General features: G+C 71.7%; 46 protein-coding genes, 1 tRNA gene and 1 pseudogene (2 of these 48 cut by a window edge). 21 read left to right on the forward strand and 27 right to left on the reverse strand.

All coding sequences use genetic code 11. The features are described from left to right. The 6 genes in view from ACGFZS_RS04615 to ACGFZS_RS04640 are tightly spaced (at most 11 nt apart) and all read right to left on the reverse strand, a layout consistent with a single transcriptional unit that may run on beyond the window. Positions 1–176, reverse strand: partial view of a CaiB/BaiF CoA transferase family protein gene (locus ACGFZS_RS04615; RefSeq protein ID WP_393793854.1) — the 5' portion only. Its footprint begins 1,051 nt before the window's first position; only the first 176 of its 1,227 coding nucleotides appear in the window; the start codon lies at positions 174–176; its stop codon lies beyond the left edge, outside the window. 11 nt (positions 177–187) lie between these two features. Next, entirely contained in the window at positions 188–1,081 is an 894-nt protein-coding gene (rbsK, locus tag ACGFZS_RS04620) for a ribokinase (RefSeq protein ID WP_393655420.1), read from the reverse strand. Continuing rightward, positions 1,078–2,580, reverse strand: coding sequence for an ADP-ribosylglycohydrolase family protein (locus ACGFZS_RS04625; protein WP_393793855.1), 1,503 nt, complete (start codon positions 2,578–2,580; stop codon positions 1,078–1,080). Before ACGFZS_RS04625 ends, rbsK begins: the two co-directional genes overlap by 4 nt. Continuing rightward, complete coding sequence (locus ACGFZS_RS04630) at positions 2,568–3,743, reverse strand: ADP-ribosylglycohydrolase family protein (protein WP_393793856.1); 1,176 nt, start codon at positions 3,741–3,743, stop codon at positions 2,568–2,570. Before ACGFZS_RS04630 ends, ACGFZS_RS04625 begins: the two co-directional genes overlap by 13 nt. 8 nt (positions 3,744–3,751) lie before the next feature. Beyond that, on the reverse strand, positions 3,752–4,870 hold the full coding sequence (locus ACGFZS_RS04635; RefSeq protein ID WP_365680460.1) for an ADP-ribosylglycohydrolase family protein: 1,119 nt from the start codon (positions 4,868–4,870) through the stop codon (positions 3,752–3,754). Next, entirely contained in the window at positions 4,867–6,195 is a 1,329-nt protein-coding gene (locus ACGFZS_RS04640) for an ADP-ribosylglycohydrolase family protein (protein ID WP_393793857.1), read from the reverse strand. Before ACGFZS_RS04640 ends, ACGFZS_RS04635 begins: the two co-directional genes overlap by 4 nt. 296 nt (positions 6,196–6,491) lie before the next feature. Here ACGFZS_RS04640 and ACGFZS_RS04645 point away from each other — a divergent pair, with 296 nt between their 5' ends. From ACGFZS_RS04645 to ACGFZS_RS04665, 5 genes are all read left to right on the forward strand, one after another. After that, entirely contained in the window at positions 6,492–7,223 is a 732-nt protein-coding gene (locus ACGFZS_RS04645) for a VIT1/CCC1 transporter family protein (protein WP_351489454.1), read from the forward strand. A 375-nt stretch (positions 7,224–7,598) separates the two neighbouring features. Then, positions 7,599–12,194, forward strand: a complete 4,596-nt coding sequence (gene gltB / locus ACGFZS_RS04650; protein ID WP_393793858.1) for a glutamate synthase large subunit — start codon at positions 7,599–7,601, stop codon at positions 12,192–12,194. Further along, on the forward strand, positions 12,187–13,647 hold the full coding sequence (locus ACGFZS_RS04655) for a glutamate synthase subunit beta (RefSeq protein ID WP_393793859.1): 1,461 nt from the start codon (positions 12,187–12,189) through the stop codon (positions 13,645–13,647). The genes gltB and ACGFZS_RS04655 overlap by 8 nt, the downstream gene beginning before the upstream one ends. A gap of 151 nt (positions 13,648–13,798) precedes the next feature. Further along, positions 13,799–14,524, forward strand: coding sequence for a vWA domain-containing protein (locus ACGFZS_RS04660; RefSeq protein WP_393793860.1), 726 nt, complete (start codon positions 13,799–13,801; stop codon positions 14,522–14,524). Between the two features lie 77 nt (positions 14,525–14,601). After that, positions 14,602–16,266 carry a cytochrome bc complex cytochrome b subunit gene (locus ACGFZS_RS04665; protein WP_393793861.1) on the forward strand — a complete coding sequence of 555 codons (1,665 nt, stop codon included), beginning with the start codon at positions 14,602–14,604 and terminating at the stop codon, positions 16,264–16,266. On the opposite strand, the gene ACGFZS_RS04670 is transcribed toward ACGFZS_RS04665, so the two are convergent. Together ACGFZS_RS04670 and ACGFZS_RS04675 are read right to left on the reverse strand one after the other, a co-directional pair. Next, positions 16,241–17,212, reverse strand: coding sequence for an acyl-CoA dehydrogenase family protein (locus ACGFZS_RS04670; protein WP_393793862.1), 972 nt, complete (start codon positions 17,210–17,212; stop codon positions 16,241–16,243). The genes ACGFZS_RS04665 and ACGFZS_RS04670 overlap by 26 nt on opposite strands. 1 nt (position 17,213) lies before the next feature. Further along, entirely contained in the window at positions 17,214–18,353 is a 1,140-nt protein-coding gene (locus ACGFZS_RS04675; protein ID WP_393794118.1) for an acyl-CoA dehydrogenase family protein, read from the reverse strand. Between the two features lie 53 nt (positions 18,354–18,406). On the opposite strand from ACGFZS_RS04675, the gene ACGFZS_RS04680 reads away from it, so the two are divergent. Genes ACGFZS_RS04680 through ACGFZS_RS04690 form a run of 3 tightly spaced genes read left to right on the forward strand, consistent with a single transcriptional unit; the run spans position 18,407 to position 20,997 of the window. Continuing rightward, positions 18,407–19,195: an SDR family oxidoreductase gene (locus ACGFZS_RS04680; RefSeq protein ID WP_393793863.1), complete on the forward strand. Its 789-nt coding sequence runs from the start codon at positions 18,407–18,409 to the stop codon at positions 19,193–19,195. Positions 19,196–19,210: 15 nt separating this feature from the next. Then, positions 19,211–19,822 (forward strand): TetR/AcrR family transcriptional regulator, encoded by a 612-nt coding sequence (locus ACGFZS_RS04685; RefSeq protein WP_355708027.1) that lies wholly within the window; start codon positions 19,211–19,213, stop codon positions 19,820–19,822. A 17-nt stretch (positions 19,823–19,839) separates the two neighbouring features. Then, positions 19,840–20,997: an acetyl-CoA C-acetyltransferase gene (locus ACGFZS_RS04690; protein ID WP_393793864.1), complete on the forward strand. Its 1,158-nt coding sequence runs from the start codon at positions 19,840–19,842 to the stop codon at positions 20,995–20,997. Here ACGFZS_RS04690 and ACGFZS_RS04695 read toward each other — a convergent pair. From ACGFZS_RS04695 to ACGFZS_RS04710, 4 genes are read right to left on the reverse strand one after another with little or no spacing between them, the layout of a single operon-like run. Continuing rightward, positions 20,981–22,030, reverse strand: a complete 1,050-nt coding sequence (locus tag ACGFZS_RS04695) for an NAD(P)H-dependent flavin oxidoreductase (protein ID WP_393793865.1) — start codon at positions 22,028–22,030, stop codon at positions 20,981–20,983. The genes ACGFZS_RS04690 and ACGFZS_RS04695 overlap by 17 nt on opposite strands. Next, on the reverse strand, positions 22,030–22,758 hold the full coding sequence (locus tag ACGFZS_RS04700) for a CoA-transferase subunit beta (RefSeq protein WP_393655443.1): 729 nt from the start codon (positions 22,756–22,758) through the stop codon (positions 22,030–22,032). The genes ACGFZS_RS04695 and ACGFZS_RS04700 overlap by 1 nt, the downstream gene beginning before the upstream one ends. After that, positions 22,758–23,606, reverse strand: coding sequence for a CoA transferase subunit A (locus ACGFZS_RS04705; protein ID WP_393793866.1), 849 nt, complete (start codon positions 23,604–23,606; stop codon positions 22,758–22,760). The genes ACGFZS_RS04700 and ACGFZS_RS04705 overlap by 1 nt, the downstream gene beginning before the upstream one ends. Further along, on the reverse strand, positions 23,599–24,351 hold the full coding sequence (locus ACGFZS_RS04710) for an enoyl-CoA hydratase family protein (protein ID WP_393793867.1): 753 nt from the start codon (positions 24,349–24,351) through the stop codon (positions 23,599–23,601). Before ACGFZS_RS04710 ends, ACGFZS_RS04705 begins: the two co-directional genes overlap by 8 nt. Positions 24,352–24,452: 101 nt before the next feature. Here ACGFZS_RS04710 and ACGFZS_RS04715 point away from each other — a divergent pair, with 101 nt between their 5' ends. Further along, positions 24,453–25,211: an SDR family oxidoreductase gene (locus ACGFZS_RS04715; RefSeq protein ID WP_393793868.1), complete on the forward strand. Its 759-nt coding sequence runs from the start codon at positions 24,453–24,455 to the stop codon at positions 25,209–25,211. A 1-nt stretch (position 25,212) separates the two neighbouring features. Further along, complete coding sequence (locus ACGFZS_RS04720; protein ID WP_393793869.1) at positions 25,213–26,118, forward strand: SDR family oxidoreductase; 906 nt, start codon at positions 25,213–25,215, stop codon at positions 26,116–26,118. Between the two features lie 13 nt (positions 26,119–26,131). Here ACGFZS_RS04720 and ACGFZS_RS04725 read toward each other — a convergent pair whose 3' ends face one another. Beyond that, complete coding sequence (locus ACGFZS_RS04725; RefSeq protein ID WP_365680492.1) at positions 26,132–27,022, reverse strand: hypothetical protein; 891 nt, start codon at positions 27,020–27,022, stop codon at positions 26,132–26,134. Between the two features lie 79 nt (positions 27,023–27,101). Beyond that, a complete protein-coding gene (locus tag ACGFZS_RS04730) occupies positions 27,102–28,898 on the reverse strand; it encodes a beta-galactosidase family protein (protein WP_393793870.1) in 1,797 nt (598 codons plus the stop codon). A 122-nt stretch (positions 28,899–29,020) separates the two neighbouring features. Between ACGFZS_RS04730 and ACGFZS_RS04735 the strand changes: the two genes are divergently transcribed. The 4 genes from ACGFZS_RS04735 (at position 29,021) to ACGFZS_RS04750 (ending at position 33,910) form a co-directional block, all read left to right on the forward strand. Beyond that, positions 29,021–29,902, forward strand: a complete 882-nt coding sequence (locus ACGFZS_RS04735) for a helix-turn-helix domain-containing protein (protein WP_393794119.1) — start codon at positions 29,021–29,023, stop codon at positions 29,900–29,902. A 34-nt stretch (positions 29,903–29,936) separates the two neighbouring features. Then, complete coding sequence (locus ACGFZS_RS04740) at positions 29,937–30,287, forward strand: chorismate mutase (RefSeq protein WP_393793871.1); 351 nt, start codon at positions 29,937–29,939, stop codon at positions 30,285–30,287. A 207-nt stretch (positions 30,288–30,494) separates the two neighbouring features. Beyond that, the gene (pepN, locus tag ACGFZS_RS04745) at positions 30,495–32,978 is read left to right on the forward strand and encodes an aminopeptidase N (RefSeq protein ID WP_393793872.1); all 2,484 of its coding nucleotides are present in this window, start codon (positions 30,495–30,497) and stop codon (positions 32,976–32,978) included. Positions 32,979–33,076: 98 nt separating this feature from the next. After that, positions 33,077–33,910: an NAD(P)H-binding protein gene (locus ACGFZS_RS04750; RefSeq protein ID WP_393793873.1), complete on the forward strand. Its 834-nt coding sequence runs from the start codon at positions 33,077–33,079 to the stop codon at positions 33,908–33,910. 3 nt (positions 33,911–33,913) lie between these two features. Here the strand turns inward: ACGFZS_RS04750 and ACGFZS_RS04755 are convergent, their stop codons facing one another. Beyond that, positions 33,914–34,444, reverse strand: coding sequence for a GNAT family N-acetyltransferase (locus ACGFZS_RS04755; RefSeq protein ID WP_393793874.1), 531 nt, complete (start codon positions 34,442–34,444; stop codon positions 33,914–33,916). A 244-nt stretch (positions 34,445–34,688) separates the two neighbouring features. Between ACGFZS_RS04755 and ACGFZS_RS04760 the strand changes: the two genes are divergently transcribed. After that, on the forward strand, positions 34,689–36,047 hold the full coding sequence (locus ACGFZS_RS04760) for a pyridoxal phosphate-dependent decarboxylase family protein (protein ID WP_393793875.1): 1,359 nt from the start codon (positions 34,689–34,691) through the stop codon (positions 36,045–36,047). Next, on the forward strand, positions 36,044–37,450 hold the full coding sequence (locus ACGFZS_RS04765; protein ID WP_355708057.1) for a SidA/IucD/PvdA family monooxygenase: 1,407 nt from the start codon (positions 36,044–36,046) through the stop codon (positions 37,448–37,450). Before ACGFZS_RS04760 ends, ACGFZS_RS04765 begins: the two co-directional genes overlap by 4 nt. 60 nt (positions 37,451–37,510) lie before the next feature. Here ACGFZS_RS04765 and ACGFZS_RS04770 read toward each other — a convergent pair whose 3' ends face one another. Continuing rightward, positions 37,511–39,316, reverse strand: coding sequence for a bifunctional metallophosphatase/5'-nucleotidase (locus tag ACGFZS_RS04770; RefSeq protein WP_393793876.1), 1,806 nt, complete (start codon positions 39,314–39,316; stop codon positions 37,511–37,513). A 150-nt stretch (positions 39,317–39,466) separates the two neighbouring features. Here ACGFZS_RS04770 and ACGFZS_RS04775 point away from each other — a divergent pair, with 150 nt between their 5' ends. Then, positions 39,467–40,162 carry an SIMPL domain-containing protein gene (locus ACGFZS_RS04775; protein ID WP_393793877.1) on the forward strand — a complete coding sequence of 232 codons (696 nt, stop codon included), beginning with the start codon at positions 39,467–39,469 and terminating at the stop codon, positions 40,160–40,162. Positions 40,163–40,319: 157 nt separating this feature from the next. Next, the gene (gene pyk, locus ACGFZS_RS04780; protein WP_393793878.1) at positions 40,320–41,756 is read left to right on the forward strand and encodes a pyruvate kinase; all 1,437 of its coding nucleotides are present in this window, start codon (positions 40,320–40,322) and stop codon (positions 41,754–41,756) included. An 88-nt stretch (positions 41,757–41,844) separates the two neighbouring features. Here the strand turns inward: pyk and ACGFZS_RS04785 are convergent. Then, positions 41,845–41,919 (reverse strand) — tRNA-Leu (locus ACGFZS_RS04785). Between the two features lie 100 nt (positions 41,920–42,019). On the opposite strand from ACGFZS_RS04785, the gene ACGFZS_RS04790 reads away from it, so the two are divergent. Continuing rightward, complete coding sequence (locus ACGFZS_RS04790; protein WP_359209843.1) at positions 42,020–42,676, forward strand: response regulator; 657 nt, start codon at positions 42,020–42,022, stop codon at positions 42,674–42,676. A 56-nt stretch (positions 42,677–42,732) separates the two neighbouring features. Here ACGFZS_RS04790 and ACGFZS_RS04795 read toward each other — a convergent pair whose 3' ends face one another. The 9 genes from ACGFZS_RS04795 to ACGFZS_RS04835 all read right to left on the reverse strand — a co-directional run bounded on the left by ACGFZS_RS04795 (position 42,733) and on the right by ACGFZS_RS04835 (position 52,769). Then, entirely contained in the window at positions 42,733–43,449 is a 717-nt protein-coding gene (locus tag ACGFZS_RS04795) for an ABC transporter ATP-binding protein (RefSeq protein WP_355708067.1), read from the reverse strand. Next, positions 43,446–44,348: an ABC transporter ATP-binding protein gene (locus tag ACGFZS_RS04800; protein WP_355708069.1), complete on the reverse strand. Its 903-nt coding sequence runs from the start codon at positions 44,346–44,348 to the stop codon at positions 43,446–43,448. The genes ACGFZS_RS04795 and ACGFZS_RS04800 overlap by 4 nt, the downstream gene beginning before the upstream one ends. A 5-nt stretch (positions 44,349–44,353) precedes the next feature. Further along, positions 44,354–46,195, reverse strand: coding sequence for a branched-chain amino acid ABC transporter permease (locus tag ACGFZS_RS04805; protein ID WP_393793879.1), 1,842 nt, complete (start codon positions 46,193–46,195; stop codon positions 44,354–44,356). A gap of 5 nt (positions 46,196–46,200) precedes the next feature. Further along, the gene (locus ACGFZS_RS04810) at positions 46,201–47,133 is read right to left on the reverse strand and encodes a branched-chain amino acid ABC transporter permease (RefSeq protein WP_359209855.1); all 933 of its coding nucleotides are present in this window, start codon (positions 47,131–47,133) and stop codon (positions 46,201–46,203) included. A gap of 113 nt (positions 47,134–47,246) precedes the next feature. Next, a complete protein-coding gene (locus ACGFZS_RS04815; protein WP_393793880.1) occupies positions 47,247–48,485 on the reverse strand; it encodes a branched-chain amino acid ABC transporter substrate-binding protein in 1,239 nt (412 codons plus the stop codon). A gap of 305 nt (positions 48,486–48,790) precedes the next feature. Continuing rightward, a complete protein-coding gene (locus ACGFZS_RS04820) occupies positions 48,791–49,381 on the reverse strand; it encodes a Tat pathway signal sequence domain protein (RefSeq protein WP_393793881.1) in 591 nt (196 codons plus the stop codon). Continuing rightward, the gene (locus ACGFZS_RS04825; RefSeq protein WP_393793882.1) at positions 49,378–49,833 is read right to left on the reverse strand and encodes a hypothetical protein; all 456 of its coding nucleotides are present in this window, start codon (positions 49,831–49,833) and stop codon (positions 49,378–49,380) included. Before ACGFZS_RS04825 ends, ACGFZS_RS04820 begins: the two co-directional genes overlap by 4 nt. A gap of 55 nt (positions 49,834–49,888) precedes the next feature. After that, positions 49,889–50,371, reverse strand: coding sequence for a PaaI family thioesterase (locus ACGFZS_RS04830; protein ID WP_393793883.1), 483 nt, complete (start codon positions 50,369–50,371; stop codon positions 49,889–49,891). A gap of 88 nt (positions 50,372–50,459) precedes the next feature. Beyond that, entirely contained in the window at positions 50,460–52,769 is a 2,310-nt protein-coding gene (locus tag ACGFZS_RS04835; RefSeq protein WP_393793884.1) for an FdhF/YdeP family oxidoreductase, read from the reverse strand. A 247-nt stretch (positions 52,770–53,016) separates the two neighbouring features. Between ACGFZS_RS04835 and polA the strand changes: the two genes are divergently transcribed. Both polA and ACGFZS_RS04845 read left to right on the forward strand, forming a co-directional pair. Next, positions 53,017–55,746, forward strand: coding sequence for a DNA polymerase I (polA, locus tag ACGFZS_RS04840; RefSeq protein ID WP_393793885.1), 2,730 nt, complete (start codon positions 53,017–53,019; stop codon positions 55,744–55,746). 258 nt (positions 55,747–56,004) lie between these two features. Next, on the forward strand, positions 56,005–56,376 hold the full coding sequence (locus tag ACGFZS_RS04845) for a hypothetical protein (RefSeq protein ID WP_359209873.1): 372 nt from the start codon (positions 56,005–56,007) through the stop codon (positions 56,374–56,376). Here the strand turns inward: ACGFZS_RS04845 and ACGFZS_RS04850 are convergent. Then, positions 56,312–56,888, reverse strand: a pseudogene (locus ACGFZS_RS04850) (DUF4184 family protein); it runs 264 nt beyond the window's last position. The gene ACGFZS_RS04845 and the pseudogene ACGFZS_RS04850 sit on opposite strands and share 65 nt — an antisense overlap.

A 56,888-nucleotide genomic window follows, 5' to 3' on the forward strand; every position in this document is an offset into this window, starting at 1 on the left:
CGGGAGGGATCGGGCTTGCCGGGGTGCTCGACCTTGATGACCTCGGCACCGAAGTCGCCGAGCAGGGTGGCGGCGAGCGGCCCCGCGAAGAGCGTGGCGAGATCGAGGACGCGCAGTCCGGCGAGGGGCTGGGGCTTCGTACTCGTCGTTGTCGTACTCGTCGTTGTCGTAACCATGGTTGTCGTCCTCATGCCGTGTACTGCGCCTCGATCTCCGGGCGGTACGGCATCGAGGTCGACGCGCCCTCCCGCTGTACGGCCAGCGCGGCCGCGGCGGCCGCCCAGGACAGGGCCTCCCGGACCGGTTTCTCCTCGGACAGGGCCACCGCGAGGGCGCCGACGAAGGTGTCGCCCGCGCCCGTCGAGTCGACGGCGGTCACCCGGGGTGCGGGGATGACGAGGGGCTGGGCGTCGCGGGTGAGGTAGAGGCTGCCGGCCGCGCCGAGGGTGACGACGACCTGGGGCACCAGGTCGAGCAGGGCGGCGGCCGCGTCACGCGGGTCGGCGCGGTCGGTGAGGGCGGCGGCCTCGCGCTCGTTGGCCACCATCAGGTCGATGTTGTCGAGGAGTTCGGGCGGCAGGGGGCGGACGGGCGACGGGGTGAGGATGGTGTGCACGCCGTGCCGGCGGGCGGCCTGCGCGCCGGCCACGACCGCCGGCAGCGGGATCTCCAGCTGGAGGAGGAGCCGGTCGGCGGAGGCGATGACCCCCTCGTCGCCGGGGGCGAGGTGGTCGACGGTGCCGTTGGCGCCGGGGACCACCACGATCGCGTTGCCGCCCTGGTCGTCGACGACGATGTGCGCGGTGCCGGAGGGGCACTCGATCGTGCGCAGCGAGTCGGTGTCCACGCCGGAGTGTTCGAGGGTCTCGCGCAGCCGGGCGCCGTAGGAGTCGTGGCCGACCGCGCCGATCATCGAGACGGTGGCGCCGGCGCGGGCGGCGGCGATCGCCTGGTTGGCGCCCTTGCCGCCGGGGACCGTACGGAAGTCCCGCCCCGTCACGGTCTCGCCGAGGTGCGGGGCCCGCTCGGCGTAGGCGACGAGGTCCATGTTCGTGCTGCCCAGTACGGCGATATGGGTCATGGGCGGGTCGCCTCCAGGTGGGTGAGATGGGCGAGGGTGTCGAAGCCGGTGGCGTCGAAGCCGGCGACCGAGGTGGCGAGCCGGTTCTTGAGCGGGACGGTCCAGCGGTCGGGCAGGGCGGCGGGGTCGCCCGCGAGCAGCCCGGCGACGGAACCGGCCGTCGCGCCGTTCGAGTCGGTGTCCCAACCGCCGCTCACCGCACGGCAGACGGAGCCGGTGAAGTCGCCGTCCGCGTGGGTGAGGGCGGCTGCGATCAGGGCCGTGTTGGGGATGGCGTGCACCCAGTGGTGGGTGGCGGAGTGCGTGCGGTGGAGTCCGTCCACGACCGTCTCGAAGTCCTCGTGGGTCTCCGCGAGCCGGATCGCGTGGTCGACCGCGGCGGCGAGGCGCGAGCGGGGCGGCACGACGGAACGGCCAGCGCGCAGACAGGCGTGCACGCCGTGGGTTCCCGTGGCGGCGGTGGCGATGACGGCCGCCGTGAACATCGCCGCGTAGACACCGTTCGCCGTGTGGGTGAGCGTGGCGTCGCGGTGGGCCTGTTCGGCCGCGGCGGCCGGATCACCGGGGTTGGTCCAGCCGTGCACGTCGGCGCGGATCAGGGCGCCGATCCACTCGCGGAAGGGGTTGCGGTGGCGGGCGGTGCCGGGGGGTTCGATGCCGGCGAGGAGGTTGCGGTAGGCGACGCGTTCGGCGGTGAAGGTACGGCCGGCGGGCAGCTCGTCGAGCCAGAGCCGCGCCACGTCGACGGGGGTGAAGGCACGGCCGTGCCGCTGGAGGAGGAGGACGTTGAGAAGGGGGTAGTTGAGGTCGTCGTCCTCGGGCATGCCGTCGATGTTCTCGGCGAGGGAGGTGGGGGCCGAGCGACGGTTCCAGGGGTGGGCGGAGAGGAGTTCGGCGGGGACTCCGTGGGCGGTGAAGTAGTGGTTCAGGGGCCAGTTGCCGGTGGCGCGGGCGAGTTCGCGGATCGCGTGCAGCGGAAGCTTCTCGACGGGTTTGCCGAGCAGACACCCGACGGCTCGGCCGAGCCAGGCGGCCTGGTAGGCGCGGGGTGTGGGGGCGGAGGTGGGGACGCTTACCGGCGCTGGCAGGGTGTCGCTGCGCCCACCCGTGCCGCCCTGCGGCACGCCTGCCCGCGGCTGGGTATACAGGACGCGGCTGGGCAGCGCCCCGTCAGGGGCGCGGGGAACTGCGCGATCAGCCCCCACCGGGGCGCAGCCGTACGACGGCCAGTCGGGACACAGCGCCTTGATCTCGGCCAGATCCGTCGGCTCGTCCAACCTGCTCGGCAGGTCCGCGAGTTCGTCGAGGAGGTCTTCCGCGAGGCGGCGGAGATAGCGGGACGCCCGGTCCGGCGACGCGCCCGCGCGGCTCGGCGCGTCCGCGCCGCCCGCCGCCCGCCAGCGCGCAGCGATCGCCGACGGCTCCCGCCCGTCCTGCCGTGCCTGGCGCAGCTCGTGGCCGAGCAGGTCCTCCGGCTGGACCCAGGTCAGTCGGAGCAACTCGGGCCTCCGAGGCGGGCGAAGGACTCCGCGTGGGCGCGGTGGCGTTCGGTGTCGCGGGCGAAGATCTCCCGGGTGACGGCGGTCAGCGCGCGCGGCGGCTCCCAGAGGTCGAGGCGGCTCGCCTCGGCCACCCGCTTCGACCACTCCTCCGGCACGGCGGAGCCGAGCGCACCGGCGATCGCGCCCGCCATCGTCGCGATCGAGTCGCAGTCCCGGCCGTAGTTGACGGAACCGAGCACCGCCTGCCGGTAGTCGCCGTCGGCCACCAGCAACATGCCCAGGGCGACGGGGAGTTCCTCGATGGCGTGCAGCCGGGACGGGCGGCGGGCGCCGAGCGAGGGGGACCGGTAGTCGGGGCCGACCGTGTCGTAGGGGGCGACCGCCTCGCGCAGGGGCGTGAGCGCCGACTCGAAGTCGCCGTGGCGCGAGGCCACTTCACAGACCTGTTCGATCGCGGTCCGGGTGCCGTCCTTCGCCAGGGACAGGGCCGCGGCCACGACCGAGTCCGGGGTGGCGCCCGGTGCCGCGGCAGCCGCCACCGCCGCCGCGAAGACGCCCGCCGCCTCCCTGCCGTACGACGACTGGTGGGCGCCCGCGACGTCCAGCGCCTCGGCGTACGCGGCCCGCGGGTTCGCCGCGTTGACCAGGCCGACCGGGGCCATGTACATCGCCGCACCGCAGTTGACGATGTTGCCGACGCCGGCCTCGCGGGGGTCGACATGGCCGTAGTGGAGACGGGTCGCGAGCCACTTCTCCGCGAGGAAGATCCGGTGCAGGGGGATGGTCTCCGCCTCCAGCTCCGGGATCCAGCGGGGGTTGGTCATCAGATCGGGGACCAGGTGGTCGGCGACGGCGTACGCGTCGAGGTGGTCGCGGACGTGGTCGTACACCCGTACCAGCGCATGGGTCATCAAGGTGTCGTCGGTGACGTGTCCGTCGCCCTTGTGGTAGGGCGCGATCGGGCGGGCGGTGCGCCAGGCGTCGCCGTTCCAGGGGCCGACGATGCCGTGCACGCGGCCGCCGTGGCGTTCGAGGATCTGGTCGGGGGAGTAGCCCTCGACGGGTCCGCCGAGGGCGTCCCCGACGGCGGCTCCGACGAGCGCTCCGGCGATCCGTTCGTCGAGCGAAGCTCCGGCGCTTTCTTCTCCTTTGGGCGTCATGCACCGAATCATCCACCTGGACGGGCCGGTTGTGTGGCTTCCAGGAGTTCGGCGAGTTCCACGAGGTCGGTACCGGTGAGGCGGGGGAGGGCACAGCCGGAGAGGGTGCGGCAGGCGTCCCGCCAGGGCGCGGGGATGGCCGCGCCGCCGCCGAGGGCGCCGGTGAGGGCGCCGGCCAGGGCGGGGGCCGAGTCGGCGACCCGCGACAGACACGCGGCGGCGGGTACGGCCTCGGCGATCCGGCCCCGGGAGGCCGTGGCGAGGGCGAGGGCGACCGGGACGGTCTCGGCGGCGGCGATGCCGTAGCTGTATACGTGGTCGACGATTTGGTGTTCGAGGAGGGGGATGACGGCGAACGCGGTGTCCGCCGCGCCGGTGAGGGTCAGGGCGTGCCGGGCGTTGCGGCCGATCTCGGTGGACTCGGGGAGTTCGGCGAGGGCCGCGGCCACGCAGGTCTCGACCTCGGCGCCGACCAGGGCGAGGGCGACGGCCGCCGCCATGGCGCGGGCGCCGTGGACTCCGTCGCCGTCCTGGGTATAGCGGGCGTCGAACTCGGCGAGGTCGGCGGCGCGTTGGGGGTCGCCGGGGTGGGCGACGGCGAGTGCGCAGGCGCGGACGCAGGCGGCGTCGTCGAAGTAGTGCGGGTTGTCGTGGCCGGTGGCGGGCGGGCGCAGGCCGGTGGCGAGGTTGCCGAGGCCGGCGCGGACGGAGATACGGGCGCGCAGGGGGAGTACGGCCGACTCGATCTCCGGGGCGCGTTCGGCCGCGGCGGCGACCTCGGAGGCCACGGCGGTCCAGGTGAGGTCGATGGCGGCGCGGGTACGGAGCTCACGGCTGAGGTCGCCGAGGACGGTGTCGTCGCCGGCGCGCAGCACGGCTTCCGCGGCGAAGGCCGCCCACTCGGCGTCGTCGGAGGGGCCGAGGCGGAGGGGCTCGGGGGGCTGGTTGAGGGCGATGGGGACGGGGAGGGTGGTGGTCGCGTTGTGCTCGGCGAAGGTGTCGAGTTCGCGGGTGAGGCGGCGGGTCCACTCGGGCATCCGGGACGCGCGGTGCCGGGCGGAGGGCCAGCCGGCGGCGTCCCCCGCGGCGAGGCCGAGCAGGAGCCCCTCGATACGACGCCGGTTCACCGGAGCCCCTCGCTGCAGCCGGCCCCCAGGGGGCTCCGCCCCCTGGACCCCCGAGACCTCGCCCACCCCCCACCCGACTCGCTCAGCTGAAAGGCGGACGCCGGGGGTTGCGGTTCGGTGGAGACGGGAGCGGCGGGTGACTCGGTCGGCAGAAGGACCGATGCGGTGAGGTGCGGCTCGGTGGGGATGGGGACGGGGGGTTGAGGGTGTGGCTCTGTTGGGGGAAGGGCTGCTGAGGTGGTGGGGTGTGGCTCGGCAGGGATGGTGGCGGGTGGCTCGGGTGGTCGAAAGGCCGGCGGCGTGGAGTGCGGGGTGGTCTGGCCCGAGGCTGTTGCCAGAAGCAGGTCGGCCACGTCGAGGACGTGGTGTCCGGCCATGGACGGCAGGCAGCTTCCGCAGACCGGGCCGATCGCCGCGCCCCACTCCTCCGGGATCGCCGCCGCTCCCAGGGTCGCACCGGCGAGGGCGCCGGCCACCGCGGCCGTGGTGTCGGCGTCGCGCCCCATGTTGACGGCCGTCAGTACCGCGTCGCGGAAGTCGCCGTCCGCCGCCGCGTACGCGCCGAAGGCCAGGGCCACCGCCTCGGGGGCCAGGTCGGTCCAGGGGTAGCCGCCGATGACGACGGCGGAGCGGACCGCACGTTCGCCGCGGTGGGCGACCGAGACGGCCCGGCGCAGGGAGCGGGCCGTCCAGGAGTCGTCCGGGATCACCGCGAGGGCGGCCGCGACCACCGACGTGGGCGGCGCCCCCGCCATCGCCGCCGCCACCCCCGCCGCCACCGCCTGGCCGCCGTAGATGCCCTCGCCCTCGTGGCTCACCGAGCCGTCGACGGCGACGAGCCGGGCCGCCTCGGCGGGGCGGCCGGCCGCGAAGACGCCGAAGGGGGCCGCCCGCATGGCCAGGCCGTCGCTCCAGGCGTGCCGGTGCTGGGCGGAGATGGGGGCGGCCAGTCCCCGGCGGAGGTTCTCCAGGGTGCCGCGTTCGCTGAAACCGGCCCCCTTGAAGGGGCCCTCGGCGCGGTCGGCGATCCACTCGTGCCAGGCCGCCTCGACATGGGCCGGGGTGAGGGCCGAGCCGTGCCGGGCGAGGAGGAGGCCGGAGAAGATCGCGTACTCGGTGTCGTCCGTACCGGCGGGGGTGTCGGTGACGTATCCCGTGATGCGGCCCCAGCGGGCGCGGATCTCGGAGGGCTTCATGTTCTCCGCCGGCGCCCCGAGCGCGTCCCCCACGGCCAGGCCCAGCAGCGCGCCCCGCGCCCGGTCGTGCAGTTCGGGGGCGCGCTCGTCCGGGGTGGGGGCCGGCGGGGTGCAGACGATCGATGGCATGGGCGGGCCTCTCCGGGAGGGGCTTCGCGCGAGGCGCGGAACCGTTTGCGGATGTGTCCCACCAACGGCGGTTGACCGCAGCCTGACCGGCCTCTACATCACCCGGTCGACATTTGTGCAGCCCCTCGCACGTGTGAGCGGAAAGCGGTAAAACCGCAGGTTAGCCGAGCCTTTCCTTGCTGGCGGCGGGGAATGCCGGGGCGTAACGTCAGCGTTGTCGAAAGATAGAACTTGTCCAAACTTAGCTTTGCCTCAGCTTATTCGAGGCGTACGCGAGACCTTTTGGGGGACCCTCCATGGCCGTCATCGAGACCCAGGCGACACTGCACGAAGCCCACCGCGACAACCACACCCACCGGGATGTGAACGGGGGCTGGCTGCGGCCCGCCGTCTTCGGCGCCATGGACGGGCTGGTCTCCAACCTCGCCCTGATGACCGGTGTGGCCGGCGGGGCCGTCGGTCATCAGACCATCGTGATCACCGGGCTCGCCGGGCTGGCCGCCGGTGCCTTCTCGATGGCCGCCGGCGAGTACACCTCCGTCGCCTCGCAGCGCGAGCTGGTCGAGGCCGAGCTGGACGTCGAGCGGCGGGAGCTGCGCAGGCACCCGCAGGACGAGGAGGCCGAGCTGGCCGCGCTGTACGAGGCGAGGGGGGTCGAGCCGGCGCTGGCCCGGGAGGTGGCCCGGCAGCTGTCCGCCGACCCGGAGCAGGCGCTGGAGATACACGCCAGGGAAGAACTGGGCATCGACCCCGGCGACCTGCCCTCGCCGCTGGTCGCCGCCGTCTCGTCCTTCGGGTCGTTCGCGCTGGGCGCGCTGCTGCCCGTGCTGCCGTTCCTGCTCGGCGCGACCGCGCTCTGGCCCGCCCTGCTGCTGGCGCTCGCCGGGCTCTTCGGCTGCGGTGCCGTGGTGGCCAAGGTGACGGCGCGGAGCTGGTGGTTCAGCGGCCTGCGGCAGCTCGCGCTGGGTGGTGCGGCGGCCGGTGTGACGTACGCCCTGGGCACCCTGTTCGGGACGGCCGTAGGATAGGGCGACTGGTAGCTATGCGTTGGGCCGCATAAGTACCCGTTACTCGCTGGTTTCGAATGCTTAACCACCGGGCATGAGCCGTAAGCGCCGCAGGCAATGAGGCCTGCCGTGCACCTGTGGGGTGGCGCGACGCTCACCCCCGCCCCTGCGGACCGATGGACACGGATCTGTCCGGATCGGTCCCCCACCACCTTCACCGCTTTGCGCGGTACCTCGCCGTAAACCCCTACGGCGTCCGCATGTTGGAACGGTGTATCCAGTTCCCGAGAACCGCTTCATCATGTAACCTGCGTGAAATTTCGCAACAAAAAACGCAGAGGGCCAGCGTCGTCCCTCGGCACCTGCTATATGCCACTGACGACGACGGGAGAGCCGATGCGTACGCCGCGCCAGCCGTCCCAGCACTCCACGAATGGCCAGAACTGGTCGTTCATGGATGCTCGCCCTGCTGCGCAGGGTATGTACGACCCCCGCAACGAGCGCGACGCCTGTGGCGTCGGCTTCGTGGCCACCCTCACCGGCGAGGCGAGCCATGCGCTGGTCGAGCAGGCGCTCACGGTTCTGCGCAACCTGGAGCACCGCGGCGCGACCGGCTCCGAGCCCGACTCCGGCGACGGTGCGGGCCTGCTCTCCCAGGTGCCCGACGCCTTCTTCCGCGAGGTGGCCGGATTCGAGCTGCCGGCGGCCGGTTCGTACGCCGTCGGTATCGCCTTCCTGCCCGAGGACGGCACGCAGGACGCCGTCTCGCGGATCGAGACGATCGCGGCGGAGGAGGGCCTCACCGTCCTCGGCTGGCGCGAGGTCCCGGTCGCCCCGCAGCTCCTCGGCGCCACCGCCCGCTCCACCATGCCGGTCTTCCGGCAGGTCTTCGTCACCGACGGCGCCAGCGAGGGCATCGCGCTGGACCGCAGGGCGTTCGTGCTGCGCAAGCGCGCCGAGCGCGAGGTGGGCGTCTACTTCCCGTCGCTGTCCGCGCGGACCATCGTCTACAAGGGCATGCTGACCACCGGCCAGCTGGAGCCCTTCTTCCCGGACCTGTCCGACCGCCGCTTCGCATCCGCGATCGCGCTCGTGCACTCCCGGTTCTCCACGAACACCTTCCCGTCGTGGCCGCTCGCCCACCCCTACCGGTTCGTCGCTCACAACGGTGAGATCAACACCGTCAAGGGCAACCGGAACTGGATGCGGGCCCGCGAGTCGCAGCTGGTCTCCGACCTGTTCGGCCCGCAGGAGAAGCTGGACCGGGTCTTCCCGATCTGCACGCCCGACGCCTCGGACTCGGCCTCCTTCGACGAGGTGCTGGAGCTCCTGCACCTGGGCGGGCGTTCGCTGCCGCACTCCGTGCTGATGATGATCCCGGAGGCGTGGGAGAACCACGACTCCATGGACGCGGCCCGCCGCGCCTTCTACGGCTACCACTCCACGATGATGGAGCCCTGGGACGGCCCCGCCTGCGTCACCTTCACCGACGGCTCCCAGGTCGGCGCCGTTCTCGACCGCAACGGTCTGCGCCCCGGCCGCTACTGGGTCACCGACGAGGGCCTGGTCGTCCTCGGCTCCGAGGTCGGCGTCCTCGACATCGACCCCGCCAAGGTCGTCCGCAAGGGCCGGCTGCAGCCCGGCCGGATGTTCCTCGTCGACACCGTCGAGCACCGCATCATCGAGGACGACGAGATCAAGGCCGGCCTCGCCGCCGCGCAGCCGTACGCGGAGTGGCTGGAGGCCGGCGAGATCGAGCTGGGCGACCTGCCCGAGCGCGAGCACATCGTGCACACCCACGCCTCGGTCACCCGCCGCCAGCAGACCTTCGGCTACACCGAGGAAGAGCTGCGCGTCCTCCTCGCGCCGATGGCCAAGGCCGGCGCCGAGCCGATCGGCTCCATGGGCACCGACTCGCCGATCGCCGCGCTGAGCGAGCGCCCGCGCCTGCTCTTCGACTACTTCACCCAGCTGTTCGCGCAGGTCACCAACCCGCCGCTGGACGCCATCCGGGAAGAGCTCGTCACCTCGCTGCGCTCGTCCCTCGGCCCCGCGGGCAACCTGCTCGACCCGACCGCCGCGTCCTGCCGGTCCGTCGTGCTGCCCTTCCCGGTGATCGACAACGACGAGCTGGCGAAGCTCATCCACATCAACGCCGACGGCGACATGCCCGGCTTCAAGGCCGCGACCCTGTCCGGCCTGTACCGGGTCTCCGGCGGCGGCGACTCCCTCGCCGCGCGCATCGAGGAGATCTGCGCCGAGGCCGACGCGGCCATCGAGAACGGCGCCCGGCTGATCGTCCTGTCGGACCGGCACTCGGACGCCGAGCACGCGCCGATCCCGTCGCTGCTGCTCACCGCGGCCGTCCACCACCACCTCATCCGCACCAAGCAGCGCACCCACGTGGGCCTGCTGGTCGAGGCCGGTGACGTCCGCGAGGTCCACCACGTCGCCCTGCTGATCGGGTTCGGCGCCGCCGCCGTCAACCCGTACCTGGCCATGGAGTCCGTCGAGGACCTGACCCGCGCGGGCACCTTCCTGCCGGGCATGGAGGCCGAGCAGGCCATCCGCAACCTGATCTACGCCCTCGGCAAGGGCGTCCTGAAGGTCATGTCCAAGATGGGCATCTCCACGGTCGCCTCCTACCGCGGCGCCCAGGTCTTCGAGGCCGTCGGTCTCGAAGCGGGCTTCGTCGACAAGTACTTCAACGGCACCGCCTCCAAGATCGGCGGCGTCGGCCTCGACGTCGTCGCCAAGGAGGTCGCCGCCCGGCACGCCAAGGCCTACCCGGCCTCCGGCATCGCGCCGGCCCACCGCGCCCTGGAGATAGGGGGCGAGTACCAGTGGCGCCGCGAGGGCGAGCCGCACCTGTTCGACCCCGAGACGGTCTTCCGCCTCCAGCACTCGACGCGGGCCAACCGCTACGACATCTTCAAGAAGTACACGGACCGCGTGAACGAGCAGTCCGAGCGGCTCATGACGCTCCGCGGCCTGTTCGGCTTCACGTCGGACCGTCCGTCGATCTCCATCGACGAGGTCGAGCCGGTCTCCGAGATCGTCAAGCGGTTCTCGACCGGCGCCATGTCGTACGGCTCCATCTCGCGCGAGGCCCACGAGACCCTCGCCATCGCCATGAACCAGCTGGGCGGCAAGTCCAACACCGGTGAGGGCGGCGAGGACCCGGACCGTCTGTACGACCCGGCCCGCCGGTCCGCCATCAAGCAGGTCGCCTCCGGCCGCTTCGGCGTGACGAGCGAGTACCTGGTCAACGCGGACGACATCCAGATCAAGATGGCCCAGGGCGCCAAGCCCGGCGAGGGCGGCCAGCTGCCCGGCCACAAGGTCTACCCGTGGGTCGCCAAGACCCGGCACTCCACCCCGGGTGTCGGTCTGATCTCCCCGCCGCCGCACCACGACATCTACTCCATCGAGGACCTGGCCCAGCTGATCCACGACCTGAAGAACGCGAACCCGCAGGCGCGGATTCACGTCAAGCTGGTCTCCGAGGTCGGCGTCGGCACGGTCGCGGCCGGTGTGTCCAAGGCGCACGCGGACGTCGTGCTCATCTCCGGCCACGACGGTGGCACGGGTGCCTCCCCGCTGACCTCGCTGAAGCACGCGGGCGGCCCCTGGGAGCTCGGCCTCGCCGAGACCCAGCAGACCCTGCTGCTCAACGGCCTGCGCGACCGCATCGTCGTGCAGACCGACGGCCAGCTGAAGACCGGCCGTGACGTGGTCATCGCCGCGCTGCTCGGCGCCGAGGAGTTCGGTTTCGCGACCGCGCCGCTCGTCGTCTCCGGCTGCATCATGATGCGCGTCTGCCACCTCGACACCTGCCCGGTCGGCGTCGCCACCCAGAACCCGGTGCTGCGCGACCGCTTCTCCGGCAAGGCCGAGTACGTGGTGAACTTCTTCAAGTTCATCGCCGAGGAGGTCCGCGAGATCCTCGCCGAGCTGGGCTTCCGCACCATCGAGGAGGCCGTCGGCCACGCCGAGGCGCTCGACGTCACCCGTGCCGTGAACCACTGGAAGGCGCAGGGCCTCGACCTGGCCCCGCTCTTCTACGTGCCCGAACTCCCCGAGGGCGCCTCCCTGCACCAGACCGTCGCACAGGACCACGGCCTGGAGAAGGCCCTGGACAACGAGCTGATCAAGCTCGCCTCCGACGCCCTGGCCGCCTCCAGCGCCACCGACGCCCAGCCGGTGCGCGCCCAGATCAAGGTGCGCAACATCAACCGCACGGTCGGCACCATGCTCGGCCACGAGGTGACGAAGAAGTTCGGCGGCGCGGGCCTGCCCGACGACACCATCGACATCACCTTCACCGGCTCGGCCGGCCAGTCCTTCGGCGCCTTCCTGCCGCGCGGTGTCACGCTCCGCCTGGAGGGCGACGCCAACGACTACGTCGGCAAGGGTCTGTCGGGCGGCCGTGTGATCGTGCGTCCCGACCGGAACGCCGACCACCTCGCCGAGTACTCCACCATCGCGGGCAACACCATCGCGTACGGCGCGACCGGCGGCGAGCTGTTCCTGCGCGGTCGTACCGGCGAGCGGTTCTGCGTCCGCAACTCCGGTGCGCTGGTGGTCTCGGAGGGCGTGGGCGACCACGGCTGCGAGTACATGACCGGCGGCCACGCGGTGGTCCTGGGCGAGACGGGCCGCAACTTCGCGGCCGGCATGTCCGGCGGTGTCGCGTACGTGATCGACCTGGACCGCGACAACGTCAACGTCGCCAGCGTGGACGCGATCGAGGCCTTGGACGACGCGGACAAGCAGTGGCTGCACGATGTCGTGCGCCGGCACGCCGAGGAGACCGGCTCCACGGTCGCCGAGAAGCTGCTCGCCGACTGGGACGCGGCCGTGCAGCGGTTCAGCAAGATCATTCCTGGCACCTACAAGGCAGTGCTCGCCGCCAAGGACGCCGCCGAGCGAGCGGGTCTCTCCGAGACCGAGACCCACGAGAAGATGATGGAGGCGGCGATCAATGGCTGACCCGAAGGGCTTCCTGAACCACGGCCGTGAGGTCGCCAAGACCCGCCCCGTCGCCGACCGCGTCCGGGACTGGAACGAGGTCTACGTCCCCGGCTCCCTGCTGCCGATCATCAGCAAGCAGGCCAGCCGCTGCATGGACTGCGGTATCCCGTTCTGCCACAACGGCTGTCCGCTCGGGAACCTGATCCCCGAGTGGAACGACTTCGCCTACCGCGAGGACTGGACGGCCGCGTCCGAGCGCCTGCACGCGACCAACAACTTCCCGGAGTTCACCGGTCGCCTCTGCCCGGCCCCGTGCGAGTCGGCCTGCGTGCTCGGCATCAACCAGCCGGCCGTGACCATCAAGAACGTCGAGGTCTCGATCATCGACAAGGCGTGGGACGCGGGCACCGTCGCCCCGCAGGCTCCCGAGCGCCTGTCCGGCAAGACCGTCGCCGTCATCGGCTCGGGCCCGGCGGGCCTGGCCGCCGCCCAGCAGCTGACCCGGGCCGGCCACACGGTCGCCGTCTACGAGCGCGCCGACCGCATCGGCGGCCTGCTCCGCTACGGCATCCCCGAGTTCAAGATGGAGAAGCGGCACATCAACCGCCGCATCGAGCAGATGCGCGCGGAGGGCACCCGCTTCCGTACCGGCATAGAGATCGGCGTCGACCTCAAGGCGACCGACCTGAAGAAGCGGTACGACGCGGTCGTCATCGCCGCCGGTGCCACCACCGCCCGTGATCTCCCCGTCCCCGGGCGGGAGTTGAAGGGCGTGTACCAGGCGATGGAGTACCTGCCGCTCGCCAACAAGGTCCAGGAGGGCGACTACGTGGTGTCGCCCGTCTCGGCCGAGGGCAAGCACGTGGTCGTGATCGGCGGCGGCGACACCGGCGCGGACTGTGTGGGCACCGCCCACCGCCAGGGCGCGGCCTCCGTCACCCAGCTGGAGATCATGCCCCGGCCGGGCGAGGACCGCGCGCCGAACCAGCCGTGGCCGACCTTCCCGATGCTCTACAAGGTCACCTCGGCGCACGAGGAGGGCGGCGAGCGGGTCTACTCCGTCTCCACCACCCACTTCGAGGGCGACGAGGACGGCAACGTCCAGTGGCTGCACCTCACCGAGGTGGAGTTCATCGAGGGCAAGCTGACCTCGAAGCCGGGCACCGAGCGCAAGATCCCGGCCCAGCTGGTCACCCTGGCCATGGGCTTCACCGGCACCGACCGGGTGAACGGCGTGGTCGACCAGTTCGGCCTCGACCTCGACGAGCGCGGCAACGTCGCCCGCGACGCCGACTTCCAGACCAACGTCCCCGGCGTCTTCGTCGCCGGTGACGCGGGCCGCGGCCAGTCCCTGATCGTCTGGGCGATCGCCGAGGGCCGCTCGGCCGCCAAGGGCGTCGACCGCTTCCTCACCGGCGCGAGCGACCTCCCGGCCCCGATCCGCCCGACGGACCGCTCGCTGATGGTCTGACCATCACCCCGTAGAACGTCCCGTACAAAGGCGTACGGAACACTGACGGCGCCTGCCCCACAGTCCCCGACCGGACGACCGGGCAGGCGCCGCCGCATGTCCGCCGATCAAGTAACCTCTGCCTCCTGACCAGCAGTTGAAGGGGAGCAGGATGGCCGCGATCAGTCTCAGCAAGGTGGAGCAGACCGCGCCCGCGCTGGTCGGCCCGTACCGGTCGGCCGGGATCTCCCTCACCAAGCACGGGCTCGACGGCCTGCGCGCCGCCGTCTACCTGGTCGTCGACTACTCCGGCTCCATGAAGCCGTACTACGCGGACGGCAGCGTGCAGGCGCTCGCCGACCGGGTCCTCGGTCTCTCCGCGCACCTGGACGACGACGGCCGGGTGCCCGTCGTCTTCTTCTCCACGGACATCGACGCGGTCACCGACATCAGGCTGGCCGAACACGCCGGCCGGATCGAGAAGATCGCGGCCGGGCTCGGGCACATGGGCAAGACCAGCTACCACCTGGCGATGGACGCGGTCATCGACCACTACCTCGACAGCGGCTCCACCGCGCCCGCCCTGGTCGTCTTCCAGACCGACGGCGGCCCCATCAACAAGCTCGCCGCCGAACGCTATCTGTGCAAGGCGGCCAAGCTGCCGCTGTTCTGGCAGTTCGTCGGCTTCGGCGACCCGCACAGCAAGCAGTTCGACTTCCTGCGCAAGCTCGACGAGCTGGCGGTGCCGGGGAAGCGGGCGGTGGACAACGCGGGCTTCTTCCACGCCGGTTCGGCCCCGGGGCAGGTGCCGGACGGCGAGCTGTACGACCGTATCGTCGGCGAGTTCCCGCAGTGGCTGGCGGCGGCGCGGGCGGCGGGCATCGTCGGGGCGGGCTGAGTTTACGTCGCACCGTTGGCTGTAGCGCTCCGGCGTGCCACCCTGAGGGGTGATCCGGCGGGGAGGCGACGCGACGTATGGACGACGCGGCACGAACGGTGAACGGACAGGCACGGGTGGGGAGTTCCGCGGACCGAGCGGACCCGCCCGGCAAGGGTGAGAAGGTCGCGGACTGGGCGGACAGCCGACTGGGGCTGTACTCCCTGGCCAAGGCCAACATGCGCAAGGTGTTCCCGGACCACTGGTCCTTCATGCTGGGGGAGATCTGCCTCTACAGCTTCCTCATCCTGATCCTCACGGGCATCTACCTCACCCTGTTCTTCGAGCCCAGCGGCGCCGAGGTCGTGTACCACGGCACCTACGAGCCGCTGAACGGCATCGTCATGACCAAGGCGTACGAGTCGACGCTGCACATCAGCTTCGACGTACGCGGCGGACTGCTGATCCGGCAGATCCACCACTGGGCGGCACTGGTCTTCGTGGCCGGCATGTTCGTGCACATGATGCGGGTGTTCTTCACCGGCGCCTTCCGCAAGCCCCGCGAGGTCAACTGGCTGTTCGGCTGGACCCTGCTGTTCCTCGCCATCCTCACCGGCCTGACCGGCTACTCGCTCCCCGACGACCTGCTCTCCGGCACCGGCGTCCGGTTCGCCGACGGCGCGATCCTGTCGATCCCGATCGTCGGGTCGTACATCTCGATGTTCCTGTTCGGCGGGGAGTTCCCGGGGCACGACATCATCTCCCGGTTCTTCCCGATCCACGTCCTGCTGCTGCCCGGGATCATGCTGGGCCTGGTCGTCGCCCATCTGATCCTGGTCTTCTACCACAAGCACACCCAGTACCCGGGGCCCGGACGCGACCAGAAGAGCGTGGTCGGGATGCCCTTCCTGCCGGTCTACATGGCCAAGGCCGGCGGCTTCTTCTTCCTCGTCTTCGGCGTCCTCGCGATCATCGGCGGCATCGCCACCATCAACCCGGTGTGGGCCTTCGGCCCCTACCGGCCGGACCTGGTGACCACCGGCGCCCAGCCCGACTGGTACCTGGGCTTCTCCGAAGGCCTGATCCGGGTCATGCCCGGCTGGGAGATCAACGCCTGGGGCCACACCCTGGAACTCGGCGTCTTCATCCCCTTCTCGCTGTTCCCGCTCTTCCTGCTGGCCATCGGCGTCTACCCGTTCATCGAGGCGTGGATCACCGGCGACAAGCGCGAGCACCACATCCTCGACCGGCCGCGCAACACCCCCGTGCGCACCGCCCTCGGCGTGGCCTGGCTGAGCATCTACGGCGTCCTGCTGATCGGCGGCGGCAACGACGTGGTCGCCACCCATCTCCATCTCTCCATCAATTCGATCACCTGGTTCGTGCGGATCTCCGTCTTCGTCGTCCCGGTCCTCGCCTTCGTCGTCACCAAACGGATCTGCCTCGGACTGCAGCGCCGGGACCGCGACAAGGTCCTGCACGGCCGCGAGACCGGTCTCATCAAGATGCTTCCGCACGGCGAGTACGTCGAGGTCCACGAACCGCTCAGCCAGGAGAGCCTGTTCGTCCTGACCCAGCACGAGCAGCGGCCGCCCTACGAGATCGGCCCGCTGGAGGACGCGAACGGGGTGCGGCGCAAGGTCACCGTCACCCAGCGGGTGCGGGCGAGCCTGGCCAAGGGCATGTTCGGCCCGGACACCCACATCCCCAAGCCGACGGAACAGGAGTACCGGGAGATCACGAGCGGGGATCACCACCACTGAGCACCTCGGCGCGGCATTCCTCCGGTGTCCCCCAGGCTCCGCGCAGCGCCCGCGCCTTGGTCAGCCAGAGCGACAGGTCGTACTCCGCCGTGTAACCGATCGCCCCGTGCAGTTGCAGTGCGGCCCGCGCCCCGGCGTAGGCCGCCTCGCACGCACTGAGCTTCGCCGCGGCCACGTCCGCCGGGGTCATCGTCACGGCCGCCCCGAAGACCAGCGGGCGCGCGAACTCCAGCGCGATCTTCGCGTCGGCCAGCCGGTGCCCGACCGCCTGGAACGACCCGATCGGCACCCCGAACTGGGTCCGCTGCCTGACGTACGCCACCGTTCTGTCGAGCAGGGCCAGCCCCACCCCCAGCGCCTGCGCGGCCGTGGCCAGCCGGGCCCAGGTCAGCGCCTGTGCCCACGGCGCCCGCGCGCGGACCAGTTCGCCGACCGGAAACAGCGGGGTGAGCCGGCGGGCGGGGTCCAGGGACCGGTGCACCGCCCCGGCGCCGGAGGACAGCAGCAGGCCCTCCGGGGCGGCCGTGAGCCGTACATCGGCGGCGTCCCCGTCCAGCGCGAACCCGTAACCGTGCTCCTCGAACGCCACCGTCGCCACCGACTCGCCCGACGCGATCCCCGGCAGGAACCGCTTGGCGAGGCCTTCGCCGTCATCGAGCAGCACCGCCGCCGCCACCGTCTCCGCCACCGGCCCCGGTACCGCGTACCGCCCCAACTCCAGGAAAGCGACGGCGAGTTCGACAGGGCGGCGACCCGCCCCGCCGTACTCCTCCGGCACGGCGAGCCCGAACACCCCCGCCGCGCCGACACGGCCCCACAAGGCCCGTCCACTCGCCTGCTCGCCGCGGCTCCAGTCCCGTACCACCGCCGGTGTGTCCGCCGCCGCCAGCAGCCCCCGCAGGGCGGCCGCGAAGTCGCGCTGCTCGGTGTCGAGGAGGAAACGCATGTCAGCGGCGTCCCTTCGGCAGGCCGAGCAGGCGCTCGGCGATGATGTCGCGCTGGATCTCGTTGGTGCCCGCGTAGATCGGACCGGCGAGCGAGAAGACGTACCCCTCGGACCAGGGTGACTCGGCCGACTCGCCCTCCGCGCCCAGCAGGTCGAGCGCCGTCTCGTGCAGCGCGAGGTCCAGCTCGGACCAGAACACCTTGTTGAGGCTGGACTCCGGGCCCAGCGACTCGCCGTCCAGGACCCGGGCGGCCGCCGCATAGGTGAACAGCTGGTAGGCGCGGGCGCCGACGACGGCGTCGGCCACCCGGGCCGCGGCGGACTCCGGGGCGCCCCGCGCCCGCCAGAGGCCCAGCAGCCGGTCGGCGGCGGCCAGGAAGCGGCCCGGCGAGCGCAGCGTCAGCCCCCGCTCGTTGCCCGCCGTCGACATCGCGATCCGCCAGCCCCGGCCCGGCTCCCCGATCACGTCCTCGTCGGGCACGAACACCTCGTCCAGGAACAGTTCCGCGAACGCCGGTTTCCCGTCGAGCCGGCCGATCGGGCGGACGGTCACGCCCGGAGCCCGCAGGTCGAACATCAGGTAGGTGAGCCCCTGGTGCGGTTTCGGGGCGTCCGGATCGCTGCGGAACAGGCCGAACGCGCGGTCGGCGAAGGCCGCCCGTGACGACCAGGTCTTCTGGCCGGTGAGCAGCCAGCCGCCGGCGGTCCGCACGGCCCGGGAGGTCAGGGAGGCCAGGTCCGAGCCGGCCCCGGGCTCCGACCAGGCCTGCGCCCAGACCACCTCCCCGGTGGCCATCGGCGGCAGCACCCGCGCCCGCTGTTCCTCCGTGCCGTGCTCGAACAGGGTGGGCGCGAGCAGGCTGACGCCGTTCTGGCCGACCCGGCCCGGCGCGCCCGCCGCGTGGTACTCCTCCTCGAAGACCAGCCAGCGGATCAGCCCCGCGTCCCGGCCGCCGTACCGCTGTGGCCAGGACACCACCGACCAGCGGTCCGCGGCCAGTTCGGCCTCCCAGGCGCGGTGCGCCGCGAAGCCCTCCGCGGTCTCCAGGGAGGGCAGCGGGGGGTCGGGCACGTGCTCCGCCAGCCAGGCGCGGGCCTCGGCGCGGAACTCCTCGTCGGCCGGGGTGTGGGTCAGGTCCACGGTCGCCGTCACCGTCCTTCCCTAACAAGTGTTTGGTAGGTTAGCGTGGGCCCATGACAGGCGTCGAGAGTCCGGAGTACGTGCCCGGGCACGGGCTGCTCGAAGGGCGTACCGCCGTCGTCACGGCCGCGGCCGGGGCGGGCATCGGCGGCGCCACCGCGCGCCGCTTCTTGGAGGAGGGCGCGCGCGTGCTGATCAGCGACGCGCACGCGCGGCGGCTGAAGGAGTACGAGGCCGAGCTGGCCGCTCGCCACCCGGGCGCGGTGACCGCCCTGCCCTGTGACGTGACCGACGAGGCCCAGGTGCGGGAGCTGTTCGACACCGCCGTGCGGGCGCACGGCCGACTGGACATCGTCGTCAACAACGCCGGACTGGGCGGCACTTCGACCCTGGTCGAGATGGGCGACGAGCAGTGGGCCCGGGTGCTCGACGTCACCCTCAACGGCACCTTCCGCTGCGTCCGCGCCGCCCTGCGGCACTTCCGCGACAGCGCGGACGGCGGGGTGATCGTCAACAACTCCTCCGTCGTCGGCTGGCGGGCCCAGGCCGGACAGGCGCACTACGCCGCCGCCAAGGCCGGGGTGATGGCACTGACCCGGTGCGCGGCGATCGAGGCCGCCGCGTACGGCGTGCGGGTCAACGCCGTGGCGCCGAGCCTCGCCATGCACCCGCACCTGGTGAAGGTGACCTCGGCCGAACTGCTGGCGGAACTCACCGCCCGCGAGGCCTTCGGGCGGTACGCCGAACCCTGGGAGGTCGCCAACGCGATCGTCTTCCTGGCGTCCGGCTACTCCTCGTACCTCACCGGAGAGGTCCTCTCCGTCAGCAGCCAGCACGCATAGGAACACAATGGACCCGTGCCGACCAAGAAGAAGCCCCAGGTGACCGCCGCCCCCGCCCGGCGCCGCGAACTCCTCGAGACCGCCGCCGAGGTCTTCGCCGAACAGGGCTACAACGCCACCACCGTACGCAAGATCGCGGACCACGCGGGCATGCTCGCGGGCAGCCTCTACTACCACTTCGACTCCAAGGAGTCGATGCTGGAGGAGATCCTGCGGACCTTCCTCGACGAGCTCTGGGGCGGCTACGACACCGTTCTGGACGCCGAACTCGGGCCCCGCGAGACCCTCGAAGCCCTGGTCACCGAGTCCTTCCGGGAGATCGACCGGCACCGCGCCGCCGTCGCGATCTACCAGAAGGAGAGCAAGCAACTGGTCGCGCAGGAGAGGTTCGGCTTTCTCGCCGAATCGCAGCGCAGGTTCGAGAAGGCGTGGCTGTCCACGCTGGAACGCGGCGTCGCCGCGCGCGTCTTCCGCGCCGACCTCGACGTCCGCCTCACCTACCGGTTCGTCCGCGACACCGTGTGGGTCGCCGCCTCCTGGTACCGGCCCGGTGGACAGCACAGCCCGGAGGAGATCGCCCGGCAGTACCTGTCGATGGTGCTGGACGGGATCGCCGTACGTACGTGACCCACTGGGGAGTTGACATGGCCGAGGCCTACATAGTCGAAGCGGTGCGTACGCCCGTCGGGCGGCGCGGGGGAGGGCTCAGCGCGGTCCACCCGGCCGACCTGGGCGCGCATGTGCTGAAGGAACTGGTCGCCCGGGCCGGAGTGGACCCGGCCGCCGTCGAGGACGTCGTCTTCGGCTGTCTCGACGCGGTGGGACCGCAGGCCGGTGACATCGCCCGGACCAGCTGGCTGGTGGCCGGACTGCCCGAGGAGGTGCCGGGCGTGACCGTCGACCGGCAGTGCGGCTCCTCGCAGCAGGCCGTGCACTTCGCCGCGCAGGCCGTGCTCTCCGGCACCCAGGACCTGGTGGTCGCCGGCGGCGTCCAGAACATGTCCCAGATCCCCATCGCCTTCGCCTCCCGCCAGGCCGCCGAGCCCCTCGGGCTGACCGAGGGCCCCTTCCTCGGCAGCGAGGGCTGGCGGGCCCGGTACGGCCGGCAGCCCGTCAACCAGTTCGCCGGCGCCGAGATGATCGCCGCCAAGTGGGGCATCAGCCGCCAGGACCAGGAGGAGTTCGCCCTGCGCTCCCACCGGCGGGCCCTGAGCGCCATCGACGAGGGTCGCTTCGAGCGCGAGACGGTCCCCTACGGCCCGGTCGCCGTGGACGAGGGGCCGCGCCGCGAGACCTCCCTGGAGAAGATGGCCGCCCTCAAGCCGGTCGTCGACGGCGGCACCATCACCGCCGCCTGCTCCTCCCAGGTCTCCGACGGCGCCGCCGCGCTGCTCCTCGCCTCCGAACGGGCCGTCCGCGAACACGGACTGCGCCCCCGCGCCCGCGTCCACCACCTCTCCGTCCGCGGCGAGGACCCCATCCGGATGCTCTCCGCCCCCATCCCGGCCACCGCGCACGCCCTGAAGAAGACCGGCCTCACCATCGACGCCATCGACCTCGTCGAGATCAACGAGGCCTTCGCCCCCGTCGTCCTCGCCTGGCTCAAGGAGACCGGCGCCGACCCCGCCCGGGTCAACGTCAACGGCGGCGCCATCGCCCTCGGCCACCCCCTCGGCGCCACCGGCGTCAAACTCATGACCACCCTCCTCCACGAACTGGAACGCACCGACGGCCGCTTCGGCCTCCAGACCATGTGCGAGGGCGGGGGGCAGGCGAACGTGACGGTCATCGAGCGGTTGTGAGTCGGGCTGTGGTCTCCTCTGCTTCCTTCATGATCCGTTCCAGTAGCTCGGCGCACGACGGCAGGTCGTCGATCACCCCGGCGACCTGCCCGGAGGCCATCACGCCCAGATCCGTGCGGCCGTCCACCATTGCCGATCGGAGCAGCATCGGGGTGTTGGCGGCCAGCAGGACCTGACTCCAGGACAGTTCCTTGCCGTGCCGCAGGGCCAGCCCGTCCTGGATCATCTGCCGCCAGGTGAGCCCGGACAGCTTCCGGAACCCCGCCGCCCGCCGTATCGCGTGCAGCAGGCTGCGGGCCCGGCCCGAACGCTCCAGCGCGGCCACCAGATCGGTCCGCAGCATCCGGTGCGGCAGCCCGTCGACCGCCCTGGTGACGGTGACGTCCCTGACCGTCGCCGCCAGATACCTCGCCTTCACCGCGTCCGGCACCGTCGAGTCCGAGGTGAGCAGGAAACGGGTGCCCATCGCGACCCCCGCCGCGCCGTACGCCAGCGCCGCCACCAGCCCCCGGCCGTCGAAGAACCCCCCGGCGGCCACCACGGGTATCCGCACCGCGTCCACCACCTGCGGCAGCAGCACGCTCGTCGCCACCTCGCCGGTGTGCCCGCCGCCCTCGCCGCCCTGCACGATCACCGCGTCCGCGCCCCAGGCCGCCACCTTCTCGGCGTGCCGTCGCGCCCCGACGGACGGGATCACCACCACCCCCGCCTCCTTCAGCTCGGCGATCAGCCCGGCGGAGGGGGCGAGGGCGAAGGACGCCACCCGCACACCGCCGTCGATGATCAGCCGGACCCGGTCGCCGGCGTCGGCCGCGTCCGCCCGCAGGTTCACCCCGAACGGGGCGTCCGTACGGCACCGCACCTCGGCTATCGCGGTCCGCAACTGGTCCAGGGTCATCGTGGCGGAGGCCAGGATGCCGAGGGCTCCCGCGTTGGCCGTGGCCGAGACCAGCCGGGGTCCCGCCACCCAGCCCATCCCTGTCTGCACGATCGGATGCCGGACCCCGGCGAGCCGGGTGAGCGCGGTCTCCATCAGCCCGCGACCTCCTTCGTCCGCGCCCCGGCCGGATCCAGCACCTCGCGGATCAGCCGCAGCTCCTCCTCGCTCGGTTCGCGGGTGTACGGCACCTCGTCCGGGACGGCCAGCTCGAACTCCGTGGCCTCCCGCACCTGCTCGACGCTCACCCCCGGATGCAGCGCCGCCAGCCGCATCGAGCGGTCGGGGGTCTCGAAGTCGAGGACGCCCAGATCGGTGACGACCCTCGGGACGCGGTGGAAGCGCTCCGTGCCCGGATGCGCGGCGACCCGGTCGTACCCCACCCCGCACACCATGTCGACCTTCGTCACGAACACCCGCCGGGAGTGCTTCGGGACCCAGTAACTCGTCGGGTTGTTGAGGGTGTTGAGCGGGGCTCCGCGCACCCCCAGCAGCTGGCGGCGGGGCCGCGCCCAGTCGCCGATGCAGGAGATGTTCTGGTTGCCGTACCGGTCGAGCTGGCTCGCGCCCATCATCACGTGCCGGCGCCCGCCGGACACCAGGGCGAGGTGCTGCCGGTAGGGCAGCCAGCCCTCCGGGGTGCCGTCCGGGCGGACCAGCATCGCCTCGCCGTCGGTCAGCAGCAGGTCCGGCGCGAAGGTGAGCCGGGCCAGCCGTGCGCCGAGGGAGGGGATCAGGCCCATCGGGCTCGCCAGGATCTCACCGGAGCCGCGCCAGGCCTCGGCGCAGGCGATCACGCAGTACTCGGAGCGCAGTACGTCCATCAGCCCTGCTCCTCCTGCCGGTCGCGCACCGCCGAGCGGTAGGCCTGCTCGTCCCCCGCCAGGAACCGTTCGGCGAACTCCGCCCACGGCGTCGTCGCGTACAGCCGCTGGAACTCCTCGTCCCGGCCGTAGTCGGGCGCGCAGGAGGTGAAGTGCGCGCCGCCGGGAGCCTCCACGACCCCGGTCACATCGAGCCGCCTGACAAGCAGCGACTGCGGCGGGGCCTCCTTCGTCAGCTCGGCGGTGTCCACGATCCGTTCGCAGGAGACGTAGGCCGCGTCCGCCGCCTGGCAGAACAGGTCGTCGAAGTACGGGTCGGGGCCCAGGTACTGCCCGTTGCCCAGCCGGTCGGCGCGGTTGACGTGGACCAGCGCCGCGTCCAGCCGCAGGGCGGGCATCGCCACGAACGTCTCCCCGTCGTCGTACGGCGAAGTGACGGTCCGCAGGCCCGGGTTGACCCGCATCACGTCCGAGCCGATCCCGGCCCGCACCGGCAGGAAGGGCAGCCGGCCCGCGGCCGCGCGCAGGCCCCACATGAACATGCCCTCGTCTACCTCCATCAGCTCGAACGCCCCGCGCTCTCGCCCCGCCCGGTAGTGCGGCTCCAGCGGCACGGAGTCGAGGGTGACGAACGCCGTCACCAGCTTGCGCACCCGGCCGGCCGCGACCAGCATCCCGACGTCCGGGCCGCCGTACGAGACCAGCGTGAGATCGTCGATGTCGCTCCGGAGCAGTGCTCTGACCAGGGACATCGGTTTGCGCCGGGAGCCCCAGCCGCCGATGCCGAGGGTCATGCCGCTGGTCAGCCGGGCGACGACCTCGTCGGCGGTCATCGTCTTGTCAGTCATCTGTCGCGGCCTCCTTCCCGAAGGTGTCGCGGACCCGGTCGGCCACCCCGCTGAGGGCGGCCTCGAAGGTGAAGCCCTGTTCGAAGCGGTAGCTGCGCCGTACGTCGACGGGGTCGATGCCGTTGATGGCGGCCTTGGCCAGCCGCAGCAGCCGGCCGTCCTTGGCGGCGATCTCCCGCGCCAGCTCCAGCGCGGCCGACAGCAGTTCCTCGCCCGGTACGACCCGCCACACCGAGCCGTGCGTGTGCAGCTCGGCCGCGGTCGCCGTGCGCGAGGTGTAGTAGAGCGTCCGCATCAGATGCGGCGGGACCAGCCGGGCCAGATGCGTGGCCGCGCCCAGGGCGCCCCGGTCCAGTTCGGGCAGCCCGAAGACGGCGTCCTCGCTCGCCACGATCGCGTCCGCGTTGCCCACCAGGCCTATCCCGCCGCCCAGACAGAAGCCGTGCACCGCGGCCACCACCGGGGTCTCGCACTCGTACACCGCGGCGAAGGCCGCCGCGCAGCCCCGGTTGGCGCCGAGCAGCGCGTCGTGCCCGTCCGCCTGTATCTCCTTGATGTCCACCCCCGCGTTGAAACCGCGGCCCCGCGCGGCCAGCACGACACACCGGTTGCCGGGGTCGCGGCCCGCCGCGCGCACCGCCTCCGCCAGCGCGAACCAGCCGCGCACCGGCAGCGCGTTCACCGGTGGGTGGTCGACGGTGACGAGCGCGATTCCCTTTTCCGGACACGAGGTGGAGACACCCATGGACGCATCAGCTACCTTCGCACTCAGCTGCCTTTCCACCAAACATTTGTTAGGTGTGAGGCTTCGAAGCTAGCAGCCGGTACGGACGAGCGGGAGGCCCTGTGGATAACTCGCTGAGCGGCAGAACGGTCGTCGTCACCGGCGGTACCAGGGGGGTGGGCGCCGGGATCGCCCGGGCCTTCGCCGAGGCCGGGGCCCAGGTCGTGGCCTGTGCCCGCAGGCCGCCCGGACAGCACCTGGACGGCGTCGAGTTCATCCCCCTCGACCTGCGCGACCCGCCCGCCGTACGCGCCTTCTTCGGCGCCCTGCCCCGGGTCGACGTGCTCGTCAACAATGCGGGCGGCACCCCCTACCGGCCGCTCGCCGACGCGGACGCCGAGCGGCACGCCCGGGTGATCGAACTGAACCTCCTCACCCCGCTGACCGCCTCCCTCGCCGCGTACGAACACCTGCGGCGGACCCGCGGAGCGGTGCTGATGATCGGCAGCGTCAGCGGCGCCCGCCCCTCGCCGGGCTCCGCCGCCTACGGCGCGGCCAAGGCGGGACTGGAGAACCTCGCCCGGTCCATGGCGGTGGAATGGGCGCCGGACGTCCGGGTCAACACCCTCGTCGTCGGCATGGTCCGCACCGAACTGGCCGACCTCCACTACGGCGGCCAGGACGGCATCGACGCCGTCTCCCGCACCGTCCCGCTCGGCCGCCTCGCCGCCCCGTCCGACATCGGCGCCGCCGCCGTCTTCCTCGCCTCCGACGCGGCCGCCTACATCAGCGGGGCGAGCCTGCTCGTGCACGGCGGCGGGGAGCGGCCCGCCTTCCTCGACGCCGCAACTGCCAACAAGCCGTCCGACCAGGAGGACTGAGATGAGCGGAATCTGCGCGGGCCGGGTCGTCGTCGTCACCGGCGCCGGGCGCGGGCTCGGCCGGGCCCACGCGCTCGCCTTCGCCGCCGAGGGCGCCCGGGTCGTCGTCAACGACCTCGGGGTCGGCCTCGACGGCGGACCGGGACCGGACAGCCCGGCCGGTGCGGTCGTCGACGAGATCCGGGCGGCGGGCGGCGAGGCGGTGGCGCACGGCGGCGACATCGCGACGGCCGCCGGTGCCGAGTCCCTGGTGGCGGCGGCCCTGGAGGCCTACGGCCGCCTCGACACCCTCGTCAACAACGCGGGCTTCCTGCGCGACCGCATGCTCGTCAACCTCGGCGAGGACGACTGGGACGCGGTCATGCGGGTCCACCTCAAGGGCCACTTCCTGCCGCTGCGGCACGCGGCCGCGCACTGGCGGGCCGAGGCCAAGGCGGGCCGCACCCCGGTGGCCAGGATCGTCAACACCAGCAGCGGGGCGGGGCTGCTGGGCTCGGTCGGACAGGGCAACTACAGCGCCGCCAAGGCCGGCATCGTCGGCCTCACCCTGGTCGCGGCGGCCGAACTGGCCCGCTACGGCGTCCAGGTCAACGCGATCGCCCCGGCCGCCCGCACCCGGATGACCGAGCGGGCCTTCGCCGGGACCATGGCAGCTCCCGACAGCGGCTTCGACGCCATGGCGCCGGACAACGTCTCCCCGCTCGTGGTCTGGCTGGGCTCCGCCGCGAGCGCCGGGGTCACCGGGCGGGTGTTCGAGACGGAGGGCGGCCGGATCACCGTCATGGAGGGGTGGCGGCCCGGTCCGACCGCCGACAAGGGGGCCCGGTGGACCCCGGCGGAGGCGGGGGAGACGGCGCTGAAACTGCTGGCCGAGGCGGAGACGCCGGGGGCGGTGTACGGGGCGTGACCCGTGCAGGCGCCTAGGTGTCGCACTCCAGTACCGTCCGGCACAGCGAGCACCGGGCGCGGACCCGGCCCCGCACCGGCACCCTGATCCGCTGGTGGCAGGTCGGGCAGGGGAACGAGACGCGCAGCCGGCCGCCGCTGTCGGGGCTGAACGCGTACGGGGAGCCGGGCTGCGGGGACGGCGCGGCGGGGGCGTGCCGTCGGTCGCGGGCGTAGCGGCGGCGGCCCGCCCACCCGGCCGCGCTCAGCGGCGGCTGCTCCTCGTCCTGGCGGGCCCGGGCCATGCCCTTCTCGTACGCCGTGTAGGCCTGCGGGCTGGTGAACCACACGGAGGGGTCCTCGTGGAAGACGAGGGAGCGCTTGGCCAGGACGTAGCCGAACTCCTCCGGGGTGAGATAGCCGAGCTTCTGGGAGGCCTCCCCGTGTTCCCGGTAGGCGTCCAGGAGCAGCCAGCCGGCGCCCAGGTAGGTGGTCGCCGTGTCCGTGAGGATCTCGTTCTCCCGGGTGCTCGGGAAGGACAGGTCCAGGCGGTGCAGATAGACGTGCATCACCTCGTGGGCGAGGGCCGCGCCGATGTCCCTGCGGTGGGTGCGGAAACGGTCGTTCAGTTCGACGAAGTACTCGGGGCCCGCGGTGAGTTCGACGTTCGCCGCGTGGGTCATGTCCTTGAAGCCGACGATCATGCGGGCGTCGGGCAGCCGGAAGTGCCGGACGATCTCGCGGGCGACGCGCTGGGAGCCGAGGTGGAGGTCGTCGGTGTCGCAGAAGGCGACGTCGGCGGGGGCGACGCTGGTGGCGAAGGTCTGGACGGTGTCGTACGACAGGCGGCGGTACAGGGCGGTGATGGCGGCCCGCACGGTGTCCAGGTGCGGGTAGCCGTGTTCTACGGGGCCGCCGTTTGCCACGTCCTACCCCCAAAGACGCCCGGAACTTGTTTCCACTGTAGGTGGGAGCGGGGGAATTCGGGGGTAGGGAGGTTGTTCGTCAGCCGCGGGCCGGTGGGGGTTGATCGCGCAGTTCCCCGCGCCCCTGAAGGGGCGCCAGCCGTACCGTCGTTTGATTCGTCTCCTGGAGTTCCAGGATCCAGATCTCGTTCTCGCCCTCCTTCAGGACCGGGCCGGGGACGTACAGGGACTCCTGGGGGCCCGTCGACCAGTAGCGGCCCAGGTTGAAGCCGTTGATCCAGGCGAAGCCGCGGGTCCAGCCGGGGAGTTCCAGGCGGGCGTCGCCGGCGCCGGTCACCGTCACCGTGCCCCGGTACAGGCCCGGGGCGCCGTCCTCCGGAAGGGCGCCGAAGGGCACCGCGTCCACACCGCCCTCGAAGGCGTCCAGGTCCAGGCCGCGGGCGCGTACCCCGTGCAGGAACTGGCGTTCGTGGAGGAGGCCGCCGGTGATGCCCTTGGGCTCGCCGGAGCGGGGGCCGTAGTTGACGCGGCCCAGGGACTCCACCCAGAGCGTCACGCGCGCGGGGCCCGCGATCGGCTTCTTGAGCTGGGGTTCCTCCTCGGTGAGGATCCCGGCCCGCTCCCCGTCGACGTGGACGACCGCGAGGTCGCGCAGGCCCCGCGCGGTGAGCGGGTACGGCTGGCGCGGGCCCGGGACGTCCACCTCGTAGCGGACCAGGCCCCGGGCGATGTCCAGTTCCTCGAAGGTGGGCGGGACGGCGTGCACGCGTTCCGGGGTGCCGAGGGTCTCCAGGACGGCGGTCAGGGGGGCCCAGCCGGTCGCCGTGACGTCCGTCGCCGTCTCCAGAGCGGCCGGTGCGGGCGGCGGTTCGGGCAGGGGGCCGTCCTGGTACTCGGCGAGCACCTCGCGGAAGCGCCAGAACTTCTCGGTGGGGCGGCCGTACTCGTCGATGGGGGCGTCGTAGTCGTACGAGGTCACGTCCGCCTCCAGCGGGCCCTCGTGCAGTTCGCCGCCGGGGCGGTTGGCGCCCGCCCAGCCGGCGAAGTTGGTGCCGCCGTGCGCCATGTAGACGTTGACCGACGCCCCGCACTCCAGGATCTCCCGCAGGGCCGCCGCCGCGTCCTCGGCGTCCCGTACGACGTGTTCGCCGCCCCAGTGGTCGAACCAGCCGCACCAGAACTCCATGCACATCAGCGGGCCCCGCGGCTGGTGGCGGCGCAGGGTCTCGAAGGCCTCGCGCGCGTGCGAGCCGAAGTTCGCCGTGGCGAGCAGGCCGGGGACCGAGCCGCCGGTGAGCATGTGGTCCTCGGGGCCGTCCGAGGTGACCAGCGGCACCGTGACGCCCTCCGCGCGCAGCAGGTCGGTGAGGTGGGCCAGGTAGACGGCGTCGGAGCCGTAGCTGCCGTACTCGTTCTCGACCTGCACCATGATCACCGGGCCGCCCCGGTCCAGCTGCCGGGAGACGATCTCCGGCAGCAGACGGCGGAACCAGCGGTCCACGTACCGCAGGAAATCCTCGTCACGCGTGCGCGCGCGTGCGCCCAGCTCGCCGGTCACCCAGTGCGGCAGGCCGCCGTTCTCCCACTCCGCGCAGATGTACGGCCCCGGCCGCACGATCGCCCACAGGCCCGCCTCCCGCGCGGCGTCCAGGAAGCGGCCGAGCGACTCGACGTCCCGGAAGGAACCCGCGTGCGGCTCGTGCAGGTTCCACGGGACGTACGTCTCCACGCAGTTCAGCCCCATGGCGCGCAGCAGCGCCAGCCGGTGGCCCCACTGCTCCTCGTGCACCCGGAAGTAGTGCAGCGCGCCGGACAGCAGCCGCACCGGCCGGCCGTCCAGCAGGAAATCCGTTTCGCCCACCGAGAAGTCGCTCATAGGCTCACCTTGGCCTGCTGGCATGTGCCGACACCATGGACAAAGATCGGCAGCACTTGGACGAATGAGCCGACGAGAAGGAGCGGGCAGTGTCGGGAGGGGCGCCGGTCTTCCGTACCTGGATGCGGTTCTTCACACCCGGCGCCGTCCATCAGCGGCTCGGCCTGGCCTGCTGGGGCGTCGGCCTCCAGTACGGCGCGGTGCCCGCCGTCGGCCCGCGTCTGCTCGACCATCACGTCGCCGTGGTGATCAGCTCGGGCCGGGGCTGGTACCGCACGCCCGACGGGCGCAGCACCGCCGTCGTCGCACCCGCCCTGGTGTGGCTCACGCCGGGCGTCCCGCACCACTACGGGCCCGATCCGGACAGCGGCTGGGACGAGGCCTTCGTGACGTTCACCGGGCCGGACACCGCGACCTACACGGAACTCGGCTACATCGAGCCCGAGCGGCCCGTGGTGCCCCTCGCGGACGCCACAGCACCCCGGGACGTCATCGCCCGGATCGCCCGGGCCGCCCGGCGGGGCAACCCCCTCCTGGAGGTCGAGACCGGCGCCGCCGTGCACGAGCTGCTCGTCGCCCTGCGCCGCGCGCGTGCCGACCTCGCCCCCGACGGCGACCCGGTGCTGCACGCCCTCGCCCGCGACGCCTGCACCGGCATGACCGTCGCCGACCACGCGGCCCGGCACGGCATGACCCCCGCCGAGCTGCGCACCGCCGTCCGCCGGGTCGCCGGGTGCAGCCCCAAGGACTACCTGATCGGCATCCGGCTCGGCCGCGCCCAGGAACTCCTCGCCACCACCGAGCTCTCCGTGGCCGCCGTCGCCCGCCGCGTCGGCTACGACGATCCGGCCTACTTCTCCCGCCTGTTCACCCGCCGGGTCGGCACCGCCCCCGTCCGCTTCCGCGCCCAGCAGGGCCGGGCCGTCCCCGACGACTGGAACGACGGCCTCCAGGAGGACGGCACACCGGGTCCGCCGGTGGCCGAACCCGTGGACGGCCCTTAGGGCTCACATCGCCGCCCCCTTAGGGTTGACGCCCATGACCACCAGCAACACCGGTACCGGTGACGTCGACCCCGCCGTCCGCGAGCAGCTCGGCCGGCTGCGCGACAGCATCGACAACATCGACGCGGCCGTCGTCCACATGCTCGCCGAACGCTTCAAGGCCACCCAGCAGGTCGGCCGCCTCAAGGCGGTCCACCGGCTGCCCCCGGCCGACCCCGCCCGCGAGGCCCGGCAGATCGCCCGGCTGCGCGCCCTGGCGGAGAACGCCAAGCTCGACCCCGCCTTCGCCGAGAAGTTCCTGAACTTCATCATCGCCGAGGTGATCAGGCACCACGAGTCCATCGCCGAGGACGCCGTCAACAGCCGGGAGACCGACGGACACTGATCCGGGGCACCCGCCGTACGCCTCGCAGAGCGTCCGGCACCGCCGGGCGACCCCCGCGCGGTGACCAGGCGCTCGAACAGGTGCTCAAGGCGCAGCGGGGCGTCCACCAGCGCGCTCCCGTGCCGACCCGCGTCTCCCGGCCGGACATAAGCCGCGTACCACTCCCACCCCTGTGCGTTGTCAGTGTCATCGGGCAGCATGGCCCGCATGTCCGTACTGACTCGCGACGAAGCGCAGAGCCGCGCCGAGCTCCTCGACGTCCACCGCTACACGATCGACCTCGACCTGACCACCGGGGACGAGACCTTCGACTCCCGTACCGTGATCAGGTTCACGGCCCGGTCCGACGGCGACACCTTCGTCGAGATGAAGCCCGTCGAGCTCCGCGCCGTCACCCTGGACGGACAGCCCCTCGACCCGGAGGCGCTGGACCAGGACCGGCTGCCCCTGAAGAACCTCACCGCCGGGGAGCACGAGCTGCGCGTGGACGCCACCATGCGCTACTCCCGCACCGGCGAGGGCATGCACCGCTTCACCGACCCCACGGACGACGCGACGTACGTCTACACCCAGCTCTTCATGGACGACGTGCAGCGGGTCTTCGCCGCCTTCGACCAGCCCGACCTGAAGGCCGTCTTCGAGCTCACCGTCACCGCTCCCGAGGGCTGGAGCGTCCTCGCCAACGGGATCACCGAGCACCTCGGCGGGGGCCGCTGGCGGGCCGCCGCCACCCCGCTGGTCTCCACCTACCTGGTCGCCGTCGCCGCAGGACCCTGGCACTCCGTGCGCACCGAGCACCGCGGACTGCCCTTCGGCATCCACTGCCGCCGCTCCCTCGCACCCCACCTCGACGCCGACGCCGAGGAGATCCTCGACATCACGCGCGCGTGCTACGACCGGTACCACGAGAAGTTCGAGGAGCCCTACCCCTTCGACTCCTACGACCAGGCGTTCGTCCCCGAGTTCAACGCCGGTGCCATGGAGAACCCGGGCCTGGTCACCTTCCGCGACGAGTTCGTCTACCGCTCCGCCGTCACCGACACCGAGCGGCAGACCCGCGCGATGGTCATCGCCCACGAGATGGCCCACATGTGGTTCGGCGACCTCGTCACCCTGCGCTGGTGGGACGACATCTGGCTGAACGAGTCCTTCGCCGAGTACATGGGCTACCAGACCCTCACCGAGGCCACCCGCTTCACCGACACCTGGGTCGACTTCGGGGTCTCCCGCAAGGCCTGGGGCTACGACGCCGACCAGCGCCCCTCCACCCACCCGGTGGCCCCCGAGGCTGTCGACGACACCGCCGCCGCCCTGCTCAACTTCGACGGCATCTCCTACGCCAAGGGCGCCTCCGCCCTGCGCCAGCTGGTTGCCTGGATGGGCGAGAAGGACTTCCTGGCCGGCATCAACATCCACTTCCAGCGGCACCGCTTCGGCAACGCCAGCCTCGCCGACTTCATCGACTCCCTCGCCGCCGCCACCGAACGCGACGTGCACGCCTGGGCCGACAGCTGGCTGCGCACCACCGGCGTCGACACCCTCACCCCGGTCCTCACCGCCGCCCCCGACGGCACCCGCACCCTCACCGTCGAGCGCACCGGCAGCCGCCCGCACCACATCCGGGTCGGCGTCTACGACCAGGACCTCGCCGACGAGGGCCGGCTCACCCTGCGCGAGCGCATCGACCTCGACATCCCGCAGAGCGCCCCGCAGGCCCTCGGCAAGCGCCCCGCGCTGCTCCTGCCCAACGACGGCGACCTGACCTACGCCAAGGTCCGCTTCGACGCCGAGTCGGCCGAGGCGATCCGGGCCGGCCTCTCCGGCCTGCCGGACCCGCTCACCCGCGCGGTGGTGTGGAACGCCCTGCGGGACGCGGTCCGTGACGGCGAACTCCCGCCCGCCGCCTACCTGGAGACCGCCCGCGCCCACCTCCCGCACGAGACCGACCTCGCCCTGGTCCAGGGGGTGCTGGCCTTCACCGCGGTGCACGTCGTCGACCGGTACCTCCGGCCGCAGGAGCGCCAGGCCGCGCTCGCCACCGTCTCCGCCCTGTGCCGCGACTTCATCCGGCGCACCGAGGACGGCGACAACCCCGGCCTGCGCCTGATCGCCGTACGGCACTTCATCCGCGCCGCCGCCCAGCCCGACACCATCGCCGCCTGGCTGGCCGAGGGCACCGTGCCCGGCGGGCCCGAGCTCGACCCCGAGCTGCGCTGGCGCATCCTGGGCCGGCTCGCCGTGCTCGGCGCCGCCGACGAGAACCGGATCGCCGCCGAGCTGGCCCGCGACCCCAGCGCCAGCGGCCAGGAGGGCGCCGCCCGCTGCCGGGCCGCGCTGCCCGACCCGGAGGCCAAGCGCAAGGCCTGGGAGGCGATGTTCACCGGCGACGAGCTGTCCAACTACCTGTTCACGGCCACCGCCGAGGGCTTCTGGCACCCCGAACAGGCCGACCTGGTCCGCGACTACGTGCCGCGCTACTACCAGGACGCGGTCGCCGTGGCCGCCCGGCGCGGCCCCCGCATCGCCACGGTCACCGGCCGGCAGGCCTTCCCCGCCCACGCCGTCGACGCCGAGAACCTCGCCCTGGGCCGGGCCTGTCTGCGCGACGCCGAGCCGGCGACGGCCCTGCGCCGCCGTCTGATCGACGAACTCGACGACCTGGAAAGGGCGTTGCGGGTCCGCGAGGCGTAGCAGGGCGGTTTCCGGACGACTCGGGCGCGGCGGGTCCCGGCGACCCGCCGCCGCTCCTAGGCTCGGTGCCCGAGAACACTGAGCCGAGGGAGAGATCCGTGATCGCAGTGACCGGTGCCACCGGCAACGTCGGCCGTGCCCTCGTCGAGCGGCTGGTCGCCGGCGGGCAGCCCGTGCGGGCGCTCACCCGTGACCCGGAGCGGGCCGGGCTGCCCGACAAGGCCGAGGTGGTGAAGTTCCGGGCGGACGACCAGGCCGCCCTCCTCTCGGGGGTGAGCAGGCTCTTCCTGTACGTCCAGGGCGCCGGCGGCCGGATGCCCGAACTCCTGGACGCGGCCCGCACGGCCGGGGTGCGGCACGTCGTCCTGCTCTCCTCCGGGATCATCCAGGAGGGCGCCGACGAGACCCACCCCATCCACGTCATGCACGCCACGGCCGAGCGGCAGATCCGCGACAGCGGCCTCGCCTGGACGTTCCTGCGCCCCAACGCGTTCGCCACCAACGCCCTGCAGTGGGCGCCCCAGATCCGCGCCGGGAACACCGTCCGCGGTGCCTTCGCGGGCATGCTCACGGCCCCGATCCACGAGGACGACATCGCCGCCGTGGCCGAACGCGCCCTCCTGGACGACGGCCACGAGGGCGCCGCGCACCGCCTCACCGGGCCCGCCGCCACCACCAACACCGACCAGATCGCCGCGATCGCCCGGGCCGTCGGCCGCGAGCTGGACTTCGTCGAGGTGACCGCGGAGGAGGCGGGACCGCTGCTGTTCCCGCAGACTCCGCCGGAGCTGGTCCGGGGCCTGCTGAAGGCGTTCGAGGCCACGGTCGGCGTGCCGCCCGAGATCACCACCACGGTCCAGGAGATCACCGGCAGGCCGGCCCGCACCTTCGCGCGGTGGGCCGAGGACCACGCGGCCGACTTCCGCCCCTGACCGTCAGCGGGCCGGCCGCAGTTCCGCCCGGCGCACCCCGCCCTCCCGCGGTCCCGTGCGCCGGTTGCCCACCTCGGCCGCGGTCGGTGCCGCCGTGCCCAGCGTGAAGCCCAGGCGCTCCAGGAAGCACTCCCCGGAGCGCCACCCCGGCGGCACGCTCGCCGTCACCAGCGACACCCCCTCGGCATGCGCGAGCAGCGACTCGGCCAGCGCCCGCCCCAGACCCCGGCCCCGCGCCCAGGGCGCCAGCAGGAACAGCCCCACCGCGACCGCGCCGGGCGCCGGATGGTTCCGTACGGCGTCCACCAGGCCCGAGACGACCCCGTCCCGCTCCAGCACCAGCAGCACCTTGTCCGCCGGGTCGGCGCCCTCGGGCAGCCCGTAGAACAGGCTCTGCACATCGCCCGGTCCCGACGGCAGCCCGGTCGCCGCCACGAACCAGTCCTCGCACGCCTCGAACAGCTCCAGGAGCGGCGCCTCGTCCGAGGGCAGCGGCTCCCGCACCACCACCCGCTCACCGGGCACGTCGATCATCCACGCGTCCATCACCCGGTCGACGTTAATCCCGGTCAGCCCCCGCCTCAACGCCCTGCCGGCACTTCGCCCGAGCGCCCCGGCGGCTCCCCGGAGCACGTCGCCCCGACAGGTTTTCCCCGCACGGCAGTACCCACTTTCGGGTTCCGATCGTTGGGCTTTATGGGCGCGCGGGCCCAATCCCGTACAAGCTGGAACTCACCCTGCGGACAACCCCTTTCGGCCAGCGCCCCGAGGAGAGCCCATGAGCACGCCGCCCCTCGCATCCGGACCTCAGGGACCCGACGCCCTGCGTCCCCTGCTGGACACCGTGCTCGACGCGCTGCGCGAGGGCGCCAGGGCGCGCGGCGGACCGCTGCCCGCCGGCGGACCCGAGGCGGTGGCCGAGCGGGTCGCGGACGCGGTGGGGGACGTCCTCCCGGACGACGGCGAACCCGACGCCCTGCGCGCCCTGGTGGCCGCGCTCGCCGAGGGCGCCGCCGACCCGGCCGACCCGCTGTGCGCCGCGCATCTGCACTGCCCGCCGCTCGCCGTCGCCACCGCCGCCGACCTCGCCGCGAGCGCCCTCAACCCCTCGCTGGACTCCTGGGACCAGGCCCCGGCCGCCTCGGCCCTGGAGGCCATGGTCACCCGCACCCTCGCCCACACCATCGGCCTCTCCGACGCCGTGGTCACCTCCGGCGGCACCGAGTCCAACCAGCTCGCCCTGCTGCTCGCCCGCGAGGCCCTCGGCGGCGGCACCCGGCTGGTCTGCGGCGCCAACGCCCACCACTCGCTGCCGCGCGCCGCCTGGCTGCTCGGCCTGCCCGACCCCGTCGTGGTCCCGGCACCGAACGGCACCCTCGACCCGGCCGCCCTGCACGACGCCCTCACCCGCCTGCCCCGGCCGCTGGTCGTCGCCGCCACCGCCGGCACCACCGACGCCGGACTCATCGACCCGCTCCCGGAGATCGCCGGCCTGTGCGCGGCCCACGGCGCCCGGCTGCACGTCGACGCCGCCTACGGGGGCGGCCTCGCCTTCAGCGACCGGCACCGGGAGAAACTCGCGGGCCTGGAGCGCGCCCACACCGTCACCCTCGACCTGCACAAGCTCGGCTGGCAGCCGGTCGCCGCCGGCCTGCTCGCCGTCGCCCGGCCGGCCGAGCTGGGCGTCCTCCACCACCACGCCGACTACCTCAACGCGGACGACGACACCGAGGCCGGCTACCCCGACCTGCTCGGCCGCTCGCTGCGCACCACCCGACGCCCCGACGTCCTCAAGATCGCGGTCACCCTCAAGACCCTCGGCCGCAGCGGACTGGGCTCCCTGGTCGACCAGGTGTGCGCGCGGGCCCGGGAGTTCGCGTCGCTCGTCCGCGAGCACCCCGGCTTCGAGCTCTACGACCGCCCGGACATCAGCACGGTGCTGTTCCGCCCCACCGGAGCCACCGACGACGAGGTGGCCGACGTACGCCGCAGGCTGCTGCACGACGGGCGGGCGGTGCTCGGCCGGGCCCGGCTCGACGGCCGGCTCTGGCTCAAGGCCACCCTGCTCAACCCCCACACCCGGCCGGACGAACTGGCCGTCCTCCTCAAACTCGTCGAAGGAACCACCCCCAGATGACCCACCCCCCACGCCATGAGCCGGAAGCACCCCGCGACCTGGTCGGCATCGGCATCGGACCGTTCAACCTCTCCCTCGCCGCCCTCGCCCACCCGCTCGCCGAACTCGACGCCGTCTTCTACGAGCAGCGCCCCGGCTTCGACTGGCACCCCGGACTGCTGATCGACGGCGCCACCATCCAGGTCCCGTTCCTCGCCGACCTGGTGACCCTCGCCGACCCCGCCAGCCCCTGGTCGTTCCTCAACTACCTCAAGGCCCGCGACCGGCTCTTCCCCTTCTACTTCGCCGAGCGCTTCCACATCCAGCGCGCCGAGTACGACGCCTACTGCCGCTGGGTCGCCGAGAACCTGCCAGGACTGGGCTTCTCCCACCAGGTCGACGCGGTCCGCTGGAACTCCGAACGGGACCTGTTCGAGGTCGACTTCACCCAGCTCGACGCCGAGGGGGAGGCCGAGGCCCTCGGCCGTACCTACACGAGGAACGTCGTGCTCGGCGTCGGGACCGTCCCGTACGTGCCCGATCCGCTCAGACCCCTGGTGGAGTCCCCGGGCGTCCCGGTCGTCCACGCGGCCGACTACCTCGACCACCGCGAGGCCTTCCTGGCCGCCGAGCACGTCACCGTCGTCGGCTCCGGGCAGTCCGGCGCCGAGGTCTTCCTCGACCTGCTGCGCCACCGCCCCGCGGGCCGCGAGAAGCTGCACTGGATCGGCCGCAGCGAGGCGTTCGCGCCCATGGAGTACTCCAAGCTCGGCCTGGAGCACTTCACCCCCGACTACACCCGCTACTTCCACGCCCTCGGCGAGCCCGTCCGGGACCGGCTCGTCGGCTCCCAGTGGCAGCTGCACAAGGGCATCGACGCCGACACCATGGCCGCCATCCACGACGAGCTGTACCGCCGCACCCTGCACGGCGGCTGGCCCGACGCCGTCCTGACCCCGGGCGTCCAGGTCCGTACGGCCGGACGCATCGCCACCACCAAGGTCGAACTCCACCTGGAACACGTCCAGCAGGGCACCCGCTCCCGGCTCGCCACCGACGCCGTCGTCCTGGCCACCGGCTACCGCGAGCGCCCGCTCGGCCGGCTGCTCGCCGGACTCGACCCCTATCTGCGCCGCGACAGCAGCGAACGCCCGCGCGTGGACGAGCGGTTCCGGCTGGTCCTCGACCCGTCGGTGACCGGCTCGGCGTACGTCCAGAACGCCGAACTCCACACCCATGGCGTCGGCGCCCCCGACCTGGGGCTGGCCGCCTGGCGCAGCGCCACCATCCTCAACTCCCTGACCGGCAAGGACCCCTACCCGCTGCCCGCCCGTACGGCCTTCACCAGCTTCGGCCTGGAGCGGCCGGAGGAGCGGGTCCCGGCGCAGCAGCAGCCGAGGCAGCTCACCCCCCTGGTCGACTGAGCGAAGGGCGCCGGCCCCACGGACCGGCGCCCTTCGCACGCCTCAGAACACGCGCACGCCTCAGAACACCGGAGTGCCGTTCCGCGTCAGCCGCCAGTCCACCGACGCGAAGTCCTTCGGGTCGAGAACGCCCTTGGCGGTCACCCACTCCGCGATCCGGGTGCGGATCTCCGTCGACTCGGACCACAGCTCCTTGGCCGAGGCGACGTACGGGAACGCCCCGCCGCCGTTGGCCCGGTAGTTGTTCACCGCCAGCACGAACTGCCGGGTGTCGTCCAGGGCGGCGCCGTCGTAGGTGAGGTTCTTGATGCGCGACCCGGCCGCCTGGGCGATGTCGATCTCGTAGCGGAGGCCCGACACGTAGTCGTAGTTGTAGTCCGGACGGCTGTTCGCGTTGGTCAGCTTCTCCACGTCGACGACGGCGTCGGCGGCCGTCTGGACGAAGTACTCCGCCGAGTACTCCAGGTACGACCGGATCTGGGCGCCCGTCATCAGCTTGGCGACCAGGGTGTTGTCGTACACGTACAGGCTCGACAGGTCCCGGATGGTCACGTCGCCGGCCGGGATCTCCGAGGTGCGGGAGAACGGCGAGGCCTGGGCGATCACCGGCAGCGCGGCGTACTCGGTGCCCGCCAGGGCCGCCTTGACCACGTCCTCCTGGACCTTGGTGATCAGGTCGATGATCGGGGCGTCCTGGTAGCGGGCCTCGACCGTGGTGAGGGTCTCGGTGGCGCTGCCGACGACCTGGTTGACGTACGCGACGACCTCGGCGTGCTCGTCGGAGAGCAGCTTGGTGATCTTCGGGTCGTCGGCCACGGTGTTGGAGTTCAGCAGCGAGGCGGAGACCGACTCGACCTCCCACCTGCCCTTGCCGAACACCAGCTCGATGTCGAAGAGGGTGAGGCGCTCGGCGTAGCAGAGCGGCTCGGAGAGGACGACCGTCTTGCCGGTCGCCTCGTTGGTGACCTTCAGCTCCGGGATCTCCACATGCGCGTGGCCGACCAGGATCGCGTCGATGCCCGGCACCTGCCTGGCGACGTTCGCGGCGGCGTTCTCGACGTACGGCACCTGGTCGCCGTAGGAGGAGGTGCCGGAGGAGCCGGAGTGCGCCGAGACCACGACCACGTCGGCGCCCATCGCCTTCAGCTTGGGCACCCACTTCGCGGCCTGCTCCTCAAGACCGGGGAAGGCCAGCTTGCCCTGCACATAGGCCTTGTCCCAGATCGCGATGCCCGGGTTGGTCAGACCGAGGACGGCGACCTTGACCGGCGGGGCGCCCGGGACGTGGAACTTCTTCATGAAGTAGGGCGGGAAGGCGGGCTTGAGGGTCGTCGCGTCGACCGCGTTGGCGCCGAGCAGCGGGAAGTGCAGCTGGTCCTCGAACTTGCGCAGGGTCTCGATGCCGTAGTTGAACTCGTGGTTGCCGAGCGCCGCCGCGTCGTACCCGATCGCGTTCATGGCCTGCGCCATCGGGTGCACCGGGCCGCCCTTGGCGGTGATCGGGTCGACCTTGGCGTAGTAGTACGTCAGAGGAGTGCCCTGGATGGTGTCGCCGGCGTCCAGGAGCAGGGTGTTGCAGCGGCCCTTCGCCTCGCGCACCTGGTTCACCAGGGTCGAGATGCGGGCCAGGCCCATCGCGTTGCCGGCCTTGTCGGAGTACTCCGCGTCCTTGAAGTAGTCCCAGTTGAAGACGTGCCCGTGCAGGTCGGTGGTGCCCATGACGGTCAGCGCGTACCGCTTGGGCTGCTTGGCGGGCTTCGCGGGAGCCTGGGCGGCCTGCGCCGGAGCCGCCGCCGCGCCGGCGACCGCCACTCCCGCTCCGGTCGCGGCGGACTTCTTCAGGAACTTCCGGCGGTTCAACGGCATGTCTTGATCTCCTCGGGATTCGGTCAACGACGCGCGTAGATTCTGTCCTGGGCATGACTGACGGCAACAGGTCCGGGAGGTTGCGATCTGGTGACCCGGAGTGTTAACTCCGGTGCGCACAAGCGGGGATGGCGTGACAGAGTGGGGCGTATGACCTCAGAGGCGCACCCCTCGGCCGGCACCCCCGACGCCCCGCTCCTCGTCGTGCGCGGCGAGGCCGAGCTGGAGGTCGAGCCGGAACTGGCCCGGATCGGCGTCCTGGTCAGCGCCCGGGGCCGCGACCGCCGTTCGACCCTGGACGACCTCACCCGCCGCAACACCACCGCCCTCGACCTGATCAAGTCGTACGGCGATGTAGTGGAACGGCTGTCGACGGGCGCCTTCTCCATCGCCCCCGAGTTCACCGAGCGAGGCCGGGGCGAGCGGGTGCGCAGTTATCACGGCCGGGTGCAGCTCACCGCCGAGTTCACCGACTTCACCGTGCTCGGCGAACTGGTCACCCGGCTCGCCGACCTGGAGCTGACCCGGGTCGACGGCCCCTGGTGGGCGCTGCGACCCGACTCGCCCGTGCACGGCGAGGCCCGGCGGCGGGCGGTCGCCGAGGCGGTGCAGCGGGCCCGGGAGTACGCGAGCGCCCTCGGCACCTCCCTCGCCGCCCTGATCGAGCTGGCCGACACCGGTGTCGAGGGGCCGCGACCGCACCGGCCGGCCTTCGCCGCCGGAGTCCGCAGCCTGGCGGCCGCCGAAATGCGGGAGCCCGCCGAACCGCTGGATCTCGAACCTCCGCAACTGCGCGTGACCGCTCAGGTCAGTGCGCATTTCACGATGACACCGCCGGAGCTGTGATCCCGATACCGGGAATGCCGTATTCAACACATGCGAGATGCTCATCGGAGCGGCCTGTCGCACAATTCAACACTTGTCAATAGGCCTTCACGCAAAGGTTGTTGGGTCGTCATGTGCGACCAATTCTCTACCCGCCGGTAAGGCCTAGGCTCGAAGTATGCGCCGAGCAAAGATCGTTTGTACTCTGGGGCCCGCCACCGACTCGTACGACCAGATCAAGGGCCTGGTCGAGGCCGGAATGGACGTCGCCCGACTCAACCTCAGCCACGGCAGCTACGCCGAGCACGAGGAGCGCTACCAGCGGGTGCGCAAGGCCTCCGACGAGACCGGTCACAGCGTCGGGATCCTCGCCGACCTTCAAGGTCCGAAGATCCGGCTCGGCCGCTTCACCGAGGGGCCCGTACTCCTCGAACGCGGTGACACCTTCACCATCACGGTGGAGGAGGGCGCCGAGGGCGACCGCCGGCAGTGCGGAACGACGTACTCCGGCCTCGCCGGTGACGTCACCCCCGGTGAGCGCGTCCTCGTCGACGACGGCAAGGTCTGCCTCGAAGTCACCCATGTGGACGGCCCCCGGGTGCACACCACCGTGGTCGAGGGCGGCATGGTCTCCGACCACAAGGGCCTCAACCTCCCCGGTGTCGCCGTCTCCGTCCCGGCCCTGTCCGAGAAGGACGAGGCGGACCTGCGGTGGGCGCTGCGCACCGGCGTCGACGTGATCGCCCTGTCCTTCGTGCGCAGCGGCAAGGACATCGAGGACGTCCACCGGATCATGGACGAGGAGGGCCGCCGCCTCCCGGTGATCGCCAAGGTCGAGAAGCCGCAGGCCGTCGAGAACATCGACTCCATCGTGGCCGCCTTCGACGGCATCATGGTCGCGCGCGGCGACCTGGGCGTGGAGATGCCGCTGGAGCAGGTGCCGATCGTCCAGAAGCGCGCCGTCAAGCTGGCCAAGCGCAACGCCAAGCCGGTCATCGTCGCCACCCAGATGCTCGACTCGATGATCGAGAACTCCCGCCCCACCCGCGCCGAGGCCTCCGACGTCGCCAACGCGGTGATCGACGGCACGGACGCGGTGATGCTCTCCGGCGAGACCAGCGTCGGCAAGTACCCGATCGAGACCGTCCGGACGATGGCGAAGATCGTCGAGGCCGCCGAGGAGGACATCCTCGCCAAGGGCCTGCCGGAGCTGACCGAGAGCAACAAGCCCCGCACCCAGGGCGGCGCGGTCGCCCGGGCCGCCGCCGAGATCGGCGACTTCCTGGGCGCGAAGTTCCTGGTCGCGTTCACCCAGTCCGGAGACACCGTCCGTCGGCTCTCCCGCTACCGCTCGCCGATCCCGCTGCTGGCCTTCACCCCGGAGCCGGCCACCCGCTCCCAGCTCAACCTCACCTGGGGCGTCGAGACCCTCCTCGGCCCGCACGTCGACTCGACGGACAAGATGGTCGACCAGGTCGACGAACTGCTGCTGAAGTACGGCCGCTGCCAGAAGGGCGACATCGTGGTCATCACGGCGGGCTCCCCGCCCGGTGTCTCCGGCTCGACCAACATGGTCCGCGTGCACCACATCGGCGAGGACGACAGCCCCAAGTGACGAACGAGGGCCCCTCCGTCCGGCGGAGGGGCCCTCATTCATGTCTTTTTATTGTCTTCTTATCGCGACCTTGGAATCCAAGGAAAAGTGCCCCGGGTCGGACTCGAACCGACACTGTACGGGTTTTGAATCCGTTGCCTGCTGCCAATTGGGCTACCGGGGCTCGAAGAATCCAAGGTGATCCCCGACCCTCCGCGCGTCCACCATACCGTAGCTAGGTAGGCTCTTGTCAGCAGTACCCATGCCCTGAACGAGGAGCCCCTGTGACCGCCGCCGAGTCGCCCCAGCCAGTCGACGCACCCGACGACGACAAGTCGCACGTGCCTCCGATGACGACCCGGGTCGTCATCGCCGAGGACGAGGCCCTGATCCGGCTCGACCTCAAGGAGATGCTGGAGGAGGAGGGCTACACGGTCGTCGGCGAGGCCGGTGACGGCGAGCAGGCCGTGGAACTCGCCCGCGAGCACCGCCCCGACCTGGTCATCCTCGACGTCAAGATGCCCAAGCTGGACGGCATCTCCGCGGCCGAGAAGATCGCCGAGGAGTCCATCGCCCCGGTCCTGATGCTGACCGCCTTCTCCCAGCGCGACCTGGTCGAGCGGGCCCGCGACGCCGGCGCGATGGCCTACCTGGTCAAGCCGTTCAGCAAGAGCGACGTCGTCCCGGCGATCGAGATGGCCGTCTCCCGGTTCAGCGAGCTGAAGCAGCTGGAGGCCGAGGTCGCCGACCTCTCCCAGCGCCTGGAGACCCGCAAGCTCGTCGACCGCGCCAAGTCCATCCTCCAGACCGAGTACGGCCTGACCGAGCCGGCCGCCTTCCGCTGGATCCAGAAGACGTCCATGGACCGCCGCATGTCGATGCAGCAGGTCGCCGAGGCGGTCATCGCGGACAGCGACGAGAAGAAGTCCAGCAAGGGCTGAACCCGACGCACGAAGGCCCGCGCCCCGGAGAAGGGGACGCGGGCCTCTGCGGTTACCTAGTCCTCGCCCAAATAGGCCTTACGAACCGACTCGTCGTGCAGCAGATCCTGACCCGTGCCCGACAGGACGATGTTGCCGACCTCCATCACATGCCCCTGGTCGGCCAGCGACAGCGCCGCCTGCGCGTTCTGCTCGACCAGCAGGATCGTCGTCCCCTGGGACTTCAGCTCCGCGATCGTCGCCATGATCTTCTGCATCATGATCGGCGACAGCCCCATGGACGGCTCGTCCAGCATCAGCAGCTTCGGCTGGGACATCAGCGCCCGCCCCATCGCCAGCATCTGCTGCTCGCCGCCCGAGAGGGTACCCGCGGCCTGCTTGCGCCGCTCACCGAGGATCGGGAAGAGGTCGTAGGACCGCTGGATGTCCTTCTCGATGCCCGGCTTGTCGTTGCGCAGGAACGCCCCGAGGCGCAGGTTGTCCTCGATGGTCATGCGCGGGAAGATGTGCCGCCCCTCGGGGGAGTGGGCGAGGCCCAGCGAGACCACCTGGTGGGCCGGGACCTTCTTCAGCGACTTGCCGTTGAACCGGATCTGCCCGCCGACCGGCTTGAGCAGCCCGGACAGCGTGCGCAGGGTCGTCGTCTTGCCGGCGCCGTTGGTGCCGATCAGGGTGACGACCTCGCCGGCCTCGACCTTGAACGAGATGCCCTTGACGGCCTCGATCTTGCCGTAGGCGACCCGCAGGTCCTCCACTTCGAGCAGTGCGGTCATCGGTCGTTCTCCTTGCCGGGCACGGCGTCGGTCGGGGTGTCGGCCTCGGCTGCGGCTTCCGCCGCCTCGACCTCGGCGGCCTCCTCGTCGCCGGGCGCGTTCTCGAACGGCTCGCCGAGGTACGCGGCGATGACCCGCTCGTCGCCCTGCACGGTCGCGCTGTCGCCCTCGATGAGTTTCTCGCCCTGCACCAGGACGGCGACGCGGTCGCAGAGGTTGAAGATGAACCGCATGTCGTGCTCGATGACGAGCACGGCGATGCCCTTGTCCCGGATCGCGAAGACCAGTTCCTCGGTGGCCCGGGTCTCCTGCGGGTTCATGCCGGCCGTCGGCTCGTCGAGCAGCAGCAGGCCCGGCTCGCTGGCCAGCGCCCGCGCGATCTCCAGCTTGCGCTGCTCGCCGTAGGGCAGGTTGCGGGCGAGGTGCTCGGCCTTCTTCTCCAGGCCCACGAACTCCAGGAGCTCCATGGCCCGGGCGCGGGAGGCCGACTCGGCGCGGTGGAAGCCGGGGCCGCGCAGCAGGGCGGACCAGAGGCCCTCCTTGGTGCGGGTGTGGCGGCCGACCAGCACGTTCTCCAGGACGGTCATGTTGGCGAACAGCCGGATGTTCTGGAAGGTCCGGGCGATGCCGGCCGCCGTCACCTTGAAGGACTTCGGCGGCAGGACCTCGCCCTTGTACCGGACCTCGCCCTCGGTGGGGATGTAGAGGCCGGTGAGGCAGTTGAAGAAGGTGGTCTTGCCGGCGCCGTTGGGGCCGATCAGACCGACGATCTCGCCGCTCTTGACGGTGAAGTCGACATTGCGGACGGCGGTGAGGCCGCCGAAGCGCATGGTCACACCGCGCGCGTCGAGCACGACTTCGCCGGCCGCGGCGTCCTTGACGGTAGTTTCCGTGGTCATCGTGGTCAGGCCCCTGCCTTGGTGAGGACGGCGGGCGCTTCGGCCTCTTCGTGGAACTCGAGCTGGCGGCGCCGGTTGGGGATGAGGCCCTCCGGGCGGAAGCGCATCAGCAGGATGAGCGTGACGCCGAAGGCGAAGAGCTGGTAGTCGCCGAGGAACTGCAGCTTGGCCGGGATCAGGTACAGCAGGGACGCGCCGACCAGCGGGCCGGAGATGGTGCCCATGCCGCCGAGGACCACCGCGGCCAGCAGGAACGCCGAGTTGGGCGGCACCACGTAGGCGAACTGGTACTGCTCCGGGGTCACCGTGTAGGTGACGTGCGCCTGGACCGAGCCGGACAGGCCGGCCAGGCAGGCACCCAGGGCGAACGCGATCAGCTTGACCCGGAAGCCGTTGATGCCCATGGCGAGCGCGGCGGTCTCGTCCTCGCGGATGGCGACCCAGGCGCGGCCGATACGGGAGTCGCTGCTGCGGCGGAAGACGATGACCACGATGAACGTGATGATCAGCATCAGCAGCAGGTAGTTGGCGAACCGCCCGATGGTGGAACCGAGGATCTGGTGCTCGGCACCGAAGTCGAAGCCGAGGATGTTCAGGTTCGGGATCGAGGAGATGCCGTTGGAACCGTTGGTGACGTCCGGGCCCGAGGTGCCGTCCAGGTTGAGGACGGTGATCCGGAAGATCTCACCGAAGCCGAGGGTGACGATGGCCAGGTAGTCGCCGCGCAGTCGCAGGGTCGGGGCGCCGATGACGACGCCGAAGATCATCGCGACGGCCGCGCCGAGCAGCGCCGACGCCCAGAACGGCCACTGCACGTGCAGCGGCGAGGACGGCGAGCCGGAGACCAGGGCCGCGGTGTAGGCGCCGACACCGAGGAAGGCGACGTAACCGAGGTCGAGGAGGCCGGCGAGGCCGACGACGATGTTCAGGCCGAGGGCGACGGTCGCGAAGATCAGGATGTAGACGCCGATCGTCGCGTACTGGTCGTTGGACTGCGTGAACGGGAACGCCGCGGCGGCCAGGAAGGCGCCGGTCATGGTGATGTTCCGGTGCTTCGCGGTGATCGCCGAGACGCGGGCCACGATCCCGGCCTTGGAGAGCGAGGCGAAACCGAAGCCGGCGGTGATCAGGAAGCCGATGAACAGCTGGTCGTACGAGGTGCCGATGCCGTAGCTGAAGACGATCAGGCCCACGGCCATGGCCGCGACGATGACCAGGATCTCGACCCAGGGGAGCAGCGGGGCCGCCGGGGCCGGCGTCTTGCCGGCGAAGGCTGCCCTGAACACGTTCCACTTCTGGCGCGTGTTGTGCCGGAACAGCTCCCAGCCGGTGTCGTCCGGGTCGATCGGGTCGGGCTCCGGCCGCTCGAACGGCAGGGCCAGCGCGCCGACCACTGCGAGCAGGGTGGCGATCGCGACGACGAAGCCGCCGGGGTCCAGGTTGACCACGCCGCCGAGCTTCACGCTGATGGCGATCACCGTGTACCAGGCGGTGGCGAAGGTGCCGAGCGCGGCCATCTTCAGTGCGCTGTCGGCGCTGCCCGGGGTCAGCAGGGTCAGCCACTTGAAGCCGTAGGAGGCCAGACCGAACAGGGCGGTGAGGATGCCGCCGATCAGCACCAGGACCTGCAGGCCGCCCGGGGAGCCGTAGAGGGTGAGGTCACCGGGGAAGTCGGCGGTCCAGGTCCACGACATGAACGTGGAGATGATGGCGAGGACGCCGCCGCCGGTGGCGAGGGCGCGGCCGAGCGGGGCGGGCAGGCCGATCAGGCCGCTCTGCGGGGCCGCGGGGGCGGCCGGGGTCTCCGGGGACTCGGGGGTCTCGGATGCGGTGGTCTGTGTGGTCATCGGTGTCACGCCCTGTCCGCGACGCGTTCGCCGAGCAGACCCTGGGGCCTGAACAGCAGTACGAGGATGAGGAGTACGAACGCCCAGACGTCGGCCCAGGACTGGCTGCCGAACTGGCTCATGCCGGGGATGTCCGAGATGTACGCGGTCGACAGGGCCTCGGCGACGCCGAGGACGAGGCCGCCGAGCATGGCGCCGTAGATGTTGCCGATACCGCCGAGGACGGCCGCGGTGAAGGCCTTCAGGCCGAGCAGGAAGCCCATCTTGAAGTCGATCTGGCCGTACTTGAGGCCGTAGGCGACACCGCCGACGGCGGCGAAGGCGGCACCGAGGGCGAACGCGATCACGATGATGCGGTCGGTGTTGACGCCCATCAGCTTCGCGGTGTCCGGATCCTGGGCGGTGGCCTGCATGCCGCGGCCGGTGCGGGTGCGCATCACGAAGTAGGCGAGGAAGGCCATGCTGAGCGGGGCCACGATCACCAGGAAGATGTCACCGGTCTGGATCGTGACGTTGCCGATGTTGAAGGGGCCGCCCGGGATGGTGGGGAAGGTACGGGCGGACTTGGCCTCGGGGTACCAGGCCCACACCGCCTGCTGCAGGGCCAGCGAGAGGCCGATGGCGGTGATGAGGGGGGCGAGACGCGGCGCGGTGCGCAGCGGACGGTAGGCGAAGCGTTCCGCCCCGACCGCGACCAGGACGGCGACGATGATCGCGCCCACCAGCATCAGCGGAAGCGCTATCCAGATCGAGGTGCCGTCGGGCAGTACGTACGCGTAGACCGTGAGCGCGCCGAAGGCGCCGGTCATGAAGATCTCGCCGTGGGCGAAGTTGATGAGCTGGACGATGCCATAGACCATCGTGTAGCCAATGGCGACCAGCCCGTACATGGATCCCAGTAGCAGGCCGTTGACCAGCTGCTGCGGCAGTTCGTTCACCGCATGTCCTCCGAGACGTTCGGAATGTTCGACGGATGAGGCCGGATGCGAGTCCGCGCGGGGCGCCAGTGGAACAGCGCCCCGCGCGGCTCGGTGCTGCGTGCGGGTGTGGGTCAGCTGCTCGGCGTGAACGTGCCCGAGGTGGCCGCCTTCCACGCACCGCCTTCGACCTTGTAGACGGTGAGCTGCTTGTTGGTCGCGTCACCGTACTCGTCGAAGGAGACCTTGCCGGTCACACCGTCGAAGGAGACGTTCTGCACCGCGGCGGTGATCTTCGCGCGGGCGTCGGACGGCAGCTTGCCGCCGTTGTCGTCGACGACCTTCTTCACGGCCTCGATGATCGCCCAGGCCGAGTCGTAGGAGTAACCGCCGTAGGCGCCGTACGCCTCGGTGTAGCCGCCCGCCTTGTAGTTGGCGACGAACTCCTTGGCGGAGTCGAGGGTCTCGACCGGGGCGCCGACCGAGGTGGCCATGTCGCCGGTCGCGGCGGTGCCCGCCAGCTTGATGTAGTCGTCGGCGTAGATGCCGTCACCGCCGACCAGCGGGATCTTGGCGCCGGCGGCCTTGAGCTGCTTGCTCAGCGGACCGGCCTGCGGGTACTCGCCGCCGTAGTAGACCACGGTGGCGCCCGAGTTCTTCACCTTGGTGACGACCGCGGAGTAGTCCTTGGAGTCCGGGTTGATGTGCTCGGTGCCGACCACCTTGCCGCCGAGCTTCTTGAACTCCCCGGTGAAGGTCGCGGCGAGACCGGCGCCGTAGGTCTTCTTGTCGTCGATGATGAAGGCCTTGGTCAGCTTCGCCGTGTTGTACACGTACTGCGCGGCGAACGGGCCCTGGATGGCGTCCGTGGTCGCGGTACGGAAGTACGACTTGTACGGACGGGCCTTCGTCGTCTGCCAGTTGTCGCCCTGGGTCAGCGCGGGGTTGGTGTTGGCCGGGGAGACCTCGACCAGCTTCGCGTCGTCGAACACCTTCTGCATCGACTGCGCGACGGAGGAGTTCAGCGGGCCGACCACGCCGTAGACGCTGTTGTCGCCGACGAAGGCGGACGCGTTGGCCTGGCCGGAGGAGGGCTGGGCCTGGTCGTCCTTGGCCTCGATCTTGAAGGTGACGCCGTCGACGTACTTCTTCTTGTTGGCCTGCTTGACCGCCAGGTCCACCGAGTTCTTGATACCCAGGCCGAGCGCGGACAGGTCGCCGGTCAGCGGGGCGTCGACGCCGATGGTGACGGTGGTGCCACCGCTGCCGGAGTCGGAGCCCTTGTCGCCGCTGTCTCGCGAACCGCAGGCGGTGAGGGTGAGTGCTCCCGCTGCCAGCGCGGCGGTGATGGCGATGAGCGAACGTTGACGCACGATCAGTCCTTTCCCCTGAACAACCGCATCCCCGTGGAAACGGTCGAGTCGCGCGCCCCGGTCGAAGAGGGATTCCGACGGTGCCGTGACTGGCCGTGACTCTAGGCGGGTGTGGGGAACGCGGAGGAGGGTCTGACCCATGCTGTGACGCTCTTGTTATGACACGAGGTAATGCAGAGCGGTACACGGTGCGGAGAAGAGCGGAATTCCGGCCGATTCGCCCCGTCCGCATGCTGAGAACCCGCAGGACCCGCCGCCGTCGGATCAGGTGTCTCGGATGTTTTGGTGATTACCCGGGATGATCGCTAACTGTTGCTACAGGCGACTTTCAGGGCGTGAGAGAGGTGCTGTGCGTAGCGGGATCCCAGGATGAAACTCTGTACTTGTATTGCACGGGCATTACGCAGAGTTACGTCCAGGAAAGGAAGTCCGGCATCCTTCGGAACTGCCCCACAATCGGTCACATGCATCGTGATCGTGATCTCACGGGGTGAGCCCGACTTTGTCCGGAACGGTGCGCGTGGCGACACGGTCAGGGCGAGGCCGGCATAGGGCTGGGCTATCCGGGGCACGGTGACCGGCGGCCCGTCCATGACGGTCATACGCACCGCGAAGCTGAAACTGCGGGGCTCCGCCCAGGGGGAGGTGGCGCGGCCGCCGAGGAACGCGAACGCCACCGTCTGCGCGGGGTACGGCGCTTCGGGCGGCGGCGGGCTGTGCGGGCGGGTCGCGACGAGGTAGCCGCCGCCCGCGAGCAGGGCGGCCGACGCGGCGAGGGCGACGACGGCGCGGTGGCGGGCGGAGTGCGGGGGAGCGGGGGCGACCGTCTCCGGGACGTCCCACGCGCTGGTGCCCTCGCCCGCCTCGACGGGGCCGATGCCGCTCGTGCCGCTCACTGCCAGGGGCCTCCTGTAGGTGTGCCGTCGCGGTACCGCCCGGCGCAGGCGGTTCGCGCCCGACGGTCGATCAACTCGTCGGCGGCAGCGGCCCCTTGGCCGCGTCGCACGGCCCGCGCGGCGTCGACGACGTCCCGCAGGATCTCGTACTGCCCGTTGGACAGTCCCATCGACTGGTAGTCGCCGTAAGTGCCGCTGTCGAGCACCTCGCGCGACCAGTGCGCGACGATCGTGGCGCACAGCTCGGCGTCGGAGACGATCGAGGAGACCGCCGGGGAGGCTGACGGCGGGGTGGACGGGGTCGCGGCGGGCGCGGGGCTCGCGGGGGCGGGATCGGGGCGGCCGGGGCCGTCCGGGCCGGCGCAGGCGGTCGGCAGGGCGAGGACGAGGGCGAGTCCGAGCCCCAGCCCCAGTGCGGTCGTCCCCGGTCGGGGGCCTCCTCGCCGTCCCATGCGCCGAAGCTACGGGCGCGGACGGCGTGGGGCAATGGACGCGTCACGCCGGGTGTCAGCCCCGGACGCGGTCCTCGTCGGCCTTGGTCACGTCCCGCAGCAGGCAGGTGAGGCGGGCCGTGCACACCCGGCGTCCCTCGTCGTCGCTGATCACGATCTCGTACGTCGCGGTCGAGCGCCCCCGGTGCACGGGCGTGGCCACGCCGGTGACCAGGCCGGAGCGGGCCCCGCGGTGGTGCGTGCAGTTCAGGTCGACGCCGACCGCGATCTTCGAGCTGCCGCCGTGCAGCATCGACCCGACCGACCCCAGGGTCTCCGCCAGCACCGCGCTGGCCCCGCCGTGCAGCAGCCCGTACGGCTGGGTGTTGCCCTCCACCGGCATGGTGCCGACGACCCGGTCCGCCGAGGCCTCCAGGATCTGCACGCCCATCCGGGTGCCGAGGTGGCCCGCCGAGAACAGGGCCGGCAGGTCGACGCCGAGCGAGGCGTACTCGTCGATGACCTCCTGCGGGAACTTCACATGCTGCTGCTCGCCCATGGGCCGGCTCCGTTCGTCGTACAGCTGTCTCTCCCCTGAGCAAACGCTCAGTCGGCTGCCGATTCTTCCAGATCGGCTGAGCGAGCGCTCAGACAGCGGTCCTCGGGTGCGGCACCGCGCTCTCCAGCCGGACCACGACGGACTTGCTGGCCGGGGTGTTGCTGGTGTCCGCGGTGTGGTCGAGCGGGACCAGCACGTTGGTCTCCGGGTAGTAGGCCGCCGCGCAGCCCAGCGCCGTCGGGTAGTGCACCACCCGGAAACCGGGCGCCCGGCGCTCCACGCCGTCCTTCCACTCGCTCACCAGGTCGACGTACGACCCGTCGCCGACCCCCAGCCGCCGCGCGTCCTCCGGGTTCACCAGGACCACCCGGCGTCCGTTGGTGATGCCCCGGTAGCGGTCGTCCAGGCCGTAGATCGTGGTGTTGTACTGGTCGTGCGAGCGCAGCGTCTGCAGCAGCAGCCGGCCCTCGGGCAGCTCGGGGAACTCCACCGGCGCCGCCGTGAAGTTCGCCTTGCCGGTGGCGGTCGGGAAGCGGCGCTCGTCGCGCGGGGCGTGCGGGAGCGCGAACCCGCCCGGGTGCGCCACGCGCGTGTTGAAGTCCTCGAAGCCCGGGATCACCCGGGCGATCCGGTCCCGGACGGTCGCGTAGTCCTTCTCGAACTCCTCCCACGGCGTCCGGGACCCGGAGCCCAGCACCCGGCGGGCCAGCCGGCACACGATCGCGGGCTCCGACAGCAGGTGCGCGCTCGCCGGCCGCAGCCGGCCGCGCGAGGCGTGCACCATGCCCATGGAGTCCTCGACGGTGACGAACTGCTCTGTGCTTTTCCCGTCCGGGCCGACCTGGAGATCCCGCTCGGTCCGGCCGAGCGTCGGCAGGATCAGCGCCCGCGCGCCCGTGACGACATGCGAACGGTTGAGCTTCGTCGACACGTGCACGGTCAGCCGTGCCCGCCGCACGGCCGCCTCGGTGACCTCCGTGTCGGGGGTGGCGGAGACGAAGTTGCCGCCCATCGCGAAGAAGACCTTCGCCTCGCCGTCGCGCAGCGCGCGGATCGCCCGGACCACGTCGAAGCCGTGCTCGCGCGGGGGCGCGAAGCCGAACTCCTTCTCCAGGGCGTCCAGGAAAGCCGGGGCGGGGCGCTCGAAGATGCCCATCGTGCGGTCGCCCTGCACGTTCGAGTGGCCGCGGACCGGGCACACACCGGCGCCGGTGCGGCCGATGTTGCCGCGCAGCAGCAGGAAGTTGACCACCTCCCGGATCGTCGGCACCGAGTGCTTGTGCTGGGTGAGGCCCATCGCCCAGCAGACGATGGTCCGCTCCGAGGCGAGCACCATCCGCAGGGCTTCCTCTATCTCCGCGCGGGTGAGACCGGTCGCCGCGAGCGTCTCGTCCCAGTCGGCGGCCCGGGCGGCCGCCGCGAACTCCTCGTACCCGTGGGTGTGCTCGCGCACGAACTCCTCGTCGACGGCTCCCTCGGTCTCCAGGACCAGCTTGTTGAGGAGCCGGAACAGGGCCTGGTCGCCGCCGATGCGGATCTGCAGGAACAGGTCGGTGAGGGCGGCGCCCTTGAGCATGCCCTGGGGGGTCTGCGGGTTCTTGAACCGCTCCAGACCGGCCTCGGGGAGCGGGTTGACGCTGATGATCCTCGCGCCTTTGGCCTTGGCTTTCTCCAGCGCGGAGAGCATCCGGGGGTGGTTGGTCCCCGGGTTCTGCCCGGCCACGACGATCAGGTCGGCCTTGTAGAGGTCCTCCAGGTGGACGCTGCCCTTGCCGATGCCGATCGTCTCGCTCAGCGCCGAGCCCGAGGACTCGTGGCACATGTTGGAGCAGTCCGGCAGGTTGTTGGTGCCCAGCTCGCGCGCGAACAGCTGGTACAGGAACGCGGCCTCGTTGCTGGTGCGGCCCGAGGTGTAGAAGACGGCCTCGTCGGGGGAGGCGAGGGCGGCGATCTCCTCGCCGATGATGTCGAAGGCGCGCTCCCAGTCGACCGGCTCGTAGTGCTCGGCGCCCTCGGCGAGGTACATGGGGTGGGTGAGCCGCCCCTGCTGGCCGAGCCAGTAACCGCTGCGGTGGTGCAGATCGGCGACGGAGTGCGCGGCGAAGAACTCGGGGGTCACCCGGCGCAGGGTGGCCTCCTCGGCCACCGCCTTGGCGCCGTTCTCGCAGAACTCGGCCGCGTGCCGGTGGTCCGGCTCCGGCCAGGCGCAGCCGGGGCAGTCGAAGCCGTCCTTCTGGTTGACCCGCAGCAGCGTCAGCGCGGTGCGCTTCACGCCCATCTGCTGCTGGGCGATGCGCAGCGTGTGCCCGATGGCCGGCAGTCCCGCCGCCGCGTGCTTGGGCTCCGCGACCCGCGGCGCGTCCTGGACCGGGTCGCCCTTGGGCGGCTTAGTCGCCATCGCACGATCTCCTCTACGCCGGCACCACTGCCCTGAGCCACCGATCCTCGCACGCGCCACCGACAACGAACGAGGCCGGGTTCCCGGACAGAACGGGAACAGTGCCCGCGACAGAAACAGAACGGGACCAACGCCCGCGTGGATGCCCGCGCCGACGCCTGCCGCGGCGCCCGCGCCGATGCCTGTCACGGCTGCGTCCGCGAACCGTCGGCCCTGACTGTCAGTGCGGCGTGGCAGGATCGGGGGCGTGGCAGAGACAGCAGCGAAGCAGACCGACAAGACCCCCGGCGGCCCCCGTCCCCGGCTGATGCTCATGGACGGGCACTCGCTGGCGTACCGCGCGTTCTTCGCGCTGCCCGCGGAGAACTTCACGACCGCGACGGGGCAGCCGACGAACGCGATCTACGGCTTCGCGTCGATGCTGGCCAACACCCTGCGTGACGAGGCGCCCACGCACTTCGCGGTGGCGTTCGACGTCTCCCGCAAGACCTGGCGCTCGGAGGAGTTCACCGAGTACAAGGCGAACCGCTCCAAGACCCCGGACGAGTTCAAGGGCCAGGTCGAGCTGATCGGCGAGCTGCTCGACGCGATGCACGCGCAGCGCTTCGCCGTCGAGGGCTTCGAGGCCGACGACATCATCGCCACCCTCGCCACCCAGGCCGAGGCCGAGGGCTTCGACGTCCTGATCGTCACCGGCGACCGCGACTCCTTCCAGCTGGTCACCGACCACACCACGGTCCTCTATCCCACCAAGGGCGTCTCCGAGCTGACCCGGTTCACCCCGGAGAAGGTTTTCGAGAAGTACGGATTGACGCCCGCCCAGTACCCCGACTTCGCGGCCCTGCGCGGCGACCCGTCCGACAACCTCCCCGGCATCCCCGGCGTCGGCGAGAAGACCGCAGCGAAGTGGATCAACCAGTTCGGTTCCTTCGCCGAACTGGTGGAGCGCGTCGACGAGGTGAAGGGCAAGGCCGGCCAGAACCTCCGCGACCACCTGGAGTCCGTCAAGCTCAACCGCCGGCTCACCGAGCTGGAGCGGGCCGTGGAGCTGCCGAGGACGGTCGCCGACCTGGAGCGCGCCCCGTACGACCGCAAGAACGTCGCGATGATCCTGGACACCCTGGAGATCCGCAACCCGTCGCTGCGCGAGCGGCTCTACGCCGTCGACCCCGGCGCCGAGGAGGCCGAGTCCACCCCGGTCGCCGAGGCGGGCGTGGAGGTCGACGGCACGGTCCTCGGCACCGGCGAGCTGGCCGGCTGGCTCGCCGAGCACGGCAGCGAGCAGCCGCTGGGCGTCGCCACCGTCGACACCTGGGCGCTCGGCACCGGTTCGGTCGCCGAGGTCGCGCTGGCCGCGGCCGGGGGAGCGGCGGCCTGGTTCGACCCCGCGGAGCTCGACGAGGCCGACGAGAACGCGTGGTCGGCCTGGCTCGCCGACACCGCGCGGCCCAAGGTCTTCCACAACGCCAAGGGCGCCATGCGGGTCTTCGCCGAGCACGGCTGGCGCATCGAGGGCGTAGGCATGGACACCGCGCTCGCCGCCTACCTGGTCAAGCCCGGCCGCCGCTCCTTCGACCTGGACGCGCTGTCCCTGGAGTACCTGGGCCGCGAGCTGGCCCCGGCCGCCGCGGCCGACGGGCAGCTGGCCTTCGGCGCGGACGACGGCGCCGAGGCCGAGGCCCTGATGATCCAGGCCCGCGCGATCCTCGACCTCGGGCAGGCCTTCGAGAGCCGTCTCGAGGAGGTCGGCGCGGCCGAGCTGCTCCGCGACATGGAGCTGCCCACCTCGGCCCTGCTCGCCCGTATGGAGCGGCACGGCATCGCGGCCGACCACGCCCACCTCGAGGCGATGGAGCAGATGTTCGCGGGCGCGGTGCAGCAGGCCGTGAAGGAGGCGCACGCGGCCGCCGGCCACGAGTTCAACCTGGGCTCGCCCAAGCAGCTCCAGGAGGTCCTCTTCGGCGAGCTGGCCCTCCCCAAGACCAAGAAGACGAAGACCGGTTACACCACCGACGCCGACGCACTCGCCTGGCTCGCCGGCCAGACCGAGAACGAACTGCCGGTGATCATGCTCCGCCACCGTGAGCAGGCCAAGCTGCGGGTGACGGTGGAGGGCCTGATCAAGACCGTCGCCGCCGACAGCCGTATCCACACCACGTTCAACCAGACCGTCGCCGCGACCGGCCGGCTCTCCTCCACCGACCCGAACCTGCAGAACATCCCGGTCCGCACGGACGAGGGCCGGGCGATCCGCCGGGGCTTCGTCGTCGGCGAGGGCTTCGAGTCGCTGATGACGGCCGACTACAGCCAGATCGAACTGCGCGTGATGGCCCACCTCTCCGAGGACGAAGGCCTCATCGAGGCGTTCACCTCCGGCGAGGACCTGCACAACACGGTCGCCTCCCAGGTGTTCGACGTCGACCGTTCGGCCGTCGAGCCGGAGATGCGCCGCAAGATCAAGGCGATGTCGTACGGCCTCGCCTACGGACTGTCGGCCTTCGGCCTGTCCCAGCAGCTGAACATCGACGCGGGCGAGGCCCGGGCGCTGATGGACACGTACTTCGAGCGCTTCGGCGGGGTCCGCGACTACCTGCGCCGGGTCGTCGACGAGGCCCGCGCCACGGGCTACACGGCGACGCTCTTCGGCCGCCGCCGCTATCTCCCGGACCTCAACAGCGACAACCGCCAGCGCCGCGAGGCGGCCGAGCGGATGGCGCTCAACGCGCCCATCCAGGGCACGGCGGCGGACATCGTGAAGATCGCCATGCTGCGGGTGGACGGCGCGCTGCGCGAGGCGGAGCTGAAGTCCCGCATGCTGCTCCAGGTCCACGACGAAATCGTCCTGGAGATCGCCCCCGGCGAGCGCGACCGGGTCGAGTCCGTCCTGCGCGAGCAGATGTCCGACGCGGTTCACCTCCGGGCCCCGCTGGACGTCTCGGTGGGCGTGGGCCCGGACTGGGAGTCGGCGGCGCACTAGCCCGCGGCGCGGCCCGGCAGAGGGCACGTGCCGACGAGACCAGCAGAGGGCGCCGCTCCCCGACCTCGGTGGGGCGACGCCCTCCGGCCCTGGTGGGGCGACGCCCTCCGGCACCTGGCGGAGGGGCGCCCTGCGGCCCAGGCGGTGCGGCGCGCCTTTCGGCCCAGGGGAGCAGCGCCCTCCGGCCCCTCCCGGCCGCATCACTCACCTGGACCCCGCCAGAACGCCCCCGCCTGCGCCACCGGCAAGGATGCGGCCATGGGTATACGCATGGTTCACCGCCGGACGCCCCAGAGCAGGCCCCCGGCCAAGGCCCGTTCCGCCTCCGCCCAGGTCACGACGGACTCGTCGGGACCGGCCGTGGCGGCCGACGCCAGTTCCGCCCGCATCCCCTCCGACCTCACCGTCGCCGTGCGCCGGGCGGTCACCCGCCTGCGATGGCGACTGCGCGCCCGGCCCGGCCTGCGCCAGTGGCTCGACCTCGCCCGCAGCTACCTCGCGCTGCTCCTCACCGCGCTCCCCGGCCCCCGCCGCCCCCGCACCATGACCGTGTTCGTGGCGAGCCTCACCGAACGGCCGAAGGGCTCGGCCGCACGTCGTCGGCCACCGGAGCCGGACGCCACACCCTGACGGCGACGGCGTACCCCAGCACCCCGAGGAGCAGCCCGGCGCCCGCCCCGAAGAGCACCGTGGGCAGCAGCTCCCACGGCTTCGCCACAGCCCCCCCAGTACTCCCACCACCGGTTCGCCCGCCGCACCGCCAGGGCCAGCGCGCAGCCGCCGATCCCGGCCCCGGCCCACCACCGGTCCCGTACCGACAGCGCCGGCACCCCCAGCGGCTCCCCGGCCGGCGCCCGCCGTACCGCGCGGACCAGGAACACGGCGAGCACGGCCGCGCCCGCCGCCGAACTGCCGTACTGGAGCAGGGTGTACAGCGGCACGCCCGCGAGGTTCCGGCCGATCGCGGGGACCAGCCGCGTCCCCCAGCGGTCGTGGTGCGTGAACGCGTCCCAGACGACATGCGTGAGCCCGCCGAGCACGGCGGAGACGTACCACCGGGCCGTCAGGGAGAGACCGGCACGCGCGCGTGGCGTCCCGCAGCGCAGCAGCGCGGACAGCCGCCCCTGCCGGGCCCGCGGCGC

It is taken from the genome of Streptomyces sp. NPDC048288 (assembly GCF_043201555.1).
In the GTDB taxonomy this organism is placed as follows: Bacteria; Actinomycetota; Actinomycetes; order Streptomycetales; family Streptomycetaceae; genus Streptomyces.

What these genes read in the sequence shown, in the direction of transcription:
- rbsK (WP_393655420.1), bottom strand. Translation starts at nt 1,081, where the DNA reads ATGACCCATATCGCCGTACTGGGCAGCACGAACATGGACCTCGTCGCC.
- ACGFZS_RS04630 (WP_393793856.1), bottom strand. Translation starts at nt 3,743, where the DNA reads ATGACGCCCAAAGGAGAAGAAAGCGCCGGAGCTTCGCTCGACGAACGG.
- ACGFZS_RS04640 (WP_393793857.1), bottom strand. Translation starts at nt 6,195, where the DNA reads ATGCCATCGATCGTCTGCACCCCGCCGGCCCCCACCCCGGACGAGCGC.
- ACGFZS_RS04645 (WP_351489454.1), top strand. Translation starts at nt 6,492, where the DNA reads ATGGCCGTCATCGAGACCCAGGCGACACTGCACGAAGCCCACCGCGAC.
- gltB (WP_393793858.1), top strand. Translation starts at nt 7,599, where the DNA reads ATGCGTACGCCGCGCCAGCCGTCCCAGCACTCCACGAATGGCCAGAAC.
- ACGFZS_RS04655 (WP_393793859.1), top strand. Translation starts at nt 12,187, where the DNA reads ATGGCTGACCCGAAGGGCTTCCTGAACCACGGCCGTGAGGTCGCCAAG.
- ACGFZS_RS04660 (WP_393793860.1), top strand. Translation starts at nt 13,799, where the DNA reads ATGGCCGCGATCAGTCTCAGCAAGGTGGAGCAGACCGCGCCCGCGCTG.
- ACGFZS_RS04665 (WP_393793861.1), top strand. Translation starts at nt 14,602, where the DNA reads ATGGACGACGCGGCACGAACGGTGAACGGACAGGCACGGGTGGGGAGT.
- ACGFZS_RS04670 (WP_393793862.1), bottom strand. Translation starts at nt 17,212, where the DNA reads ATGCGTTTCCTCCTCGACACCGAGCAGCGCGACTTCGCGGCCGCCCTG.
- ACGFZS_RS04680 (WP_393793863.1), top strand. Translation starts at nt 18,407, where the DNA reads ATGACAGGCGTCGAGAGTCCGGAGTACGTGCCCGGGCACGGGCTGCTC.
- ACGFZS_RS04690 (WP_393793864.1), top strand. Translation starts at nt 19,840, where the DNA reads ATGGCCGAGGCCTACATAGTCGAAGCGGTGCGTACGCCCGTCGGGCGG.
- ACGFZS_RS04695 (WP_393793865.1), bottom strand. Translation starts at nt 22,030, where the DNA reads ATGGAGACCGCGCTCACCCGGCTCGCCGGGGTCCGGCATCCGATCGTG.
- ACGFZS_RS04700 (WP_393655443.1), bottom strand. Translation starts at nt 22,758, where the DNA reads ATGGACGTACTGCGCTCCGAGTACTGCGTGATCGCCTGCGCCGAGGCC.
- ACGFZS_RS04705 (WP_393793866.1), bottom strand. Translation starts at nt 23,606, where the DNA reads ATGACTGACAAGACGATGACCGCCGACGAGGTCGTCGCCCGGCTGACC.
- ACGFZS_RS04710 (WP_393793867.1), bottom strand. Translation starts at nt 24,351, where the DNA reads ATGGGTGTCTCCACCTCGTGTCCGGAAAAGGGAATCGCGCTCGTCACC.
- ACGFZS_RS04720 (WP_393793869.1), top strand. Translation starts at nt 25,213, where the DNA reads ATGAGCGGAATCTGCGCGGGCCGGGTCGTCGTCGTCACCGGCGCCGGG.
- ACGFZS_RS04730 (WP_393793870.1), bottom strand. Translation starts at nt 28,898, where the DNA reads ATGAGCGACTTCTCGGTGGGCGAAACGGATTTCCTGCTGGACGGCCGG.
- ACGFZS_RS04735 (WP_393794119.1), top strand. Translation starts at nt 29,021, where the DNA reads ATGCGGTTCTTCACACCCGGCGCCGTCCATCAGCGGCTCGGCCTGGCC.
- ACGFZS_RS04740 (WP_393793871.1), top strand. Translation starts at nt 29,937, where the DNA reads ATGACCACCAGCAACACCGGTACCGGTGACGTCGACCCCGCCGTCCGC.
- pepN (WP_393793872.1), top strand. Translation starts at nt 30,495, where the DNA reads ATGTCCGTACTGACTCGCGACGAAGCGCAGAGCCGCGCCGAGCTCCTC.
- ACGFZS_RS04755 (WP_393793874.1), bottom strand. Translation starts at nt 34,444, where the DNA reads ATGATCGACGTGCCCGGTGAGCGGGTGGTGGTGCGGGAGCCGCTGCCC.
- ACGFZS_RS04760 (WP_393793875.1), top strand. Translation starts at nt 34,689, where the DNA reads ATGAGCACGCCGCCCCTCGCATCCGGACCTCAGGGACCCGACGCCCTG.
- ACGFZS_RS04765 (WP_355708057.1), top strand. Translation starts at nt 36,044, where the DNA reads ATGACCCACCCCCCACGCCATGAGCCGGAAGCACCCCGCGACCTGGTC.
- ACGFZS_RS04770 (WP_393793876.1), bottom strand. Translation starts at nt 39,316, where the DNA reads ATGCCGTTGAACCGCCGGAAGTTCCTGAAGAAGTCCGCCGCGACCGGA.
- ACGFZS_RS04775 (WP_393793877.1), top strand. Translation starts at nt 39,467, where the DNA reads ATGACCTCAGAGGCGCACCCCTCGGCCGGCACCCCCGACGCCCCGCTC.
- pyk (WP_393793878.1), top strand. Translation starts at nt 40,320, where the DNA reads ATGCGCCGAGCAAAGATCGTTTGTACTCTGGGGCCCGCCACCGACTCG.
- ACGFZS_RS04795 (WP_355708067.1), bottom strand. Translation starts at nt 43,449, where the DNA reads ATGACCGCACTGCTCGAAGTGGAGGACCTGCGGGTCGCCTACGGCAAG.
- ACGFZS_RS04800 (WP_355708069.1), bottom strand. Translation starts at nt 44,348, where the DNA reads ATGACCACGGAAACTACCGTCAAGGACGCCGCGGCCGGCGAAGTCGTG.
- ACGFZS_RS04805 (WP_393793879.1), bottom strand. Translation starts at nt 46,195, where the DNA reads ATGACCACACAGACCACCGCATCCGAGACCCCCGAGTCCCCGGAGACC.
- ACGFZS_RS04825 (WP_393793882.1), bottom strand. Translation starts at nt 49,833, where the DNA reads ATGGGACGGCGAGGAGGCCCCCGACCGGGGACGACCGCACTGGGGCTG.
- ACGFZS_RS04830 (WP_393793883.1), bottom strand. Translation starts at nt 50,371, where the DNA reads ATGGGCGAGCAGCAGCATGTGAAGTTCCCGCAGGAGGTCATCGACGAG.
- ACGFZS_RS04835 (WP_393793884.1), bottom strand. Translation starts at nt 52,769, where the DNA reads ATGGCGACTAAGCCGCCCAAGGGCGACCCGGTCCAGGACGCGCCGCGG.
- ACGFZS_RS04845 (WP_359209873.1), top strand. Translation starts at nt 56,005, where the DNA reads ATGGGTATACGCATGGTTCACCGCCGGACGCCCCAGAGCAGGCCCCCG.